Below are 55,592 nucleotides of genomic sequence, written 5' to 3'. Positions count from 1 at the left end.
GGTCGGAGAGGCGAACTCCGCGACGACGACGTAGAGCATACCGGCAACGCCGGCGATCCCTGCCGAAATGACAAAGAAGAACACCTGGTAGAGCGAGACGTCGAAGCCAAGATACCGGGCGCGCACCTGGTCATCGCGGATCGCCTGCAGGATCATGCCCGCTCGGGTTTCCACGATAAGACGCGCACCGATGAGTGTCAGCGACAGGCATACGGCGCACAGATAATAGGTCGCCCGGCTGTAGGGATCGAATTCGACGCCGCCGATCGTCAGCCAGCCGAGATCGGTCAGGCCGTTGAAGCCGTTCGTCACCGGCTGCGCATCGACCATGACGAGGCGGACGAGCAGAACGAGCGCCAGCGTGATGATCGAGACGAAGACGCCGGAAATGCGCTTGCGAAAAACCAGCATGCCGAGTGCGCCAGCAATCACCACCGGAAGCGCGATGCCGAGCACAAGACCTACCGACTGGCTTTGAAAGGGAAGCCAGAGGAAGGAGCCCTTGTTGATGCAGCAAAGCTCCGTCGGGGCGCCGGGCTCGGCATTCCAGAGCATGAAATCCGGGACCGGCTGGTCGGAACCCTGTTGGAGACTGGTCAGGCTCGACAGCTTCAGCGACATGGCCAGCATGTAAGCGCCCAGGCCGAAAAACAGTCCCTGGCCGAGATTGAGAATGCCCGCATATCCCCATGTGAGCGCGATGGCGACGCCCAGCATGCCGTAGACCAGGTATTTCGAAATGCGATTCAGCCAGAATTCGTCGCCGAAAACGGGGGCTGCGAAAATCACTGCGATGAAAAGTACATAAGCCGCGATCTGGAATTTCCGTTCAATGCTCATGTCAGCGTCCCTTGAACGAGAACAGCCCGCTGGGCTTGACGAGGATGACGAAGATGACGACGCCGAACACGACGGCGCGCGCCAGGATGTCGTTCGTGCCGACTGCCACCAAGGCATTGATCTCGCCGAGCAGGCCTGAGGAGAGGATGGTGCCGAAAAGGCTGCCGACCCCGCCGGTCACCACCACCATGAAGCCGTCGACGACCATCGTCGTGCCCATGTCGGGAAAGACGGTCTTGAAGCCGGACATCATCACGCCGGCGACGCCGGCAAGACCCGAACCGAACGCGAAGGTCATGGCGTTGACGCTTTTCACGTCGATGCCGCAGGCGGCGGCCATTTTCGGGTTCCGGATGATGGCGCGGACCTGCATGCCGGCCGCTGTCCGGTAGAGAATGAACCATGTCGCCAGTGTCAGCGCTGCCGTAACGGCGATGATGAAGGTGCGGTAGGCGTTGATGTCAGCGCTGGCGAGCCTGAACGTGCCCTGCAGATAGGACGGCACCGCGACGTTCTGCAGGCCGGCCCCAAGACCTTCGACATGAATGCCGAAAAAGGACAGGCCGAATTCGAGCCGCACGGCCTGCTGCAGGAGGATGGCGATCCCCCAGGTGGCGAGAAGCGTGTCCAGCAGACGGCCATAAAGCCGCCGCACAACCACCCGCTCTATCAGCAGGCCGAGCAGGGCCGTCACGACGAAGGCCAGAGGGATCGCAAGCAGAAGGCTTGCTTTTAGCCAGATGCCGGAGAGGACGGCGACATAGGCGCCGATCATGACCATTTCGCCATGGGCCATGTTGATGACGCCCATGGCGCCGTAGGTGATGGCAAGGCCAAGCGCGACCAAAAGAAGGATCGAGGCGAGACTGAGGCCGATAAAGAGAATGTCGAGCATAAGCGCCACCGTGCGTGAGAAGGGCGGGCCGAACTCTCCTGCGCCTTGCCCATCCTGATGGCAGCTTGCGGAAGAAGAGGGGAGGCCGGCCTTACCGAGAGATGATCCCGCCATCCATGGATGGCGGGACGTCGCGGGGAAGGGGTCAGCCCTTGAGCTTTGCTGCGTCGAGACCGTTGCTGGTGCAGAATAGATTGCTCTCCGTCTCGCCATAGGCCGAATAGGGCAGGGGCTTGATCGGCGCCGGGTAGGCGTTCACCACCTTGCTCTGGCCGTCCGCCTGCCATTGCCCGATGCGCGGCGTCAGCCAGCAATGCAGATTATCGGGATCGGTGGTCACCTTGCCGCCGGGTGCTTCGTAGGTTTGGCCGCGAATGCCGGCCCTGATCGCCTCTGCAGAAAGATCGCCGGACTTTTCGACGGCCTGCTTCCACAGGAAGACCTGGAAATAGGCGGCTTCGAGTGAATGGTAAGTAACGGCTTTTGGATCGTTGACGAACGTCCTGAAGCGGTCGATGAAGCTCTTGTTTGCCGCTGTGTCGATCGACATGAAATAGGGGAAGGAGGTATAGCTTCCTGCCGCATATTCCGCGCCCATCGCCGCGATCTCTATTTCGGAGGTGACCGTCGCGCAGATCGGCAGAACTTCCTGCGAGAGCCCCTGGTTCTTGAACTCGCGATAGAAGGCGATGATGGAGTCGCCGACCACGTTGGACAGGACCACGTCGGCGCCCGATTCCTTGATCTTGCTGACCATGACGGCCCACTCCGAATGGCCAAGCTCCAGATATTCGTCCGCCACCCATTCGGCGCCGGCTGCCTCGATCAGCTTCTTGGAAACCTTGGCCATCTCGCGCGGATAGACATAGTTCGAGCCGACGATGAAGAATTTCTTCTTGCCCAGTTTCTCGACGATCCAGGGGATGTAGTTGGAGAGCTGTTGGTTCGGTACGGCACCGGAATAGACGACGTTGCGCGAGCACTCGAAGCCTTCGTAATGCGTCTGGTAGAACAACATCGCGCCACGTCGCTCGAAGATCGGCAGCACGGCCTTGCGGCTGGCCGAGGTATGGCAGCCGAACACGGTGGAGATCTTGTCCTTGAGGATCAGTTTCGAAGCTTTCTCGCTGAAGGTCTTCGGATCGGATGCCCCGTCTTCGACGACCACCTCGACCGGGCGGCCGAGAACGCCGCCGGCCGCGTTGATTTCGGCCACGGCCATCATGACACCGTTGGCCAGAAGCTTCTCGGCAACGGAAAGCCCACCTGTCTGGGAGTAGAGCGCGCCGACCTTGATGGCATCGGCTGCAAAGACCCGGCTGCCCAGAGCCGGCAGGGCGAGTGCGGCGGAAGCGGTCGCTGCGGTTTTCAGAAATTCACGTCTGTTGAACACCATCTTGGTTCCCCTTTTTTTGATTGGCGCACACGGCGGCACTGCCCGCCAAACGGCGAGGCTGTCATGCCGAAAAATGGATAGAGGACTGACGTCACTGTCAGCGGACAACAAAAAACCCGCGAGGCTTGTCACAGCCTGCGGGCATCCTTGCCATCACCGCATCACGGCTGCGCCGCGTGCAACAGCGACACATGGCTTCGTCAAGCGAAGGGATGTGTCGGAGGTGTTTTGTTCGAAACACGTGAAAAACTAATCATGTTTTTGGGACGGGCGCAAGAGCTGTTCGGCGTTGATAATCGAATTGGCAATTTCATCGATCGGCACGCGCCGAGCCATCGCCTGCTCGCGCATTTCACGATACGCCTCATTCTCGCTGGTGCCGCGATTGGCCATCAGAATGGCTTTGGCCCGGGCAAGTTTCTGGTCTCCCAGTACCTTACGCTTGTATTTGCGCGCCTCCTTGACGAGCTTTTGCCGCTCCACCCAGAGGTTGCGGGCGATGGCGAGATTGGTCAGAAGACCAAAGGGTTTGATCGGTCTCTCGACAATGGCGAGCGCGCCGCTTTCCAGAACGATCTGCAGCGTCGAGGGGTTTTCGTAACCGACGATGGCAAGCATTGTCGGGGCAGGATTGGGGAAAGATTTCAGCAGGCGTTCGATTTCCGGTCGCGCCTCATCTTCCATGGCAAGGAAGACGACATCCGTGCCGTGCGGCAACTCGGCTGGCACCGGCCAGAGGCAACTAACCGTACAACCGATACGGCGCAGGTGATCCACGAGAAACTCACCTTCGGATGTCCAGGGATGGATGACCAGAACCTTAAGATCCCGCAAATCTCTGAGAAGGGCGAAAGACATCGTCGCTCCTCTCAAACCTGAACGCGATGTGGGAAAGTCTGCGTCAAGTCCGGGCGATATTCGCGCATGAACGGGTCTGGCGCCACCCGGAGCGACGGATCGTAGACGATGTCGTAGCTGCCATGTGGGTTCACCCTTGCCACTCTTGGCCACAGATGCGTGTGGTTTGTCAGCCGGTCTATCTTCACCGCACCCTGCGGTGCATCGTACTCGACGTCATAGAGAGCCGGCAGAAGCTGCTCAAGCCCGTCGCCACTGGCGCGCTGCAAAGCCGCCGCATAGAGATAAACCTGGAAATAAGCCGCTTCGGCCGGTGCGGTTGGCAGCATCTGTAGGCCGTATCGCCGTTGGTAAGCCGAAACGAAGGCGCGGGCGCGGGGTGTATCCAGTGAGGCGAAGAAAGGGGCTGCGGTAATGTGCCCCTCGGCCACCTCCGGTCGCATACGGATCACGTCCGCCTCGCTGGTCGATTGGCTTGCGATCGGCATCGTCGCCGCATCGAATCCGGCCTCCTTGAACGCCGTGTAGAAGGGAATGATACCGTCGCCGACAATCGTCGAATAGATGACATCCGGCTTTGCCGCGCTAATATGCCGGATGATCTTGGCAACGTCCTCGGTTTTGAGGTTCAGGGGAACATACATCTCGTCCAGCACCTGTCCGCCCACCTGAAGAAACAGGTCACTGATCGTCCGGTTGGATTCATAAGGATAGACGTAGTTCGATCCCACAAGGAAAACCCGCTTTCCATAATGCTCGGTCAGGAAGTCGACGAGCTGGACGGAGTTCTGGTTGGGGGCTGCACCCGTATAGATGCAGTGACGGGAGTATTCGAACCCCTCATAGAGCGTCGGGTAGAACAGCAGTGCATCACGGGCCTCGATGACGGGCAGAACAGCTTTGCGGGTGCTCGACATATGGCAACCGAAAACGACCCGGACCCGATCTTCGTCGCAAAGCCTGACTGCAAGTTCCTTGTAGAGATTGGGCGTCGATTGCGGATCGTATACGACGGGCTCGATCGTCCTGCCGAGCACACCGCCCGCTGCGTTGATTTCGTCGATCGCCAGCAAGGTGGCGGCCCTCTGGGTTTTTTCCACGGCTCCGGTCACACCCGTTTCGGAGAAAAGCACACCGACTCGCCAGTTTTCTGAATGCATCATCGCCCACCAAAAAATAAAAAAGCTCCCGCCCGTTTCCGGTCGAGAGCTACCCTGCTCATGGAATATCAGCAGCCCATTGGAGCTTGCCCATCCATGATGTCAGTTTCCGTGCCCAGTGACAATAGGCGAGCGAAGCGCCCTGCATGGCTATCGGCGTGCATCCTCAAGCAGCATTCCAGCACCTATCAGCGCGATGATCGCCGTCGGCGTATTGGTGTTGCGGGATCCATGCTCGATCGCTGGTGCATCGAAGCTGCGGGTGGAATTCTTGTCATAGGGCCAGCGCTCGCTGAAGTTCGTTGTGCTCAAGGGCCGGGGGCCGCGAGCCGCTTCGCCATCGTTGTGGTCATGGGCATGTTGATCGGCACGATGTTCACGCTGTTCGTGCTGCCAACCTTCTACAAGCTGATCGCTCAGGATCATCGTCACAAGGGCGCTGACCACGAGCTTACATCGACTGAAGCTGCAGGATCACTGCCTGTAGTGAAGTCGCAAGGATGCAACCTCCTGCCACCGGCATTCCCACGCCGAATCCCGTCCGCACCCTCCTGCGCGGGACAGCCAATCCTGCTCGCTTTGGACGGGCAACAAACGTCGCAGATCTGGTGCGCGACCTGCCGGAGGCCAGGGCAAAGGCCCTTCGGACGTTAAAGCTGGTCGGGCTGGACGAGGGCGCCTATGACCGCTTTCCGCATGAGTTCTCCGGCGGCCAGCGCCAGCGGATCGGCATCGCCAGAACGCTGATGTTCGACCCGGTTCTGCTGGTGGCGGACGAAGCCGTGTCTGCGCTCGATGTGTCGATCCAGGCGCAGATTCTGGAGCTGCTGACGAATATCCAGATGGAGACCAAGGTGGCGATGATCTTCATCACTCACGATCTGGCGCGTCGCAAGCCAGATCTGCGATGAGGTCGCCGTCATGTACAAAGGCGAGATCGTTGAATACGGCCCGCCCTCACGGATCTTTCGCGCGCCCGGCCATGATTATACACGCAAGCTCGTGTCGGCGATCCCCGGCAGCGAGTGGGAACCGGCTGCCTGAAATCCCGCAAAGTTCGACGCTCTACGCAACCGGGTAGCCTTCAACATCGAGGGGCGGTCGTCATTTGGTCTCTCTCCAAGAGCCATCGCCTATGCAAGTTCACGTGCTATAAGGTTGCATTGTCAGCGAAAAAGAAAAGAACTCGCTGGCGTCAGCGCTCGCCTTGAATTTTTACATGGAGATTGCATGCTCTCGCAGCCGCAGCCTTTATACGAACAAATCAAACTCCATGTGCTAGAAAGAATCGCGGATGGCACATTCCGCCCCGGCGCGAAAATACCAAGCGAAAACCAGCTTGCCGCCGAGTTGGGATCATCTCGATTGACCGCCAATCGCGCTCTGCGTGAGCTGACCGCCAGCGGTGTGCTGCAGCGGATTGCCGGCGTTGGAACGTTTGTCGCTCCGCCCAGGGCGTCGTCCACTTTCGTGCTATTGCACAACATTGCGGACGACATACGAAACCGCGGGGAAGTTCTATCGATTCGCGTGCACGCCGTCGAGCAGACAAGTGTCCCGCCCGACATTGCGCAGCGAATGGGAACTAGAGCTCGCGTTCCCGTCTTCCACTCGCTTATCGTCTACTGTGCGAACGGCAGCCCGGTGCAACTAGAAGACCGATTTGTATCTCCTGACTTCGCTCCCGGCTATCTCAACCAGAACTTCACCAGTTACTCCACGACAGATTATCTCCAGTCGATCGCGCTTCCAACGCGCACGGAGAACGAAATTCAGGCCGTCCTTCCAACTGCCAGAGAAGCCCAGCTTCTCGAACTCAACGAGAGTGATCCTTGCCTTGTTGTCACGAGAAAGACTTGGGTCGGTGATGATGTCACAACATTCACACGTTTCATCCATCCGGGGACCCGCCATACTTTCATCACTCAAGATAGCCGCTGATGACCGGCGCGAAGGCGACAGCTTTGATCTTGGAACGAGCGCTGTTGGCCATCCAAATCCAAGCATTGGCGCATCGACCGGGAGAGACCTGTCGTTCGTAGTGGCGCATTTGATGCAGCGTCTGGCGCGACTTTAAACGGCCCTCCTCCAATCGCACATTTTATGTGCAATACGGCATAAAGGCTAAAAACTGGTCTTGCCCGGTTGCGCGCCCCTCGCTTTTATGTAACCTATATATACAGGTACATATAGGTATGGTGAGCCAGGTTGATCACTTTCGAAAATGTGACGAAGCGCTATCACGGCGATGTTGTGGCGGTGAACGAACTGTCGTTCACGGCGCCGACCGGTAAATTGACGGTGCTTGTCGGGCCGTCCGGATGTGGCAAGACAACATCGCTGCGCATGATCAATCGTCTCGTGGCCCCGAGCTCCGGCACGATCCGGCTGGGCGACGAGCCGACATCGCGGATGGACGAAGCGGTGCTTCGGCGTCGGATCGGCTATGTCATTCAGCATGCCGGCCTCTTCCCGCACCGGACGATCATCGACAATGTCGCGACGACCGCCCGTCTGAACGGCACGCCGAAAAAGCAGGCCCGCGCGATTGCGCTGGAACTGCTCGAGCGTGTCGGTCTCTCGCAGGGCTTTGCGGATCGCTATCCCTGGCAGCTTTCGGGAGGACAGCAGCAGCGCGTCGGCGTGGCGCGCGCCTTGGCGTCCAATCCCAAGTTCATGCTGATGGACGAGCCCTTCAGCGCGGTTGATCCGATCGTCCGCACGCAGCTTCAGGACGAGTTCCTGCGTCTTCAGCGAGAGATGGGCAAGACCATCATCATGGTTACCCATGATATCGACGAGGCTCTGAAGCTCGGCGACCAGGTCGCCGTCCTGCGCGTCGGTGGCGAGCTCGCGCAGATCGCGACGCCACAGGAGCTGCTGACGAAACCGGCCGATGCTTTCGTCGCCAATTTCGTCGGTCGCGACCGTGGCTATCGTTTCCTCGGTTTCGTCGGCGCCAATGGACGGCTGGCTGTCAAGACCGAGCCGACCGTGCGCCTCGGCGATACGCCGGAAGCAGCGCGAGGTGCTGCCAAGGATCGTTGGCTGCTGGTCACCAACGAGCGCGGCGAACCTCTAGGCTGGACGGAACCGGCAAGCCTGGAGGGGCCAATCCGGATGGGCGACCTCAATCTCAGCGGCACGCTCGCCTCGGCTGACGGTTCCTTGCGACAGATTCTCGACGCGGCTTTGAGCTCGCCCAGTCGGCGCGGTGTCGTCGTCGACGACAAGGGCCAGCTTATGGGCTCCATCGGGGTCGCGGATCTGGTTGCGTTGCTCGACGGATCGCAAGATCCGGCGGCTCCGGCGAAGGGAGCGGACCATGCGGTTTGACTGGCTGCTGCGTGAGTCCGGGAACATTGCCAACCTGTTCTGGTGGCATGTCGGTCTTTCCGTCATTCCCGTCATCGCCGCCCTCATTGTTTCGCTGCCGCTCGGATGGCTGGCGCATAAGAGCGGGCTGTTCAAGTCGGCGATCCTCGGGGTTGCCGGCCTGCTCTACACCATCCCGTCGCTCGCGCTCTTCGTTCTTCTGCCTCTGGTGCTGCACACGAAGATCCTCGATCCGCTCAACGTGGTCGTGGCGCTGACGGTCTACTCCCTTGCCCTGCTTGTCCGCACCGTCAGCGACGGCCTTGGCGCCGTGCCCCCGGATACGCTGCAGGCCGCCACCGCCATGGGATACCGGTCTTTTCAGCGGTTTTTCATGGTCGAGTTGCCGATTGCCGTGCCTGTCATCGCAGCGGGCCTGCGCGTGGCGCTCGTCTCCAATGTCAGCATCGTTTCCGTCGCTGCCTTGATCGGGACGCCGCAGCTCGGGCTGCTGTTCACGCAAGGTCTTCAGCTTCGGTTCGTCACCCCGCTGATCGCCGGCATCGTGCTCTGCCTGTTGCTTGCCGTCGTCCTCGACGGGCTGGTGATCCTGCTCAATCGTTGGCTGACGCCCTGGCGGCCGAGAAAGGTGTGAGCTCGTGATCGAATGGTTCCTCAATCCAGCGCAGTGGCATGGTTCGGAGGGCATCCCGAATCTTTTGATCCAGCACCTGCAATATAGCTTCATCTCGCTTCTGATCGCGGCGCTCATCGGCCTGCCTGCCGGTCTCTATGTCGGGCATACCGGCAAGGGGACATTCCTGATTGCCGGTCTTGCGAACGCCACACGCGCCTTGCCGAGCCTCGGCCTGATCGTGCTGCTCGTCATCCTCGTCGGACCCTATTTCAAAACGGACCTGGCCTATCTGGTACCAAGCATCGCTGTCCTGGTGCTGATTGCGGTGCCGCCGATCATGATGGGCGCCTATTCCGGGATCACCTCGGTGGATCCGGCGGCTGTCGATGCGGCCAGAGGCATGGGATACAGACCACTCGCCTTGCTGCTCACCGTCGAGTTTCCCTGTGCATTGCCGCTGATCTTTTCGGGCTTCCGCAGTGCGGCCTTGCAGGTGATTTCGACAGCGACAATCGCTGCCTACGTCTCGCTTGGTGGCCTCGGCCGGCTCATCATCGATGGCCGCGCCCAAAACGACTACATGCAGATGGCCGCTGGCGCCGTTCTCGTGGGTGTTCTCGCCCTGATCGTCGACCTGTTCTTCGGCCTCGCATCCAGGATCGCAGTCTCGCCCGGCTTGACGCGCCGGACTGTGAAAGGCGTCGCCATCCGACGCCAGCTTGCAAACGAAAAACAACGGAACAGCTAGGAAGAACGATGATGATAAAGCGAAACATGCTTGCTATCGGCGCTATTGCCATTTCTGCCCTTCTCACGGTCACTCCGCTCGCGCGGGCTGAAGACCCCTTGTCCTCGAGCACGCCACGCTCGGATGCCGATACGATCATCGTCGGATCCGCGGACTTCCCGGAAAGCCAGCTTCTTGCCAAGATCTATGCCCTGGCGCTCGCTGCCAAGGGCATGAAGGTGGACACGAAGCTCAATATCGGCAGCCGTGAAGTCTACATGCCGGCGCTGCTCGACGGCTCGATCGATCTTCTTCCCGAATATGCCGGCGCGACGCTGAGCTACCTCGACAAGAGCGCGACCGCGCATGCCCCGAAGGATGTCGTCGAGGCGCTCGGCAAGGTGCTGCCGAAGGGCGTGTCGATGCTGACGGCATCCAATGCCCAGGATTCGGACGTGCTTGCCGTCACCGAAGAAACCGCCAAGAAATACTCCCTGACATCGATCGAGGATCTGAAGCCGGTCGCCGGTGAATTCATCCTCGGCGGTCCGCCGGAATGGAAGACGCGCAAGGAAGGCGTCGTCGGCCTGAAGGACGTCTATGGCCTGGTATTCAAGGATTTCAAAACCCTTGACGTGGCGGGTCCGCTGACCCTTTCGGCTCTGACCAACGGTCAGGTTCAAGCCGCTGATATGACCTCGACCGATCCGGCGATGAAGGCGAGCAAGCTCGTCGCGCTGAAGGATACGAAGAACCTGTTCCCGGCGCAGAACATCCTGCCGATCATCGCAACCAGCAAGGTCAACGACAAGGTCACCGCGACGCTCAACGCCGTCTCCGCCGCGCTGACGACCGAGGACCTGATCGAGATGAACGGCCGCCTCGCCAATCAGGAAAGCTTCGACACCGTTGCCGGCGATTGGCTGGCGAAGAACAAGCTGAACTAATCGATATCACGGCGGCCGAGCCATGTTCGGCCGCCGGACCTGAATAAAGGGAAGTAAAGGGGCCGCTTGTCTCCAGATGGGGAAAGCCGGCGTCCGCCCAAGGAAACCGGAAATGCCGCACAGCAACAAACGTTCACAGAACTCCGCGACCGTTCGGCTCGGCGTGTCGCCGACCACGATCCAGGAAATCGCGGACATCGCCGCCGGAGCAAGAGTGACCCTTTGCCCCGATGCACTAGACGGCATGAGCAAAGTTCAGACACTTCTGCTCCAAGCCATTGAGACAAACAGGCCGATATATGGCCTGACGACGGGGGTCGGTGACCTCTACACCGTGAAGCTTCAGCCCGAGGATATTTCCCGTGCGCAGCTCAATATGCTGCTCAGCCACGCTAGCGGCATGGGTACGCCGCTTGATCCGCCGGCCGTGCGCGCCATCATGGCGACGATGATCAAGGCGCTCTTGCAGGGTTGCAGCGGCGTCAGCGCCGGGCTTATCGAGACCATGAGCGAGATGCTCAACCGCGGCGTCATTCCCTGGTCGCCGGCAAAAGGCTCGGTCGGCTACCTGGTCGCCACCTCGCATATCGGTCTTGTTATTTTCGGCGAGGGGCGCGCCTGGTACGAAGGCGAGCTGCTTTCGGGACGCGAGGCGATGACCCGCGCCGGCGTTGCCATCAAGGCGCCCGGTCCCCGCGAAGGGCATGCGCTGATCAGCGGCACCTATGAAATTACCGGCATCGGCGCACTCGCCGTCCATCAGGCTGAGCAGTTGGTGGCGATTGCCGATGTCGCCGGCGCCATGAGCCTGGAAGCGCTGAAAGGCAACAGCCGGGGCTATGACGAGCGCCTTCAGCGGATGCGGCCACATCCTGGACAGGTCGAGACGGCGAGCCGGCTGCGAAGCCTGTTATCGGATAGCGAGGTACTGGCGAAGCACCGCGATCATCGCCTTCAGGATGCGCTCAGCCTGCGCTGCATTCCGCAGGTCCATGGCGGCGTGCGCGATGCGCTCGCCTATTGCCGCGATGTCCTGACCATCGAGATCAATTCGGTGACTGACAACCCCGTTTTCGTCATCGAAGACGAGGAGCTCGTGCCTTTGCCCGGCGGCAACGGCCATGGTGCGCCGACGGCGCTCGCGCTGGATGTGCTGGCGATCGCAATCGCCCATGTGAGCACCATGTCGCAGGCAAGGTCTGACCGCCTGACCAATGGCCATATCAGCGAGCTGCCGCCTTTCCTCATGGGCGCGAGCGGCGCCAATTCCGGGTTCATGATCCCGCCTTATGCGGCCGCTGCCATTGCCGGCGACAATCGCAGCCTTGCGGCGCCGGCTTCGGTCCATACGGTGAGCACCTGCGCCAGCCAGGAGGACCATGTGAGCATGGGCGTCTCCGCCGCAATGCAGGCGCGCACAGCGGCCGACAATCTCGCCGACATCCTGACGATCGAGCTCATCTGTGCCGCCCAGGGGCTGGAATTTCACCGGCCTTTGCGGCCGGGGAGGGGTACGGGTGCGGCCTATGACGCGATCCGGCAGGCTGTTCCGCCGCGCGACAGCGACCGCGCCATGTATCCGGAATTGCAGGCCGTCCGCGGCCTTATCGACAACGGCACCATCGCGAGGGCCGTCGACCGTGCCCTCGCCGTCAACGTTTAAGAGCTTGGAGACTTCCGTGACCGAAGCAACGCAGGCCGTACGGCCGCTCGATGGAATAAAGGTGCTGGATCTGGCGCGCGTGCTTGCGGGGCCTCTGTGCTCGGCCATGCTCGGCGATCTCGGCGCGACGGTGACTAAGATCGAAATCCCCGATCATGGCGACGATTCCCGCGCCTTCTCCCCGCATGTTGGCGGCGAGAGCAGCTATTTCATGCTGGTCAATCGCGGCAAGAAGAGCGTCACGCTCGATCTGAAATCGGACGAGGGCCGCGAACTGCTGCTCGGATTGATCAAGCAGGCCGATATTCTCGTCGAAAATTTCCGGCCGGGCGTCACAGCGCGTTTGGGCATCGACTACGAGGCCGTAAAAGCACTCAATCCGCGCCTGATCTATGTCAGTATTTCCGGCTTCGGCCAGGACGGGCCACTTGCCCACCGTGCCGCCTACGATCATGTCGTCCAGGCAATGGGCGGCATCATGACCGTCACCGGCTGGCCGGATGGGCCGCCGACCCGCGTGGGCGATGCGATCGGCGATGTTGTCGCCGGCATCTACGGCTCCTGGGGCGCGCTTGCGGCGCTGTTTCAGCGCGATCGGACCGGCAAGGGTCAGCATGTCGATGTCGCCATGCTCGATTCTATCATGTCCCTGCAAATGGTCTCGCTGTCGCAGATCACAGGCGGCAAGGGCGCTCCCGGCCGCGTCGGCAACGCACATCCGATCAGTGCGCCGATGGATTCCTATCAGGCGACCGATGGCTATGTTGTCATCGCCGTTGCCAACGATGCGCTCTTTGCCCGACTGGCGCGCGCGCTCGGCAATCCGAGCCTGACCGAGGATCCCCGCTTCAAGACGGATCCGGCTCGGCAGGGCCATCAGGAGGAGCTGCGAGCCCTCATCGAGGCTTGGACGCGTACCCGCTCGACGGAGGAGGTGACGCAGCTCCTCGATGAGGCGGGTGTCCCGGCCGCGCCGATCTATAATCTCGCCCAGGCGCTCGCTACGCCGCATGCGCAGCACCGCCAGCTATTGCATACCGTGGAGCATCGCAATGCCGGTGAATTCCAGGTAATGCCGCAGCCGGTTCGCTTCAGCGGCATTACCTCGGGCGGGGATTATGCCGCGCCGACCTTGGGTCAACATACTGATGCAGTCTTGAGCGATGAGTTGGGGCTGGCCGGCCCCGATATCGAAAATCTCCGGTTGCGGGGAGTCATCTGACCATGGCGCAGGACATCAACGACAAGACCTGCATTCGACCGAAGGTCGCCGTCCTCGGTGCGGGCACGATGGGTGCCGGCATCGCCGGCGTGTTTGCAGCACAAGGCTATCCCGTCGCCGTCTATTCCCGCAGCGCGGAGACACTCGACAAGGCGCGGAGCCGGATCGTCGCTGGCGAAGCGGCCGTCACGTACACGACCTCAATGGAGGATTGCGTTGCCGGCGCCGGCATCGTCAGTGAGAATCTCGCGGAAGACGTTACGCTGAAGCAGCGCGTCTTCGGCGAGATCGAAGCCATGGCGCCGGTCGATTGCCTTTTGACGACGAATACCTCCAGCGTTCCGATCACCCAGATCGCGGCGGGGCTTGCCCGGCCTGAACGGGTCGTCGGCATTCACTGGTTCAATCCGCCGGCTGTCATGCCGCTTGTTGAGATCGTGCGCGGCGAGAAAACCTCGGATGAGGTGGTCCAACGCGCCCGCGCGCTCTGCGCCGATATCGGTAAGGAAGTGATCGAGGTGAAGACCGACATAGCGGGATTCGTCGTCAACCGGCTACAATATGCGATCCTACGAGAAGCGCTCCATCTCGTCGAAGTGGGCGCCGCCTCCATCGAGGATGTCGACCGGGCAGTCGAAACGACGCTTGCGCCGCGCTGGTCTGCGGCAGGACCGCTGCGGCTGATGGATCTGGCCGGTCTCGACACCGTCGAGAAAGTGTCGCGCATATTGATGCCGGCCCTCGATCGCAGCGAAGGCATCCCCTCCCTGGTTCGCCGGCTGTGTGAGGAGGGTGCTTTCGGAACGAAGAGCGGTCGCGGCTTTTACGACTGGACGGCTGAAGGGATCGCGGCCGCGATCGCGCGCCGCGACGGTACCGTCCTCCTGCTGACGGAAAGGCGCAAGCCATGACATCCTCGCTCGTCATAACCGAGAAGCAAAGCGGCTTCGCGCGCGTCATCCTCGACCGCCCGGCCAAGCGAAACGCGCTCAACATCGAAATGCTGACCGGGCTTGTCGATGCGCTGCGCGACTGCCAGGCGGATCCAGCCGTGCGGGCGATCATCATCAGCGGCAGCGAGCGCGGCTTTGCCGCCGGCGCCGATATCGGGTCGCTTGCCGCCGCAAGTCCCATCGAGCTTTATACCAGCGGCTTCAGCGAGAAATGGGACGAGGTGGCGGCCATCACCAAGCCGCTCATCGCTGCGATCTCGAGCTATGCCCTTGGCGGCGGTCTTGAGCTGGCGCTGATCTGCGACATCGTCGTCGCCGATCGCACGGCGGTGCTCGGCCTTCCGGAAACCGCGATCGGCACCATACCCGGCGCCGGCGGAACCCAGCGCCTCGTGCGCGCCGTCGGCAAGTCCATGGCGATGGAGATGGTCCTGGCGGGGCGAAAGCTCGACGCGGAAGAGGCAAGGGCCTGCGGCCTGATCAGCAGCATCGCCGTCGATGGCGAGACGGTCGACAATCTAGCCTGCGCGATCGCCGAGCGTATCGCTCAAGCTGCCCCCATCGCAGTCACCATGGCCAAGGCCGCTGTTCTCGAAAGTTTCGAGACTCCGCTCTCCGCTGGCATTCGTTACGAGCGTTCGCTGTCCGCATTGATTGCGGCAAGCGACGACCGGGCGGAGGGGATGCGTGCCTTTGCCGCAAAGGAACGGCCGCAGTTCAAGGGACGGTAAGCCGTGGAGACGCCGCGCGGGCAGGATAACCACATAAGCGGTCCAATTCCGGCAGGAAGGTTACGAACCTACAAGGACGTTAAACAATTTATTCTTGCCTGCATCCGTACCGGAAAATGGCCGCCACACCACCGTGTGCCGTCCGAAAATCAACTCGTGGTATCGTATGGAGTCAGCAAGACAACCGCTGAGCGCGCGTTGTACGAACTTGCCAGCGAAGGCGTACTGCGGCGGATACCCGGAATCGGTTCGTTCGTAGCCAAACCAAAATGCTTCCCGGCGTTCCTCGATATGCTCGATATTGCTGAAGATATTCGCCAGAGTGGAGAAATTCATACGGCCAATGTTATCACATTGGCTGAAAATCCAGCCAGTTTCGAGATCGGCAATGAACTCGGGATTGAGGTCGGCTCCACAGTTTTTCATTCCGTGATCCTGCATCACAAAGACAATGTTCCGGTGCAGTTGGAAGATCGCTTCGTACTTCCAAGCGCCGTTCCTGCCTACCTCGCGCAGGATTTCACCGAGCGCACGCCTACTTCTTATCTCCTAGAGGCCGCGCAGGGTGCCAGAAACGAATATTCCATAAAAGCGGTTTCGCCAGAGGGATGGGAACAGACGCTCCTTGCGATCCTTCCGACCAAGCCGTGTTTGTCCATCCACGTGCGCCTCACTTCAAACCGGAATGTAATCTCGGTTGCTCGCTTGGTTTCTCCGGCTGGTCGGTATCGACTTGAAGCGATCCGTTGACATGCCGCGCAAGCCACCAAAGTCCATAATAGAGCGTTACGATCGGGGCGGCCGAGGCGCCTGTATTGTCGCCGCTTTGTGCCTGGAAAGGGTGCTTAGACTAGTCAGCGCGGGCGGTGCCTATAACATCCAGGACATCGCCGGCGCGGCTGATCCGGGTTCGCCGGAGAAGAGGTGCGCGACTGGTACGAAGTCTGCCTCGCCGCGCGGCGGCATCGGCAGCCTGCTGCTTGCGGCTCGTCGCGGCCAGGTCTTCGCCCAGCCTACGCTGATTGCCGAGATCGAATTCCGGGGGTGGACCAACGACGGCAATCTGCGTCACGCACCCTACAAAGGCTTGCCCGAAGTTCAGGATAATGCGGCCGTTGATGAGCGGGATTGAGCTGGTGGCAGGAGCCGAAAACGAGCAAATTTTTTTCTGCCGCTACTTTTGAATCCGAAATTCTCAAAAACCAAATCGATTGCCGCCAGCCGCTGATAAAGGGCTGGCCTTGCTGGAGGCGCCGTCTTTCGGCGCTTCCGTATCCATGTTGCTTCAAGGAGGATATGGCTATGGCAACATCTTACGACTATGCACCGCTGTTCCGTTCCAGCGTCGGCTTCGACCGGGTTTTCAATCTTCTCGAAAACGCTCAGCGCGCCCGCTCGATCAGCGACTGGCCGCCCTATGACATTGTCAAGACCGGTGACGACACCTACCGGATTTCGATCGCGGTCGCGGGCTTCACCCACGACGAACTCGACATCACCTTATGATCTTCACGGTCACAGTCTTGCCGCTGATGCCCTGTGCCTCGCAATAGCTCCAGACCTTCTCGGCCAGTTTCTCACTTCAAACGAAGCGACCTCAAGTTTGTCGAAGGATGCCGGCCTCCTTCGCCGCAGCCTCAAACGCAGATCGAGCTTCCGCATCGGGAACAACACCACTCGCCGCGTCCAGGCATACCTTCCACGCTGTCGCGTAGCTCGCACTTCTGCTGTCGGGCCAGTATTTCTTCAAGACTGCGACCGCCTCTCTAGCGTTCCTGATGACGTGAACACGATCATCTATCTTCAATTCAACGTTCGCGTCCCAGATGCTGATCATGGCGTCCTCCGTGGGGCAGGCTTCCCACAAACGTATATTAGGAAGTTCTGTTCCAAGCGGACGATACTGCTGAAATTTTGCAGGGCGGCATGCCGGCTTTTGCCCTAAGGTTATCAATCGCGTTGATCGCAGCGAGAACCAGGTTCGCCAACAATAGCAAGCTGGGGCTGGGCGATCCTGTGCTGCACCGCGGTGCTGGCGGAGGCCGGTGCTGCCGTCCTCACCGTCTGGTCGAAGCTCTTCGAGCGGCGCCGGCGCGTTGTGCTCGGGTCGAGCATGATGGCAATCAATGGCCGCATCCAGCGGGACGGGGAGGTCGTGCATCTCATCGCCCAACAGCTCTTTGATCTCTCAGGCGACCTGTCCGCCTTGGCGGATCGTGATGGGGAGTTCAAACTGCCGACGGGTCGCGGTGATGAGTTCGCCCATGGCTCGCCAGGAAGTCCGGATTCGCGAGATCGAGCGCCGGCGGTCAAGCCGAGGGATACCGGGCATCAATATCAAGCCAAAATAATGCTTTTTGGGAAGCGTTTAAGGATGTCAGGTAAACGGTCGTTTTCCTTACATGCGTTGGTCGCATTGGATGGTCATGTTTTCAACGGTCTTGATAGAAACGCGAAATGCCCTCCACCGGAGGCAAAATCGGCGGTCTCATTTGGGAATTGTGATGTTACGCGCAGCAGCAGGCTCAAGGCTGCGTGAGCCGTCCGGCCGCGTAGTCGCGCGCAAGCGCAATAAAGGCTTGGAAGGCGGCGGAGGAATTGCGCCGATTGGAATAATAGAGGCACAGCGGCACCAGCGGCGGCGTCCAGTCTTCGAGAATGCGCACGAGCCTTCCCGCTGCGAAGTCTTCGCGGACATCGGTTTCCATGAAATAACCGATCCCCACGTCGTTCGTGACCGCGATCCGGGTCAGGGAGGCTTCGTCGAGAGTGATCGGGCCCTCGACGTCGAGCTGCAGTTCTTCACCGCCCTTCTCGAACCGCCATCGGAGCAATGCGCCGTTGGGAAGCCGAACGCGAACGCAGGGGTAAGAAAGCAAATCCTGCGGTACCTGGGGGATAGCTCTGCTTTGGAAAAAAGCTGGCGATGCGGCAACCGCCATTCGTCGCATCTGGCCTAGCGGTATGGCGATCGCGTCGCTTGGCACCAAATCCGCACTGCGCACTCCCAGATCGAAGCCCGCCGCCACGACGTCAACAAGTCGGCCCTCGGTGACCAGGTCGATATGAACCTGAGGATAGCGTTGCAAATAGCTCAGGACCAGTGGCGCCATGATCTCGCGCGCTGCCGTCGCGAAGGCATTGATGCGCAAGGTACCGGACGGCGTCTCCTGCTGGGAGCGCGCCGTGTTCATCGCTTTCTGAATATCATCGAGCGCTGATTTGATCTGCGCGACGAAAATCCGCCCTGCGTAAGTGAGCGAGACGCTACGTGTGGTGCGATTGAACAATCGCACGTCAAGCTGACGCTCCAGCTTTCCCACCGCGTTGCTGATGGCTGTCGTCGAAATACCGAGATCGAGCGCCGCCGCTCGGAACGAGCCGCACCGGACGATAGCGAGAACTGCCTCAAGTTCGATCAGAGAGTGGCGAGCCATTGTTGCGCTTTTCGCAATACCCCATGGCGGTTTGTCTCGCTTATCGGGCGAAAAGTCCAGCGCTAAACTGGCCTCATCAATACGAAGGAGATGAAAATGACACTGAATCTACCAAGGCCAATCGCCGATTACATCGAAGCAAATGCCTGTCTCGATATCGACGGCATGATGAAGCCCTTCCTGCGCGACGCCGTCTTTATCGACAACGGCAAGCGCTACGAGGGCCTGGCTGAGATCCGAAAACTGCTCAAGGATGAAGCGATCGCGGTCAAGGCGATCTTCGAGCCCGACACTGTTCGGGAAGAAGACGGCATCGTCGTGCTCGAAGGCCCCGCTCATGGAGAGTTCCCGGGTAGCCCCCTCCGTTTCACCTATCGCTTCACGCTGGCGAATGACGCCATCAAGACCCTGGAGACCACGGTATGAGTATCAAGGCAGATCCCACTGAGTTCGCCGGCAAGCGCGTACTCATTAGCGGTGGCACCAAGGGTCTGGGCCGCGCCACGGTCGAGCGCTTCCTCGCCGGCGGCGCCCGTGTCGTCACGGCCGCCCGCACGATCAAGGACCCCATCGAGGGCGTCGAATATGTTCAGGCAGACCTGACCACGGCAGAAGGTGGTGAAGCGTTCGCCAAGGCGGCGCTCGAGCGGCTCGGCGGCATCGACATCCTTGCCCATGTCATCGGAGGCTCGGCTTCGCCGGCGGGTGGATTCGCCGCGCTGACGGACGACCACTGGCTCGCCGAACTGAACCTTAACCTGCTGGCGACCGTCCGGCTCGATCGCTTGTTGATCCCGCAGATGCTTGAGCGGGGCAAGGGCACTGTGGTGCACATCACCTCAATTCAGTCCGTCCTGCCGCTGCCCGAGTCCACGACAGGCTACGCCGCCGCGAAGGCCGCGCTGAGGACCTACAGCAAGTCGATCTCGAAAGAGCTCGGTCCCAAGGGAGTGCGGGTCAATTCCGTCTCGCCCGGCTGGATCATGACCGACGCCACTGGAGACTTTCTCGAAATGCTTCGCGCTGCCAATGGCGGCACAACCGAGGACGCGCGCCGGTCCGTGCTCGATGCACTGGGCGGGATCTCGATCGGGCGCGGAGCCGAGCCTGAGGAGGTGGCCGACCTTATCGCCTACCTTGCCTCCGACCGTGCTGCGGCGATCCACGGGGCCGAGTTTGTCATCGATGGCGGTACGATCAGGACGGTATAAGGGTGGCTTCCCGGCGTTCGCGCTTGCGCGGACGCCGGGACTGAGCCTGCCCTGCCGATGGATAAAGCGGTCGCGGATTGCCGATGCGAACAGTTGGTGACGATTGAGAGAGAAGCCCCTCGCCATGCCTGACACCTCATCCTGCGAGCGCTGCAGTTGGGCCCAAGACGACCCTCTGATGCGGGACTATCATGATGCCGAATGGGGCGTGCCACAGCGAGACCCACGGATGTTGTGGGAAATGCTTATGCTGGAGGGGTTCCAAGCAGGGCTCGCCTGGATCACGATCCTGCGCAAGCGTGAGGCCTTTCGAGCCGCCTTCGCGGATTTCGATCCGGTCAAGGTCGCCGCTTTTGACGAGCGGGATATTGAGCGGTTGATAGCGAACCCTGGCATCGTGCGCGCACGGGCCAAAGTCGAAGCCACGATCAAAGGCGCGCAAATCTACTGCGACATGCAGGATCGCGGCGAGGACTTCTCGGCATTCTGTTGGTCTTTCACGGGAGGCGCGCCTCTCCTTGGTGACGGTGAGAGCTGGGTTGCGAGCACACCACTATCCGAGAAAGTCTCGCAGGAATTGAAGCGGCGCGGCTTCAAGTTTGTCGGGCCGACCATCACCTACGCGTGGATGCAGGCGGTCGGCATCGTCAACGATCATTCTTTTAGGTGCTTTCGGCGCCAGGTAGAGCGGAAATAAGGCGCTAACACGATTCTGGTTCATCAACTGCCATCGTGCGAGCCAGGTTTCGATCGCAGGGGCGCAAGGACAAGACCGGTACGCCCGACGGACTCGTACGTCGCTTCCAGTTCACACTCTCGGGCGACGCGGTCGCGCACCTGACCGTCATACCGGCAAAGCCCGCTTGGCGCCCTCGCGCAGCGCCAAGCTTTCCAATCCTTCCTGAAAGGAACGACTATGTTCGCCGTCTATGCAAAAGAAGCAAATCTCGACGACCCCCTTGCCTCCCTTGTCGTCGGAGAGCGTCCTGACCCGATCGTGAAAGAGGGCTGGGTGCGAGTTAAGGTGACACATGCCAGCCTAAACCGGCACGACATCTTCACCCTTCGCGGGATGACCTCCCAAGAGGAGCCGATCCCGTTCCCGATGATCTTGGGCAATGACGCCGCAGGATTGCTCGAAGATGGCACGTCCGTCGTGCTCTACCCGGTGATGGGGACAGATAGCTGGAAGGGCGACGAGACGATCGACCCTCACTGGCACGTTCTCAGCGAGCTTGTGCCTGGAACTATGGCTGACCATGTCGCAGTGCCGAAGCGCAACGCGGTGCCTATTCCTGAAGGCCTGTCCCCGCTCAATGCATCACTGCTCGGCACTGCCTGGCTCACGGCCTATCGCTCGCTCTTCACCAAATCACGACTGATCCCCGGGCAGACCCTTCTCGTGCAGGGGGCTTCGGGCGGTATGTCGACGGCCCTTATCCAGATGGGTCGGGCTGCTGGCTTCGAAGTGTGGGTCACGACTCGCAATGATGAAGGGGCAGCGATCGCCGTCTGTCCGCGCGGGGGGACAGCTTCGAAACCTGCGCTGAAAGCGATATGATGTTTTCGCGCGAGGCCGCCATCGCCTGTGCTGATCACTATCTTGCTGGACAAGACCCGATGCAGGGATATGCGTCACCGCTTCACATGCAATCGTTAGTCGGATTCCCGCCATTATGGGTGACTGTCTCAGGCAGTGAGGTCCTGCGCGACGATACGGTGGAATTTGCTGCCCGTCTTGCGCGTGAAGGCGGGACGGTTGCGATGTCAGTCCGCCCCGATCAGCCTCACGTATGGCCGGTTGTGCTTCTGGAAGCAGCCGTCACCACTGATACGATAGCCGAAATGGCTGCTTTTTGGGCAAGATTGCGCGATGATTGCGGGGGTTCAGTTCGGAAAAGACACTACCGTAGAGCAGCATCGATTACCGGGACCGAGCACGTGATTGACGGTGGGACCGTTCCGACCGCTTGCTCGCTCAGGCTAGCTCACATTATTGCAGGTCAGGCGGGTGCGTCCCACCCGCCGATCTGGGAGTAGATTGCGTTCCGGAGGTGCCGAACGTCGCGATTCAAGGCAGCGAGTTCCGGTGGTGTCTGCGTCGAGGCTGCCAGCAGGGTATCGCTGAGGCAGCCTGCCTTGTGCTGCAAGGCACGACCGTGGTCTGTCAGCGCCACCAGAACTTGACGCTCGTTGTTAGCGTTGCGCGTCCGACGCACGAGCCCGGCGACTTCCAAACGTTTCAACAGAGGTGTCAGCGTGCTGGATTCAAGAGCAAGCTGGTCGGCGATGGATACCACGGTCTGTTCGTCCTGTGCCCAGAGAACGTTCAGGACGAGATATTGAGGATAGGTCAGTCCAAGCTCGTCAAGCAGGGGCTTGTATGCGCGCTGGATAGCGATGCCGGCGGTGTAAATCGCATAGCACAGCTGGTCGCGCAGGGGTGGGGGATCGTTATGGCGTTTGGTCATTTTGAACTCCTGTAGACATCAATATAACCGAACTTATCACGAAAACCAATATCGCGATAAGAATCATGTTGACGCAGATCTGCGTTCGGTCACGGAGAGCTCCTGTCGAACTTCATATAGCCTATGCAATAACAAAATTAAATATCGCGATAAGAATTATCTTGACGCAAAATCCGAATTCTGACATAGATATCGCGATAATAATTATCGTGATTGAAGGAGAGACAGCCATGACACGCAAGACCACGACGACCGTTGCTGCCATTGCAGCTGCCGTAGCATTGTCTGCCGCAATTCCAGCAAGTGCCGCTGATATCATTCCTCAGAACCCGTCAGTCAGAAACGTCGTACTCGTTCATGGCGCTTTCGCAGACGGCTCAGGCTGGAAGGGTGTCTACGACATCCTCACGAAGCGCGGCTATCGCGTCACCATTGTCCAAAATCCTCTGACTTCTCTTGCCGACGACGTTGCCGCCACCAAACGTGCGCTGGAGCGGCAGGACGGTCCTGCCATTCTGGTCGGGCATTCGTGGGGCGGCACTGTCATCACGGAAGCTGGTGTCGATGCAAAGGTCGCAGGGCTTGTTTATGTCTCCGCTCTCTCCCCCGATGCAGGCGAGACGACGGCTCAGCAATACGAAGGATTTGCTCCCGCATCCGAATTCGTCATCGAGACCACCAAGGATGGTTTTGCTTATGTCAGCCCGGAAAAGTTCAAGGCCGGTTTCGCTCACGATGTCAGTGACGCCGATGTTGCGTTCATGAGGGACGCGCAGGTGCCGATCAACATGTCGGCGTTCGACACGAAACTTGAAAACGCTGCCTGGCGCACCAAGCCGAGCTGGGCAGTCATCGCGACTGAAGACAAGGCATTCGACCAGGCAATGCTGATCCACATGGCAGAGCGCATCAAAGCGAAGGTCACCAAAGTGTCGGCAAGCCACGCCCTGTTCATGACACAGCCAAAAGTCGTCGCAGACACGATCGATGAGGCCGCTAAGGCCGTATCGGCGAAGAAGTAGTGGCACACCCAGCGCGGTCATCGGAACACTCCCAACTGTCCCGATAACACGAAGCGCTCCGTCGATCCTGGTGGAGTAGTACAGAAGCGACCCATAACGGACCGACTGATCGCTGTATCAAACCAGCCGCGCCCCTTCGTTTCAAGACCCTGCGGCACTCCCTTAGTTTTTGTTGAATTCATTCATGGAGGTAATCACTTGACCCCGGATACTCATGACCAATACGCACCAGAAAGCTCACTCAACCCGCGGGGTGAATTTGGTGATGTTTTTGACTTCATCGTCTGCGGTTCTGGCTCCAGCGGCTCCGTTGTTGCTGCGCGACTGGCGGAAGATGGCACTGCAAGCGTTCTCCTGCTTGAGGCCGGGGGCGACGATGCGGCCGTGACCGTTTCAAACCCAGCGCAGTGGCCACTCAATCTTGGCACTAGCCGGGACTGGGGCTTCGTCGGGCAACCGGCGCCTGGCCTGAATGGGCGACGTCTTCCTCTCAGCATGGGCAAGGGGCTTGGCGGTGGTTCGAGCATCAACGTCTTGGTATGGGCCAGAGGACACAAGGGCGATTGGGATCACTTTGCCGCTGAGGCCGGTGACGATGCGTGGGGGTACCAGTCTATTCTCGGCTATTATCGCCGGATCGAAAATTGGCAGGGGGCACCGGACCCAGCCCGCCGAGGAGTGGGAGGGCCGGCCTACGTTGCGCAGCCACGGGCCCCCCAGCCCGTCGCAGAGGCTATGTTGCGTGCGGCATCTACAATCGGCATTCCTGTCTATGATAGCCCGAACGGTGAAATGATGGAGGGTCCGGGCGGCGCCTCGATTGCTGAGCTGCGGATTCGGGACGGAAAGCGGGAATCCGTGTTCGGATCCTACGTCCGTCCGCTCCTGTCGCAGCCAAACCTGACAGTGCTTACAGATGCATTGGTCACACGCCTCGTCTTCAATGGCAAGCGCGCGACGGGGGTCAAGGTCCTTGTCGATGGCCAGATGCGCCAGTTCACGGCGCGTTGCGAAACGGTATTATCGCTTGGCGCAATCAACACACCAAAAGTGTTGATGCAGTCGGGTGTCGGCCCGGAAGATGAGCTGAAAGCTCATGGCATTCCTGTGGTTCAACACCTCCCTGGCGTTGGTCGTAATCATCAGGATCATATCGCCTTCGGCTGCACATGGGCATATCGAAAACCGGAAGCCGTAGGCGGGACCGGCTGCGAAGCGAAACTCTATTGGAAGAGCGACGCACGGCTTTCCCAACCGGATATTCTTCAGTGCCAATTGGAGTTTGCGGTACCTTCGCCCATAGAAACAGGTCTTCAAACGCCTGAGCACGGCTGGACCATGTTCAACGGCCTCGCCCAGCCAAAAAGCCGCGGCCGGTTGCGGCTCTCTGGACCCGACGTAAACGATGCGATGCTGATCGAACCGAATTCTCTCAGTGAGCCGGAAGACGTGGCTGCGGCCTTGGTCGCGGTGGAATTATGTCGCGAGCTCGGAAATAGCGATGCCTTCACCCCCTTGGTAACAGGCGAGACAGCTCCGGGCGCGCGCGATAGGTCAGGCCTGATCGATTTTATCCGGCGGGCTGCGGTCACCTATTGGCATCAGACGAGCACGGCGAAGATGGGACGCGACAGCGTGTCGGTGGTCGACAATGAACTCAAGGTCTACGGCATAGACGGCCTTCGCGTCGCTGACGCATCGATCATGCCGCGGATCACCACCGGCAATACGATGGCGCCTTGCGTCGTCATCGGGGAGCGGGCGGCTGATCTGATCCGGGCGGCTCATGGCCTTATGGTCTGAGCGGACGCTTTTATCGATCCGTCTAAGAGGAGCTTTTAAAAAGTACGGCGGTACCTGCACAGGTGCCTCCGTACTTTAGCGGCGAGCGTGCCATAGGATGCCCAATCCTATGTGAATGACAAAGGACATCATCATGAATACTCAACGCGCTGAGCTATCGGGAATTTGCAGGTTACGGGTTCGTACCCGTTCAAACCGTCATCATTGGTTTTGGGTTAGAGCGAAAGGCTGGGGGTGCCCGACCAATCCAAGCAAGGTTTGCCCCTAGAAACGCCCACGGTTTAACTTTGATTGAGCATATCAATCGGGAGCTGGTTGCACTTTCGAACACAAGGCCAAAAAGATCGGGGTGCCGATAACGGCGCCCCAACTCTAACTCACATGGAAACTGATCCGATTAGCTATGCCGCTCTTTCTTCTGCGGCGTTCGGTCTCCACTTGATCAGCCGGCCTTCCAGTACATCCAGAATTCGGTCGATGATGAGCACGAACACGGCCAGGATGATGATGCCAGCAAACACTCCAACCGCGTCGAAGTTGCCTTCGGCCTGCGCGATCAGATAACCGAGCCCTGCAGAAGAGCCGAGATATTCACCAATGATGGCGCCGACCACCGCGAAGCCGACAGACGTACGAAGGGAGGACAAAATCCAGCTGGCCGCAGCCGGGAAATAGACATGCCGTAACAGCTCGGAACGCTTGGCCCCGAGGATTTTCGCGTTTGCGAGGACCACCGGATTAACCTCGCGCACACCCTGCATCGCGTTGAAGAAGGTGATGAAAAAAACAAGAGTTACCGCAAGCGCCACCTTGGACCAAAGACCGAGTCCAAGCCAAAGAACGAAGATCGGCGCGAGAACGACGCGGGGAATGGCGTTGAGCCCCTTGATGAACGGATCGAGGATCCGGGCGGCGCTACGGCTGAGACCGAGCCAGACACCGGCGGCGACACCAAGACCCGTGCCGATGATGTAACCGAGCACTGTTTCCGTCAGGGTTATAGAAACATGTTTGTAAAAGCCTGGGTCAACGATCCAGCGGACGATCTGGTTGAAGATATCGAGGGGGGCCGGAAAAAAGAAGACATCGATGAAACCGGCGGTCACGCCGAGCTGCCAGCCGCCGAGGATAAAAACCAGCATCCCGAGCTGGATAATGCGTTCAGTCACGACGTTCATAGCTTTTCTCCACTTCGCCGCGCAGGGAAGCCCAGATATTGCGATAGAGATCCATAAAGCGTGGATCGAGTTTGATCTCTGCCACATCTCGTGGCCGCTCGAGATCGACCGGGAAACTTTCGATGACCCGCGAACGAGGGCCGGCGGCCAGAATGGCGACGCGGTCTCCAAGCGCGATGGCCTCTTCGAGGTCGTGCGTGATCATGACCACAGCGCGACGTTCTTCCTGCCAAAGGCGCAGCAATTCATTCTGCATGAGATGCCGCGTGTGGATGTCGAGCGCCGAGAAGGGCTCGTCCATCAGGATGACCTTCGGACCGGCAATGAGGGCCTGCGCCATCTGGACACGTTTACGCTGGCCGCCGGAGAGTTGGTGCGGATAGCGGTGTTCGAAGCCCTTCAGCCCGACCTTGACAAGCCAGCTCATCGAACGCTCGCGGCGCTCGGCGGCGGCAACTCCCCTGAACATCAGGCCGAGTTCGACATTCTCGATGGATGTCTTCCACGGGAGCAGCGCGTCCTGCTGGAAGAGATAGCCGATGTCGTTCTGGACGCCCTTCACCGGCGTGCCGTCGATCGTCACCGTTCCGCTCGCGGGTTTCAGAAGACCTGCGATCGCGTTCAAAATGGTGCTCTTGCCGCAACCGGTCGGGCCGACGATGGCGAGAAACTCGCCATCGTCAACCGTCAGATTGACGTCCTGCACCGCGACATAGGAACCAAACGACATTGTCACGGCGTCGATCGATACCATCGACTTTGCGTATTGCTGTCCCGTCGGGATAGGCATGGGGTTTACGACAGCCAAAGACATGGCCTCCTCCTAGGATCAGTTGGTGGTCTTATCCGTTACCTTGTCCACGAAAGCGTTCGTGTAGGTTTTGGAAAGATCGATTGTTGCGGCAGCAACCTTTTCGTTGAAGCTCTTGAGAACGGCCAACGGTGTCTGTGTGTCGGTCTCGCTGAATTTGCCGTCCACCGAGAAAATCGGTTTGGCATTCTGGACGGCCTTCATATAGGTCTCCCGGTCGCCGGAGATGAATTCTTTCGGCAGTCTTTCGACGATCTCTTCAGCGCTATGTGTGTTCATCCATGCCAGCGCCTTGACGGTCGCGTTCGTGACCTTCTGGATGGTTTCCGGGTTCTCATCGATATAGGCCTGGGTCGCATAAAGGACGGAGGTCGGATAAATTCCGCCATAGATCTCCTTGGCACCCTCGTCGCTGCGGGCGTCGATCAAAATCTTGCCGACACCCTTGGCCTCGATAAAGGTCGCCGCGGGATCGTAGTTCACCAGAAGATCGACTTTCCCTTGCTCGAGCGCCGCAACTGCGGCCGCGCCGGAACCGACGCCGATCAGCGAGATATCGTCGGCCGAAATATTGTTGCGCTGGAGGTAGTAGCGCACGAAGAAGTCGGAAGATGATCCCGGTGCGGTGATGCCGATCTTCGCGCCTTTGATCGTTTCCGGTTTGGTCGGATCAAAGGTTGCGTTTTTCCCGCCGGCTAGAACCAGACCAGAATTGCGCGCAAGCTGGACAAAGCCGACGACCGCCTTGTTCTGCGACTGCATCTGGATCGTATGATCGTAAAAGCCGACAGCGATATCCGTGGAGCCGGCAACAAGCGCCTGCAGCGTTTTGGAGCCGCCAGATGCGAAGTTTTCGACGGTCACCTCGAGACCTTCCTTCTCGTAGAGACCTAGGCCAGCTGCGACCGGGAAGGGCAGGTTGTTGAGGTTGTAGGACCCGACGCTGATGCGGACGGGTTCCGCAAAAGCCGAACCGGCGAAAGCGACCGTTGCCGCAAGGGCAAGTATGAGTTTACGCATGTGTATTCCTCCCTGATGCGTGGCGCCCTCCCGGCAACCACTTTCGATTATGCCGCGCAAACCATTTGCACGATAGGTTTTGCAAAAACCCGGCCCTCGAAGAGGCGTCGGGCCGTCCGCAGGATTCCGGCAACTGTCTTGCCATCGCGGGTATCCAGTTTTACTTCCAAACGACCGCTTGGATGTTCCAGAACGAGGACGACCGGCGGCTTGCGGTCGCCGATCAGCCGCGAGGCGACGGTTCCGTCGCTAATGCAGGCCGTGGCAATGCCGACCGCACCGGTCGTTGCGAGAGAAGGGTGGCACTGGTGCGGCATGAAATAGCGCACCTGGAGATCGCCGTTGTTGGGCCTGGAGATCAGCACCGGCTTTGGCGTCACCTGATTGCCGACATCGCCCATGCCCATACGCCGACCTGCCTCGAGCCGCAAGGTTTCGAGCCGCTGCAGCATTGCCCCGTTGGCATTGAGCTCGGCAGCCGATTCATTGCCCGTCACACCGAGGGCGGCGGCCTCGAGCAGCATCATCGGCATCGCGCAATCGATGCAGGTCACATCGATGCCATCGATCCTGTCGCACGGGTTACCGGTGGGAAACAGCTTGCCCGTACGTGCCCCGGCCGCGTCCATGAAGGTCAGCCCGATCGGTGCCGCATTGCCGGGCACGCCGTCGATCGAGGCATCTCCCATATAGGCGACGCGGCCATCTGGGGTCGGAACCTCGGCTTCGATGAGTTTGCCGGTATTGACGTTGTGAATGCGCACGCGGGTTGCGCCCGTCGCCGCCTTGACCAGGCCGGCCTCGATCGCGAACGGCCCGACGGCCGCCAGCATATTTCCACAATTGGGTGAGGTATCCACGAATTGCTGATCGATGCGGACCTGGGCGAACAGATAATCCACATCGGCATCGGACACGGTTGCCGGGCCGACGATCGCTACCTTGCTGGTGACGGGGTTGCCGCCGCCAATACCGTCAATCTGCAGAGGATGACCAGACCCCATGACCGAAAGCAGGATTTGATCGCGTTGACGCGAATCCGATGGAAGATCGGATGCGAGAAAGAACGGCCCTTTGGAGGTGCCGCCTCGCATCAGAACACAGGGAATGGAAATCAGGTCGTTCATGGTTGTGTCCGCTTACTGATGTGATTTAAATATCAATCAGCTTCTTTGTTGCACTAAGCGGCAAAACGATTGATATGTGAAATGCGAATATCAGAGGGAAAGATGCGTTATGAGCATTAATTGTGAGATATTGGATCTGCGCGCGTTTCTATCGGTCGTCGAACTGGAAAACTTCCACCGCTCTGCGGAAGCGCTCAATCTGTCCCAGCCGGCACTCAGCCGTCGAATTCAGAAGCTGGAGCTAGCAATCGGGGCGCCCTTGCTCGAGCGCACCACGCGTCATGTCTCGACAACCGCGCTTGGCGCGGAGCTGATCCCCTTGGTACGGCGCATGCTCGAGGAGTTCGACACGTCGCTGTTTGCGGTACGCGATGTCGGGTCTCAGCGCAGCGGCCTTGTGACGATCGCATGTCTGCCAACGGCCGCTTTCTACTTTTTGCCGACCGTCATCAAGCAGTTCAGCGCCGAGTATCCGAATATTCGTTTTCGCATTCTCGATTTGCCGGCCACCGACGGTCTGCAGGCAGTCGCCCGCGGGGAAGTCGAGTTCGGCATCAATATCATGGGCTTTTCAGATCCTGACCTCATCTTCGAGAGGCTCATCGAAGATCCATTCGTTTTGGCGGCACGCAAGGATCATCCGCTGGCAGCCAGGAGCGAACTCGAATGGGACGATCTGGCGCCCTATCATTTGATCACAGTTCACCGGTCCAGCGGCAATCGCACGCTTCTTGACGCCGCGTTGGCGAAATCGAATCTGAAGCTCCGCTGGTCCTACGAAGTTACGCATCTCTCGACGTCGCTTGGTTTGGTGGAAGCGGGGCTTGGAATTTCGGTTCTGCCGAAACTCGCCACACCACAGGAAGAGCACCCGTTCCTCGTCACGAGACCTATTCGCAATCCCGAAATCTCGCGAACGATCGGCATTGTACGCCGTCGCGGCGGGACGCTTTCGCCCGCGGCCGAGCGCTTCATGACAATGTTGATTGGGACGTGGGCCGAAAGAAGCTGAGCAACCAAAGAGTAAAACGGAGAATAGCTGCAACAAGGACCTGCGGCTGTTCAAAGGGTCCAAGCAATCGCGGTTTGACTTCCGCGATATTGGCTTGTTCAGGCAGGCATATCAGTCTGTGTCCTCCGAAGAATTCAAGCGACGCTCGTTTGGCGTGAATCCAAAGTAGCTCTTTGTAACGAGCAGAGAAATGAGATTGGCTGGAAAAGCCACAGATGTAGGCTATTTCGGAAATAGGAAGGGGCAAGGAGTTCTCCCCATTCGGTGCTCTCAACAGGCGATTTTGCTTCGCGGAGTCGAAGTCCCATGAGTTCGCGGCCGAAAGTCGTGCCATGCAGTTGATACACTTTGTGAACGTACCGCAGTGAAACCCACAAAGAAGTAGCGGCGTGCTCAGGCGCCAGGCCGGGGTCTCAGAAATGGTGTGAGAGGAAAGACGAAAGCCGTTGAAAGGCTATATCCGATAGAGCGACAGTAGTGCTTTCGGGAACATCGTTAACGTTGCGTGTTTCGAGCATGATGCACATCAAGTCGAGGATATTGCCTTCGGTCCGTTTGAGAACCTGTGCGTTGACAAGTGGCACCATATTAAAAGTTTGGAGCGCTAACTGCGCCACGATCGGGACCATGCCGGCATTCGCGATGTCTCGACGGCCATAGGTTCTGTCGAGAAGCGGAAACCGCTCTCGTACACAATTCGCCGACACCTTAATCGTTACATTCTGCGTTTTGTTGGCGATCTGGGTCCAATAGGGCTCGGACGAGTTCAAGACATATATTTCACCTGGGCCTCCCTCGTCCTCTATTCGGAGATGGCCAAAATGTTCGCGCTCCCTTGTTGGGAATATAAATACCACGTCCTCGGTACCCGAAAGCTGTTGCCTGCGCACTGTGCGCAACGCACCGGCCCTAAATTTCGATATTCCTAGATTGGAAAGTTGTAAGGCCGTAGGACTGCCTTCAAACCAGCGTGGATCTAAAGGGGTGCAGTCAAGCGGGTAGTAAACCTCCCCCATATGATGTACCAGCATATCATCAAATCCTTCCGCAGATTTTCCAAGGCCTCTTATATTGAAAAAAGTGCAACGCAGCTTTGCCGTCGAGTACAAAACCGGCAGGCGAAAACTCGATACCAGGTCAAACTCGATCTGGGGCAACGTGGATCTAAAGTCCGCCGCTCGAGACCTGGAGGAAGAGGTAATGACGTCTCTGTCGGGCAGCTCTCAGAATGGCAAATCCGACAATGAAATGTCTTTACCAAAAGTAGATCAGCCCGAGTCGTTGTTGACACCGCCTCCCAGGCCGTCGACAACTGCATCAGATACACAGGAGATAAGCATGGCCGACGAGACTTATACGGCAATGAGTGCCGCTGTTCCGACCGTTGTCGAAACGCCCATTGCGCCGAAAAAACAGCGCAAACCGCGCGCCAAGAAAGCGGCGGCACTCGAGACCGCGTCAGCTGACGCTTCGGCAGAGCCAACCGCTGCTCTGACCGGCGCCGGTGGTGGGAAGAGGAGAGGGCGCAAGGCAAAGGTGATCGAAGCTGCGTCCAGTGCCAAACGTGCACGTGTGAGCCGTGCTCCAAAGGCCGAACAGACAGCCTCGGCCGCGCCGATGACGGTGATCGATGAGATGGCAGACCTTTTGCAGTTAGAAGAGGAAAATCAGCGGCTGCGCAAGCTCTTGGCTGAAAAACTTCGCGCTGAAAATGCCGATTTGCGCAAACGGCTCAAACTCGATTGATATAAGCAGCCGGTCAACCGCCGGCCGCATTTCCATGCGTATTGAGATAAACAATTTGGCAACGGTGAATGCTGTTGCCGGAACTAAAACTCACTGCCTGCTTGCGGGATAAAACGCGAGGTCGGATAGATGGCGTCTCCCTGGAAATTTCTTGCCCGACTGATCTCCCCGGGACGCGAACACAAGAGAGAAAACGGCTCGACCGAGAAGGTTACGCCGGACGCGTTGGCTATTTCGGGTCCGACTGAAACGCTTGCCGAGGAGAGTCTGATTAGCGCTGCTCGACCGGCAAGTGAGGAGCTACCTCGTCACGATCATGCCGCTGCAATCTCCGCAGTGCCAGTGCATTCCGAAGAAGCCGAAAACAATGTCCGCGACAAGGTCCACGGCGATGTCGCCAAAATGGTGGAGGTCGCTAATCCGGCTATATCCGGTGGTACTGGTATCGACGTCACCGCTGCACATGATACCCCTAGGATCAAGCGAACTGTCGAGGTCGCACCGCGCAAGCAAAGGAGGCGCGGCAAGGAAGCGGTGGCGATAGCGAACGATCGTCAGGTTATCCACACTGCAAACGAGATGAGCCTCGATGATGAGATCAAGGTGCTGAGGGATCAGTTGGCCAGAAAGCTAACGCTGCAAAACGCGCAGTTGAGAAAAATGCTAGACCGGTTTGAACGGTGAGTGTGGCGCGCTGGGTCGCTTGCAAGCCTGTTGCAGGCGAACGAATCTCAGATTTGAATAGGGTCTCGCCGGTTCGAGCCCTTTCAAGGCGTGGGATTTGAACCGACGACCTTGCTGTTACAAGACCTATCTGTTTCAAATGCTTTAGTAATCAGACATGGCTGGTTGCGTTCGCTTACTTCACAATGCGATAGGCGATATGCCGAGCGAGCGGCGTGTCGAGCATGCTGGTAGGCTCAAGCGTGATCTGATTGGGCATCGTGTCGAACAGCCGAGTCCCAGCACCAAAGAGCACCGGCACGATATGCAACTCGATTTCGTCGACAAGCCCGCCGGCCAGTGCTTGGCGAAAGACGTCGGCTCCACCCATGAGGCTTACATCCTTGCCTCCGGCCGCCGACTTCGCCTGCTTCACCGCGTCGGGAATTGAACCAGCCGCGTGATAGATTCCAGTGCTGTGCGAGGCGAGTAAAGGCCGGTGGGTGACGACGAAAAGCGGCAGCTTTAACGGCCCCGTCGGCCCGTTCTCGTCCCAGTATGGGATCGAGTCGTCATAGCATTTGCGCCCGCAGATCACGGCGCCAACATTGCTGGTGAGGCGCTGCACATATGCATCGCCCTCTGCACCGCCGTTGAAGAACCATCCGTGAAGAAATTCGCCGTTCTTGCCGAGCGGTTCCTCCCTGGTCTGGTTTCCTGCGGTAATGAAGCCGTCGAGCGACATGCTGATATTGAAAGCGACCTTGGTCATTTGCGTTCTCCGCGACCGGTTGAGGTTACGCCTTCAAGACGTATGAGTGTCGGTCAAATCTACATCTGGAGCAACGAATAACTCGTCGCGGCCTTTTGATGTGTCCGAACTCCTCGGCCATATCGGGCTTACGGCGTTGATCAGGATGCTGCGGGTCGAGGCTAAGAGCGGCGGAGCGGACGAGGCCATCGACTTCGCCGTTTGCGACCGGGAAGCAGGGTCGGATCGTCGAGGAGGTAATCCGACATAGGGCGCACCTTCGTCCGAGATCAGCGGACGGTCCTGCGAGGTGATGCGAACGGTTAAAAGAACCGCAGCGGTGTCCCCCCACGCCTTTGGCCCATCGCAAGTACCGGCTGTAGAGCGTCTTCTTCGGTCCATAATCGGCCGGCGCGTCGATTAGCCAGCGATATGCGTCGGCGTCGTACCCATGAAACCTTCAAAACTGCAGGTGGTCCGGTTCCTATCTCATCAACTGCATGACTGTGGAATGGCTGATCCGCGCGATGACACTGAGACGACGGTAGCCGCTTAGCTCGGCTTTAGTGCGCGAGGTCGCCCCAGATCTACCCATTAAATTATTCGCCGAAGAGGATTGCGCCATAGTCCGTGGCGCCGCGCAGGATATGGATGATGATCACCTTCGCGTTCTCGACGCGTAGAAGATCAGATCGTTGCCATGAACGCGTCGGCGGTACCATGGTGCTCGTAGCTTGGAACGAGGGCGAAACCGTTGGGGCGGTCGACGAGGTCTTCGAACTTGCTGCGGAGCTCCCGGACGAATGAAAGGGCGCGGCGTGGATTGTCCCATGCGATGTAATCGGCGATCTGCTCAAGATCGTTCTCCGCCTCGTCGGAAAATTCAAGGGTCATGCCGATTTTTCGGCCTGATCAGCCATCACACTGTACTTTGCCTCGAGCCGGTCGAAGACATCGCTCGCTGGCTTAGTCCGGCCCGCCTCGGCATCGGCAATGCCGCGCATGATGGAAGCATCCAGTGCGGCAAGCCGGGTCTCCCGGTCCTGAACCAGTCGAACACCTTCGGCTCTCTCTCTCTCTCTCTCTCTCTCTCTCTCTCTCTTTGCTGTCCGCGCCGGCCATTGCTACCTTAGCAATCTGGCTGAAGCACCTTGACCGCAGGACCATCGCTCCATCGGCAAAAACAACGCAGGCGTCGTCATCGGTCCGGTTTGGGCGGCATCAAATTGCCGAACTCCATCGGAAAAGGAAATATGATCGTCGAGGTCTTTTCGCCGGCGATGACGTTCAATGTACTCAAATAACGAAGTTGCATGGCCTCGGGTTGCCTGGCGAGGATTTCGGCTGCTTCAAGCAGTTTGGCTGCAGCCTGCTGTTCGCCTTCGGCATTGATGATCTTGGCGCGCCGCTCGCGCTCGGCTTCCGCCTGACCGGCAATTGCGCGGATCATCGATTCGTTGATGTCGACATGTTTGATCTCCACATTGGCGACCTTGATTCCCCAGGCATCGGTCTGGGCGTCGAGGATTTCCTGAATGTCGATGTTGAGCTTGTCGCGTTCCGCCAGCATCTCGTCGAGGTCATGTTTGCCGAGCACCGAACGCAGTGTGGTCTGGGCGAGCTGGCTCGTCGCCATCATGAAGTCTTCGACCTGGATCGTCGACCTCTCGGGATCGACGACCCTGAAATAGATCACCGCGCTGACGCGGACCGAAACATTGTCATGCGAAATGACATCCTGGCCGGGCACGTCGAGCACCCGCGTGCGCAGGTCGACCCGCATCATCTGCTGGACATAGGGGATGAGCAGGATCAAGCCAGGCCCCTTGACACCGGTGAAACGGCCAAGTGTGAAAACCACGCCGCGTTCGTATTCGCGCAGGATCTTGATCGCAGATGCGACGACGACGAGCAGAATAAAGATGATCACAAGATAGAAGGCGAGATCTGCAAACATGCCCATGACTTTTCCTCCTGCATTCTGAAGGCCGTTAGGCCTCCTGCGAACTGCGGACCACTTCGAGCGTCAACCCATCCCGGCCGGTCACTTTCACACGGTCGCCGGCGGCAAGCGGCTCAGTTGAAATGGCCTTCCAGCGTTCGCCATGAGCGATGACGAAGCCCGAGATGCCCGTCCAGCTGTCGACCTTGCCTGAAATTCCGATCATCTGTTCGCCGCCGGTGACGACATCGTGCCAGCGCGAGATGAAGGCGAGACGGGCAATGACAAGGCTAAGAGCGAGGCAGGCGACGGCGATTGCGCCAAGCACCGACCAGGAAACCTTAAGCCCGGGTATGTCCGTCTCAAACAAGATGGTTGCGCCGAGCACCAGTGCGATGCCGCCGCCGACGCCGAGTGCGCCGAAGGACGGCGAATGCGCCTCGGCCACCGTCAGGCCCACGCCGAGAATAATCAGCCCGAGGCCCGCAAAACTCACCGGCAGCAAGGCCAAAGCATAGAGACCAAGCAGCAGGCAGATGCCGCCGATCGTTCCCGGCACCAGCGTCCCGGGCGTCAGAAACTCAAAGATCAGGCCGTAGATACCGACCATCATCAAGATCAGCGCGATGTTCGGATCGGTGATCACCGAAAGCAGTCGGGTTCGCCAGTCCGGTTCAAGTTCCCGGACGATGAGACCCGATGTTTCGAGCCGGACATCCGTTTGACCGACCCGCACGACCCGGCCCTGCGCCTGTGCCAGGAGATCGTTTATATCGGCCGCCACGAAATCTATGACCTTCTCACGCAGAGCTGCGGCGGAGGAAAGGCTCGCGGCCTCGCGCACGGCGCGCTCCGCCCAGTCGGCGTTTCGATTGCGCAGTTCCGCAAGCCCACGGATATAGGCCACCGCATCGTTGATCGCCTTCGCCTCGCCGGCATCGCGCGGCACTTGCCGCTGCTTGCCGGTCGTACCAGGACTGTCGTTCCGCTCATCATCGGATGGTCGGCCGCCAAGTGCGATCGGCGTCGCCGCACCCAGATTGGTGCCCGGTGCCATTGCCGCGATATGGCTTGCGCAAAGAATATAGGTGCCGGCGCTGGCGGCTCGTGCTCCGCTGGGTGCAACGAAACTCGCGACCGGTATCGAGGAGGCAAGGATCGCACGAATGATGTCGCGCATCGACGTGTCGAGACCGCCGGGCGTGTCGATCTGTAGGACAACCAGGCTGGCGCTACGTTCACTGGCCCGTTGAAGGCCGCGTCTTACATAGTCGGCCGTCGCCGGGCCAATCGCCCCGTTCATCTTCAGGACTATAGCGACACGCTCAGCTTCAGATGCGGGCGTCGCCAGGCCCAAAGCCGAGAACAACGTCAGCAGCAAAGCAAGGATTGACGGCATCCACCGCCAAAGCTCCAAACGCCACACAGTCGTCCGCCGGACTCTCATATTTTGAAATATATGGCAGAACTGCGAAACGGTAAGAGACAAGTCTTTTCTCTGCGCCGCGTCGAGCGCGGTTGGAAACATTGCAAGCGTCCCCGCCGGAAGAGGCTTGATTAGCGACTTCGCGGAGACGGATGGCCCCGAGCGAAAGGGCGCCGCGCAGCTCGCGCCAGCTTAGAAACTCCACCGCGCTTTGGCATAGGAGCGGCGGGTATTCGCACTGCGGTCTGCGTAGACGTCGACATCCCATATTCGTCAGTGCGTTCTCAGCCACTCAATGGATCAGCCTCAAATGCAAGTCCAGGTCAAAGCGTTGTGAAACTGAACACCTCTGGCGCCTTGCAGCGGTTCAGGGCATCCTATGCTGGCTGAAAATTGTGTTTATGGCAGTTGGAGGAAGACCGATGCGCTGCTTTACCGTGCTTGGACCCTCGCAGACCGGAAAATCGACAGTCGTGGAAAAGCTCGGCTCCTTGGAGGGGGCGCCGAAAAAATCCAGCTCCCCCTATGGATTGAACCTCACGGAATTCACCTTCGGAAACGAGGTGTGGTGTGCGCTGGATGCGCCAGGACCCAACGAAGCGTTGGCGCATGCGCAGCACGCGCTTCTTGCCAGCGACGCCTGCATCCTGTGCGTTTCATCGGCACCCGAGGAGGCTGTGCTCGCCGCGCCCTATCTGCGGATAGTCGAAGCCTCGGAGACGCCGTGCATCCTCTTCGTCAACCGGATGGACGAACCTAGAGGGCGGCTGAGGGACGTGATCGCCGCGCTTCAAGACTACGCCAACCACACGCTTTTGCTTCGCCAGATCCCGATCCGCGAGGGAGACAGGATCATAGGCAGTTGCGATCTGATTTCGGAACGGGCGTGGCGCTACCGGGAAGGCCAGACTTCGGCGCTGATCGCAATCCCCGAAAGCGCCGCCGAGCGCGAGCACGAAGCGCGCAGCGAGCTCCTGGAACACCTGTCCGAATTCGATGACTGGCTTCTCGAGGAACTGATCGAGGATCGCGAGCCGCCCAGCGACGCGCTCTATGCCATTTCATCACGGGTTCTCAGGGAAAACAGAATTATCCCGGTCCTGATCGGTGCTGCAAGTCACGGCAACGGCATGACGAGGCTGATGAAGGCGCTGCGCCATGAGGCGCCGCCGGTAGGGGTTCTTCGGCAGCGTCTCGCTCATACGGGAACTGTCGATGAAGGCAAGCTGGTGGCCGTGAGCTTCCATGCCTATCATCGCCAGAATGTCGGCAAGACGGTGCTCGTGCGCGCACTTGGCGAGGGACTGCGGCAAGGCGCATCACTGGGCGGCTCCAACCTCGGCGCCGTACAAAATCTCGCAAACGGGCGGTCCAATTCGGCGGTTCTGCCTGCGCCGGGGGATATCTTCGCGACGGTCAAGTCCGACCACCTGCCCGTCCCTTCGCTATTGACCTCCGGCGCGGTGGTCGCCCCGCCTGAGTGGACGGAACCTCCCACGCCGATGCTTGAAAGGATCCTAATTCCGGGCAGCGAGCGCGATGAAAACAAACTTTCCGAAACGCTGGCGAAGCTTTCCCAGACGGATCGCGGTCTGAAAGTCTTGCAGGAGGAAGGCACGGGCGCTCAACTCGTCCGCGCCCAGGGGCCGGTGCATCTGCGTGATCTCTGCCGAACGCTGTCCGATGTCTTTCATATCTCCGTGACCGACCGAACGCCCAGCCCAGTCTACCGCGAGACGATCACGAAACCGTCCGAGGTTCATTACCGCCATCGCAAACAGACCGGCGGTGCCGGGCAATTCGCGGATGTGAAGTTGAGCATTTACCCCAACGAGCGCGGCCAGGGCTTCACCTTTGGCGAAACCATTAAGGGCGGCGCCGTTCCGCGCAATTACATCCCCGCCGTCGAAGCGGGCGCGCGCGAAGCGATGGAGAAAGGACCGTTAGGCTTCGAAGTCATCGATGTCGGCGTAACGCTGTTAGATGGTCAGCACCATACCGTCGACAGTTCGGAACACGCCTTCCGGACTGCGTCGAAAATGGGGGTGCGACAGGCGCTTTCCGAAGGATCGACCGTCTTGATGCAGCCGGTCTTCCGCAGCGAGTTCCATATCCCGTCGGTCTATTCAGGCAGCCTTGTCCAGATCGTAGCCGCTCTCAACGGTCAGGTTCTCGGCTTCGACCGTGATGAAACCGCCAAGGGATGGGACATCTTCCGGGCGCTCGTTCCGGGCGGCGCGCTTAACGATCTGGCGCGGGCGCTGCGCTCGGCGACGCAGGGCATTGGCTATTTTTCCAAGACCTTCGATCACTTCGAGGAACTATACGGCAAGGAAGCGGACGCCATTGTGAGGGCAAACGAGAAACCAGGCACCGCACACTGAAAGGTTCGCGCCACTTCATGCTCGTTCACAGAGCCGGGCTCACGTCCGCCCTTACGTGCCTGAAACGATTGCAGTTGTAGTAGCACAGGCCCGCGGTTGGGGCTTGCTTGTCGGGGAGGGTGTGCTGGGTACTTGATCAGTTCGCCGATGGCGATCATGTGCAATTCGACCATTAGTATGCGGGCTCAAGTCGTTTGGCAAATCACCCGCGTTGCCGATTGCCAACATGTGAAGTCCGCCGTCGGATGGTCCGTTTCTCTCGATGAGTTCGCTTGATCCCATTGCTGCGTGAATTCGATTTCAAATCAGGTATTTGCTCACCTGGTAATGCGTGCCAAAGGTTCGATTCCTTCCAAGGCGAAGGAAAATATAGCTACATTATTTGGCGCTGAACACGCCGCACCTATATGGCTGATAATCGTTGTTCTGTCGTTACGCCACGACGCCAGGCTTCGCCGCGGGGTGTGTCGAGCCATCTTTTAGCATTGGGCGTCTACGTCTGTGTGCCGGCCTGTCGGTGTGATTCAAGAAGGCCGTCAAGACCTGTCGGGGCCTCTTGCTTTTTTTGCGAGCCCCACTTTCTCAAATGAGCGGTGAGAAAGGTCCCACACAGTTGTGAGGGACTTTCTGGTGTCTAGATCTAGCGTTTGCGAACTACACTTCCAATGTCTCGATCGACAGATGCGGGTCAAGCGCACGCAGCAAGCTGCTGGCGTTGAAAATCGCGGCCGGCGGCTTTGCGCCGGTATCGCGGATGTCGCCCGAGAGGATGCGCTGGACCGCTTCACAGATAATCGGTGCCGTGACGGCGTAGATGTCCTGGCCCTGCGCGATGATCCGGCGACGCAGGTCTCCTTGCATGACGATCACTTCCACGGCGAAGCGCTGCGCCGAACGTCCGGTTTCGTCGACAGGCTGCGGCGCAGGCGTGGACGGATCGCGCACATCCCGTAGGGCTGTCGTGCTGAGAAAGGCGTGCAACTCCTTCGTCCGAACGTGACGAGCGATCAGTGGCACTTCCGAGAAGGGAAGCTCGATGAAGGTCTGCCGACCGAACGGGGCAGGTAAGACGGATACCTTTTCGACGGGAGGCTGACGCACTGGTTCTATCTTCCCGCCGCTGACGGAAAGGCGCTTCGCAGTATTCTTTTCTCCGGTGATGCGCGTGCCTTTGGTTGGAAGCCAGCTGTCGAGCGCGACGTGGATTTCGATGGCGTCGGCGTGATCCCACTCACCCATGACGGTTGCGACGAGCAAATCGGCCAGGCCGCCGTAAAAGCCCATGGCGGGGATGACGACGACGCCTGCGTCGCGGGCCGCAATCTCGTGGCGCTCGAACGTGGCCTGCACGCTCGGCTGCTCGGCCGTCACGTCTAGATAGTGGATGCCCGCCCGCAAGGCGGCGCGTACCACAGCGTCGGCCGTATCCATGAACGGCCCGGCGCAGTTGATGACCGCCGCCGCGCCGGCGAGGGCCCGGTCCAGCGCCGCGTCGTCTTCCACCGTAGCTTCACGGCATTCGATACCGCGCTCGGAAAAACCCGCCTCCGCAAGCCGCGCAGCACTCCGTCCGATGGCGATGGGCGTCAGCCCGCGCCGCAAGAGTTCGTCAACGACAAAGCGGCCGGTGTGGCCGTTCGCGCCTATGACCGCCACGGGCTGTAGTGTCCTGGTGGTATCGACTTGAGTAAGGGTCATCGCTCTCTCCTTCGCTACAGACCTGTCTGTATTCAATGAAACATACAGGTCTGTAGCGTGTCAATCGACTTTCTGCTATAAAGGGAGATATTGGAGGTCAGACATGGCAAAGAACACAGCGAACTCTCCCGCGTCCGGTACCAACGTGCGGGACAGAATTCTAGCGACAGCATCGGAGCTCTTTTACCGCCGTGGCGTGCGCGCTGTCGGCGTCGATCTGGTGGTGGAAAAATCCGGTGTCGCCAAAACCAGCCTCTACCGCCATTTCGGCACGAAGGACGACTTGATCGCCGCCTTTCTCAAGCGCGAGGACCTGGATTTCTGGAACACCTGGGACCGGGTGAGGGAACAGCATCCGGAGGATGCTCCGGCGGAGCTCGACGCGCATTTCGAGTGGATCGGCGAGAGGGTCGGACGGGACAACTACAGGGGTTGCCCGCAGATCAATACGGCCGCCGAGTTTCCAGAAGCGGATCATCCTGCCCGCAAGGTCGCCGAGGCCCACATGCGTGAGCTGAGGCGGCGCCTGAAGACCATAGCCGAGGGTCTGGCGGTTGCCGCACCCGACCGGCTTGCCGGTCAGCTTACAGTCCTGATCAACGGCGCCTTCGTCAGCATGCAGGTCTTTGAACGCGGCGAGGCTACCAGCTTGCTCCGCGATGCCGCCCATGCGCTGATTGCCGCAAGCCGCAGCTGATTGGAATGACCGGTCGTCAAATATGGAGAACAGTGACAGCGCGGGGCGACGTCTCGGGCCGCGGCTCCCGCGGTCCAGGATTCTACTCGATGTACGCGCTCGAATCCCTCCGCAGTGACAATGTTCAAAGGCCGCCATTCCGACCAGTCGGTCATCTTAAGCTGCGCCCGCTGGTACTTGGCGTGCGCAACTTCAAAGAAATGTTGTCAGATCGGGGCAACTGGGTAGTTCATTCGACGATCCATCGCTGGGTTGTGAACTTCTAATTCTGGACCGCTTCAATAGCAGGAAGCCGGCCGTGACCGATAAATGGCATGCGGACGAAGCTTACATTAAGGTTCGCGTCAATAGCGGCGGCAATATCGTTGGCGATTGGCTTTTCGATCAGCACCGGCACTCTGGCGGCAACGGCTTCGAGACCGTTGGCGACATGGACCTGGTTCGGCGTCGCGATGATGACGCCCTCGGGGCGATCCGTCTCGATCATTGCCGCAAAGCTCGGAAACCATTTGGCACCGTATTCCTGCGCGATCTGCTGCCCGAGCAGCATTGGATCAACGACGGCCAAAAGTTCAGCCCGCGCTCGGCAAGCACGTGCTGGATATGTCGCTTGCCGATCAGGCCGGCGCCAAGCACCCCGAGCTTTACTTTCCGGTCCATGTCGAAAACCCTCGCCGTCACTTCTTCCCGGCAGACGTGATCAGGCTTGCCACCCGGCGGATTGCAAGCTGATAGCCTTCAGTTCCAAGCCCAGCGATCACGCCATCGGCGCGGTGCGAGACGAAGGAGTGATGGCGGAAGGCTTCGCGCTTGTGGACGTTGGAAATATGCACCTCAATGACCGGCTGCTCGAAGGTATTGAGCGCATCGAGAATGGCGACCGAGGTGTGTGTGAAGGCGGCTGGATTGATGACGATGGCGGCCGCGTCCTCGCGCGCTTCGTGGATCCAGTCGATGATTTCGTATTCACGATTGCTCTGATGAAAGCGGATGTCGTGACCGAGTTCAGAGGCGAGCCGGCGGCAATCGGCTTCGACATCGGCGAGCGTGTCGTGACCGTAGATATGCGGCTGGCGCTTGCCGAGCAGATTGAGGTTCGGGCCGTTGAGAACGTAGATCAGGCTCATTCTTCTTCCTTTCGATTTCCCGGAATGGTCACGGCAGTGTGGTCTCGTGGATCGCAAAATCGGGATCCGATTGGATGAGATCGGCTCGCAGGGCGCAGCGTCCTTCGTCCAGGGCCGGACGCGCGATGTTGGCGGCGGCGTCATAAACCCTTTGCAAGATTTGTCGCTTCTCGTCGGCCGGGCGGCCGGGGGCGATGCGCAGGATGATCTGCACGAACTGATTAGCTGGGTCCTCATCGGCGACAAGCGAATACGTCGCCTCGCGGGCAAAGGTGCGCACGGCATTCGGCCTGACCGCGCCGCTGTCACGCACGCTGCGATGAACGGCCTTCACCAGCGCTGGCATGTCGATGCGGCTTCCGGCTCCCTCGCTGTATTCGATGACGATGTGCGGCATCCTGTCCCTCCTTCGCCAGCCCGGATCAGGAGGCGGCTTTGCACAGTTCGGTAAAGTGAGCGCTCATGCGTTCGGCGTCGGGCTCGATACCGCTGAAGAGCTTGAAGGCGGCAGCCGCCTGAAACACCATCATTCCGCCACCGGGCAACGTGCGGCAGCCAAGACGGGTGGCAAGCCCCAGAAGCTCGGTTACCAGCGGCATGTAGACGATGTCGGCGACCCAATGGCGGGGTTCCAGCCAGCTCTCTTCGATCGGCAGACCCGGATGGCTTTTCATGCCCGTCGGCGTCGCATGGATGAGGCCGTCTGCGCTCCACATCGCTTCGCCGACGTCGGTGATCGCGAAGGCCCGTTCAGCGGAAAAGCGGCTGTTCAGATCGTCCGCCAGCTTGCTGGCGCGTGCATTATCCTGATCGAAAATAGCGAGATGCTCGATATCAAGTTTCATCGCGGCATGAGCAACGGCCACGCCGGCACCGCCGGCACCTAAAAGGACAGCCCGATGTCGCGGGACGTCAGGAAGGCCGCGCCGGAAATTTTCAAAGAAACCGTACCAGTCCGTGTTGTGGCCGGTGCGTTTTCCATTCTCGAACACGACAGTGTTGACCGCGCCGAGCATGCGGGCGTCGTCGGAAAGATCCGTGAGGTACTCAATAACCGTCTGCTTGCAGGGGTGGGTGATGTTGCTGCCGGCAAAGCCACGCGCTTCCTCTTCCGCGAGGAGATCAGGCAGGGCGGTGGCGGGAAGGCCGCGCGCGGCAAGGTCGAGGAGTTCATAGCGATAGTCGAGCCGCTGGAGCGCGCCTTCGCGCTCGTGCAGGGCAGGGGATTTCGACATCTGGATATCCGCGCCGATCAGTCCCACCAACACAGCGCGTGTCGTCGTTTCGTTTGAAACCGTCATGTGCGGATCGCCTCAGTGATGGGCCAGGATTTCGCCGAGAAAGGCCTGAGTGCGCGGATGCGACGGATTGCGGAAGAATGTTTCCGGCGGCGCTTCCTCGACGATCTCGCCGGAGGCCATGAAGATCACCCGGTCGGCCACCTGTCGGGCAAAGCCCATTTCGTGGGTAACGCAGATCATCGTCATGCCGTCTCTGGCCAGACCGATCATCGTGTCGAGGACTTCCTTGACCATCTCAGGGTCAAGCGCGCTGGTCGGCTCGTCGAAGAGCATGGCTTTTGGTTCCATGCACAGCGCACGCGCAATGGCAACGCGTTGCTGCTGTCCGCCGGACAGCTGCGCCGGGTATTTGTCGGCTTGGTCGAGAATGCGGACGCGCTCGAGATATCTGCGGGCGATTTTCACGGCATCAGCTCTATTTGTACCGCGCACCCGCATGGGGGCGAGTGTACAGTTTTCCAGAATGGTCATGTGTGGAAACAGGTTGAAGCTCTGGAACACCATGCCGACTTCGCGCCGGACGGCGTCGATCGACTTGCCGCTGTCATCCAGCATTGTGTCCTCGACCATGATCGTGCCTTTCTCGATCTTCTCGAGCGCATTGACGCAACGGATCAGCGTGGACTTGCCGGAGCCGGAAGGTCCGCAGAGTACGATCTTCTCGCCCTTGCGAACCGTAAGGTTGATGTTCTTCAACGCATGGAATGCGCCGTACCATTTATCCACGGCTGCCATGGAAAGAAGCGGGCTTCGAGTGTCAGCGGCGTGCGGCACGGTGATCTCCTGCGTAGAACGTGTATCAGTTGATGGTGAAGGGGATGTTCGGAATGGATTCCGGGAACTTCGGAACGTCCACCTTCATCCACTTCGCGTAGACCTTGGCGTGCTCGCCATTCGCCATGATCTTGTCGAGGAAGGCGTTGACGGTTTCATTCCAGTCCTTCTCGCCAAGTCGTGTTCCGACGCCATTGAATGTGGTGAGGAAATCGATCTTTCGTTCATATGTGCCGGCACTGGCCGCTTCCAGACGGTCGAGGTAGAACTGGTTGCCGCCGACCGCCTGCACCTGGCCGGAAAGCAACGCCTGGATGGAGGCGGCATCATCGTCGAAACGCCGGACGGTCGCCGTATCGCCGACAGCGGTGGTCACCGCCTTATCCTGCGAGCTTGACTTTGGAACGCCGATCTCCAGGCCTGCGAGATCGCCGATTTCGGCCATCTTCTTGTCCTTCGGTCCATAAAGTGAAATTGTATTTCCCGCATACGGCTTGCTGTACTGGATCGACTTGGCCCGTTCCTCCGTCATTGCCATGGTGGCAAACAGGATATCGACCTTGCCAGTGACAAGCGCCGGGATGCGGTTGGCGACCGCGAGCGGTGCGAATTCGACTTCGACGCCCAGTTCCTTGGCGAAAAGCTTGGCGATGTCGGCATCGAAGCCGTCCTGAACGCCGCTCGAATTGACGAAGCCCCAGGGTGCGTTGTCGCCCTGAATGCCGACGACGATCTTACCCTTGGCCTTGACCTCCTCGACCGTTGCGGCTTGGGCAGACACCGGCGACAGCCATGGGGCCATCATCAGGGCTGCGGCTGCGAACAGAATTCCACGGCGCTGCAGGCCGGTCTTGAAGCTGCTGATCATTACCTTCTCCTCCTTGGTTGATAGAGCTTGTGCGTTCGTTGGATTGCCAACTTATCGAGCGGCCTTGGCCATTCGATTTTCGAGCCGGGCCCCATAGAGAGAAAGGGGCCAGCAAATGATGAAGTAGATCGCGCCGACGATGCCGAAGACCAGCAGCGGCCTATAGGTCTGGTTCGAGACGATCTGTCCGGCGCGGGCGAGCTCGATGAAGCCGACGATGGCGGCAAGCGACGTGCCCTTGATGAGCTGGACGAGGAAACCGACGGTTGCCGGCAGCGAGACTTTGAGCGCCTGGGGAAGGACCACGTCCTTTATCCGCGAAACATAATGAAGGCCCAGCGCATTGGCGGCCTCCGTCTGGCCTTTCGGGATTGCCTGGATGCCGCCGCGCCAGATTTCGCCCAGAAACGCGCTGGCATGCAACGTGAAGGCGATGGCGACGGCCGCCCAGGCCTCGATGCTGAAGCCGAGGAGGGCGATGCCGTAATAGACGACAAACAGCTGCATCAGCAGGGGCGTGCCCTGGAAGACGGAGATATAGCCAGCCGCCGTTTTCCGCAGCGCCGAACGATCAGATGTCCTGGCAAGCGCGATGATGAGCCCGAATATTCCACCGCCGATGAACCCGATCGCGGATAGAAGCAATGTCCACTTCAGGCCGTGCAGCAGGAAAAGCATTTCGTTTTGGCCGATAACACCCATTGTCCTGCTCCTCACCGCACCGGATAGCTGAAGAAACGCCGCGAGATCAGCGCAAACAGCCCCATCATCATCCAGGAGATAACGAGGTACATGAGCGTGATCGTGAAATAGACCTCGAAGCTGCGGAACGTATCGGACTCGATGATCTGTGCGACGGAAGTCAGTTCATAGGCTGCGATCGACGTGCAGACCGATGTCGTCAGCGTCAGCATGATGAATTGGCTGGTCAACGAGGGGTAAATTGCTCGAAGCGCCGGTTTCAAAACGATCAGGCGAAACACCTGCGCCTTGTGCAGGCCGAGTGCGAGGCCGGCTTCGACCTGACCCTTGTGAATGCTGTCGACACCGCCACGAATGATTTCGATCGCATAGGCACCGCCATTGATGGCCAGCGCGATGATCGCCGTGACCGTAGGGTTGAGGCGAATGCCCATCATCGGTAGGGCGAAGAAGATGAAGAAGATCTGCACCAGGAACGGGGTATTGCGGACCACTTCGACGAAGGCGATGACGGCCGAGCGCAAGGGACGGATATTCGATGTTCGGGCCGCGACCCCGATGACGCCGATCACCAGCGCCAGCGACATGCCGGCCAGTGCCAAGCCGATCGTTGCCAGAGCCGCCATCAGCAGGTCGGGTATCTTTTCGAAGACAACGCTGAAATCCAGCACGTAATTCATGACAATATCTCTCTCCCGCCGACGGGCTCCTCTGCCTGTCTTCGTGTGTGGTATCCGTTTTGCGCTGTGCTTCTGGTTAGCCGGTCAACGCTCGGGCGGCATCATGAAGGTGACGCAAATGCCTCTCCGGCGCCTGGCTGGAATGGATGGGCACCTCCACCGAGACCGCAGCGCCTGTGGGCAGCACTCTCATCAGGCTCGCGACGGGAAGCTCACCTAGCCCCGGTGCGAAGCGTCCGGTTCGAGCCTCGCTGACTTTTTGATCCGCCGTTATCGGTGCGGGTCCGCGGGCGTCGCAGAGCTGAATACTCCTGATCATGCCTTGGGGGGCGGCAGAGACATCGTTGGCTTGGCCGCCATTGCGGAAGAAATGCAGAGCATCTACTAGCGCACCGGCATTGCCCCGTTCAGAATCCTGCACGATCGACAGGCTGTCATCAAAGCTGGCGACGGTGCGCCAGCCCATGTTCTCAAGATCGACCCCCATGCCGAAGGAGGCCGCGAGGTCGCAAAGTGCCCCGAAATTGGCGACAAGGCGCTCCCGATCCGGGTCGTCGCCGCAAACACTGAGACGTCGCGCACCAAGCGCGCTTGCGGCCTCCAGCACGGACGTCAGAGCAGCGGCATCGAAGTCTGGTCCGATGACAACGAATTCGATGTCGTAGAGCGAGATCCCTTCACTATCCAGACGGGCTTTGACGTCACGCGCCGCGTTGCTTCCGGTCGGCAGCTCATAATAGGGAGCGCCGGGAAATGCCGGATGAAGGCGCAGGCCAACCGACGAAAAGCCGGCTGCTGCGGCAAGCGACACAAATTTCGCCGGCTCGACGTCAATCGCTGAAAAATGCGCGACCCCCAGCGACAACGCAGAAGTGTTGGCTGACATGAATTCCTCCCGGGTCTCCATTCAGGCGATCCCCTTTTCAGCGAGATGCTTTCGAAGATTTGTGCCGGTGCGATGAATGTGTTCGCGCAGCCTGTCGCAGGCATAGTCCATGTCCCGTGCCACGGTCCCTTGCGCGATTTCGCTATGTTCAACGCTGACATTGCGGTCGCCGGATGTGCGGGTCAGAAAAGTGCGCCGATAGCGGTCGTTCAGGTTGAGCATGGTTTTGCAGAAACTGAGAAGCAGCGGTTTGCGGCAGCCCGAAATCAATGTGAGATGGAACTCCCGGTGGACGGCTTCCCATTGCTCAAGCGTTTCGGGTTTGGAGGCATCCCGTTCCGTGCGGTTCAGGCGGTGCAGCGCGCGCATGACATTGCCCTCCCAATCGACATCGCCGACGCGCATGGATTCCCGCAACGCATAGGTTTCGAATTCCTCGCGCAAACTGGTAATCTCTTCGAGGTTCGATAGCGATACGGGCGAGACGCGGTAGCCGCGATTGTCTTCGAACTCGACCAATCCGTCCGATATCAGACGTGCCAACGCCTCGCGCAAAGGGCTGAGGCTGACGTTGAAGCTCTGTTTTGCCCGCTCGAGATTGATCTTGCTGCCTGCTTCGAGCTGGCCGGAAATGATCGCTTCGCGCAGCTGCGAAACAAGTTGGCTGGCGATCGTGTTCTTGCCGTCATCCAAAAACGAGGGGGGCGTTACCGCCTCCGCGCCGCTTTCCATATTCAGGCTTCCAGGCCCTGATCGCAATTGACACCTCCCAGATGGCTCCGCCACGGCTTCAGATGGTGGACTTCATTATCGACGATCGATATAATAAACGATTATTTGTGTCAAACGATTTGAGGGAAAACTCTTTCATTTCTCTCACGGGAAATCCAAGCGTCCAATTTATTTAACAAAAGCAATCAGCTAATAGCCAATCTGGCGCCGCCCTGGTGGTTTTTGGAAAAATTGCTGACGGCGCAGCCAACTGTCCGCTTGACAAATAATCGATTATTCAAGAAAACGTCTCAGCCGCAGGGAGGTGCGAAATGGTGATACGGACCCAACAGGATGTGACGGCCGCGGTTTTGAAGGTCATGGAGCAGACCAGCGACGATCGTCTTCGGGAGATACTGACGGCGCTTGTGAAGCATCTGCATGCCTTCGTCCGGGAGGTCCGCCTGACGGAGCCGGAATTTCGCGAGGCAACAGCCGTCCTCAACGAAATCGGCCAATTGCAGACGGACAGCCATAACGAGTTCGTCCTGATGTCGGGGTCTCTGGGTGTTTCAACACTCGTTTGCCTGCTCAACAATGGCGATCAGGGTCAGACAGAAACGTCCCAGTCGTTGCTTGGCCCCTTCTGGCGCCTCAACTCGCCGCGCGTTGAAAACGGCGGCACCATCATCCGGTCGGATACGCCGGGTTCGCCGCTGTTCGTTCACGCGCAGGTAGTGTTGCCGGCGCCGAAGTGGATGTCTGGCACGCGTCGCCCATCGGTCTCTATGAGAATCAGGATCCTGATCAGGCCGAGATGAATCTGCGGGGCAAATTCACGACGGATGCGGAGGGCCGCTTCTGGTTCAGCACGGTGAAGATGGTGGGCTATCCGATCCCGGTGGACGGTGTCGTCGGCCGCCTTTTGAAGGCGCAGGGACGCCACCCCTATCGCCCGGCGCACCTGCACGCGCTGATCTTCAAGCAAGGTTACAAGACGCTTATTTCGCAGGTTTTCGACCCGAGCGATCCGAATATCGATTCCGACGTGCAGTTCGGGGTGACGTCCGCGCTGACGGGCAATTTTGTGCAGCATGACGAACCGCATCCGGACGATCTGAGCGTCGATATTCCCTGGTTTTCCCTGGAATACACATACGTGATGGAGCCCGGCGAGGCGGTCCTGCCGCGCGCGCCAATCAAATAAATAAACGGGAGAACCACATCCATGTTGACCGATGAAGAACGCCGCGCTGCGGCACAGTCATTGTTGACCGCCGAGGAAAGCCGGGTGCCGATCCCGCAGCTCAGCAAGACCTATCCACACATCGAAATCGAGGACGCCTATCGCATCCAGGATCTTTGGGCGGAAGGCAGGGTTGCCAAGGGCGCGCGCGTCGCGGGCCACAAGATCGGTCTGACGTCGCGCGCCATGCAGATGGCATCGAAGATGACCGAGCCGGATTATGGGCGCATCCTGGATGATGCTCTGTTCAATGATGGTGCCCAGATCAGGGCCGACCTTTTCATCAAGCCGCGGCTCGAGGTCGAGTTGGCTTTCATCATGGGCGAAGATCTTCAAGGCCCAAATGCGCGCATCTATGACGTCATGCGCGCCACTGAATTCATCGTTCCGGCACTCGAAATCATCGATTACAGAACAGAGGTCCCCCGCGCCATCACCGATACGATCGCCGACAATGCCGCCTTCGGCGCCATCGTCGTCGGCGGTCGCGTGATACGTCCGATGGACGTCGACATCCGGTGGATCGGGGCAACGCTCTCCAAGAATGGGATCATTGAGGAGTCCGGCGTTTCGGCGGCCGTCATGGGACATCCCGCGGCAGGGATCGCGTGGCTCGTCAACAAGCTCCATGCGGTTGGCGGCAAGCTGGAGAAGGGGCAGATCGTGCTGGCGGGTTCTTTCACGCGGCCTGTCGATATCACGGCGGGAGACGTCATCCACGCGGACTATGGCCCGGTCGGCGCGATCGGCGTCGCTTTTGGATAGGTAAAAACATGAATCTTCCGGAAAATCGCTTTAAGCGGGCGCTGCGCGCAAATAGGCAGCAGATCGGTCTCTGGTGCAGCCTGCCGGGCAGCTATGCCGCAGAGATCGTGGCGCCTTCGGGCTTCGACTGGCTGCTGTTCGACACCGAACACTCGCCGGGCGATGTGCTGACCGTCTTGCCGCAATTGCAGGCGGTCGCGGCCTACGACGTCTCGGCGATCGTGCGACCTGCCAGCAATGACGCGGTGCTGATCAAGCGGTACCTCGATGTCGGCGCGCAGACGCTGCTCATTCCCTACGTGCAGAACCGGGAGGAAGCGGAAGACGCGGTTTCCGCGATGCGCTATCCTCCGGCCGGCATTCGCGGGGTTTCCGGGCTGACGCGGGCGACGCGTTTTGGGCGTGTCGCGGGCTATGCCAGGCGGGCAGAAGAAGAACTTTGTCTTCTGGTGCAGCTGGAAACTCAAGCGGCGCTGGGTGAACTCGAGGCTATTGCCGCCGTTGATGGCGTCGATGGTGTTTTCATCGGCCCGGCGGATCTCGCCGCCAGCCTCGGTCACCCTGGAGAGCCGGGTCATCCCGAAGTCGTTGCCGCCGTCGAGGATGCGATCAGACGTCTTTCGGCGCTCGGCAAGCCGGCTGGCATCCTGACGCCGGACACCGCCTTTGCTGCCCACTGCATTGAACTCGGAACGACTTTTACCGCGGTCGGTATCGACGCCGGCCTTCTCGCACGCGGAACCGAGGCTCTGGCAGCCAAGTTCAAGACACGCTGACCAGCGGGATCGCGTTCTATTCGGCAGAGGATCGAAAACATGACCGACGAAATTGCACGTTCGCGCGCCGAACTGATACCGAAGGGCTACCTGCGTGCGGCGGTCAACCTTGCGAACATTGCCTTGGTGGGAGGCGATCCGGCGACTGGCAAATTTGAAGGCGTCAGCGTTGAACTGGCCCGGGATCTTTCCATGCGTCTCGGTTGTCGTGTCGAATTTATTGCGTATCCTTCGGCCGCCAAAATCCTGGAGAAGGTCGATCAGGACGAGTGGGACATCGCCTTCCTGGCCGCCGATCCGGCGCGCGAAGACAGGCTACTATTTTCGCCTGCCTATGCGTTGATCGAGGGCACGCTTGTGGTTCGTGAGGCAGCACCGTATCGCACCTTTCAAGACGTCGACGCGGAGGGGGTGGAAATTTGCGTCACCCGTAACGCTGCCTATGATCTCTATTTGGCCAGACGTCTCGCTCACGCCAAAATTATTCACTCCTCTACGCCGGGGGAAGGCCTTGAGCTGCTTGCCGAAGGCAAACACCACGCAGCGGCGGGCGTGCGGCAAGCGCTTGAGCGCTTCGCGGCGGAGCGAAACGGTTTCCGTATCTTGGCGGAGCCGTTCCTGATTATCAGGCAAACGATCGCTGTGAGCTGTTCGCGCCATGTAGCAGGTCGCTTGGTGCGAGAATTTGTCGAGGAGGCTCGTCAACAAGGCTTTTCGGAAAATGTCGTTCGCCATGCACAAAGCATTGGCGTTGCTTTGGCAAAGCAGTAGCGTTCATAAATGGGCGTTAGACGCCGAAGTGCGTTCTATCAAGCACTTAAACCATGTGGGTAAGGCATCGCCGGGTTCAGATCCCTTCGAGGCGGGCGACTCTAATCGTCAGGGATCGATGCGAGCCTCGTGTCGAGGAGTAATCCGTTTCCAGCGTGACACGCCTCTGAAGCGCCCGGCGCGTCACTGGCCGGGCGCTTCCTGCTAGGTATTGGCCTTCATAGCCTCCACCAGTTCGTCGTAAACGCGGATGCCTCTGTTAAAATTGCGGGCGGCTGCCGTCATGAGTTCCGCGACCGCCGCCGGATCCTTCGCTATACCGCGTTGGCGCGCGATCGTCTTGACAACATCGACGCATATGCGGAGGTCTTCCTTCGAAAGATGGCTCGTCAACTGTCGCTCCAAGGAGGTGTCCGCCCCATTCGTGGCGGGCACGCTTCTTAGTAGTCCATGCCGGCGCCAGCGGGCAGGGCAGGGCCAGCTTCCTTTTTGGGCTTCTCAGCGATCATGGCCTCGGTCGTCACCAGCAGACCGGCAACGGATGCAGCATCCTGAAGCGCCGTGCGCACCACCTTGGCAGGGTCAATGACCCCCTGCTCATAAAGGTCGCCGTACTCGCCGGTCTGAGCGTTCCAGCCAAAGGACAGCTCGCTTTTCTCGCGCAGCTTGCCGACAATGACCGAGCCTTCCGCGCCGGCGTTTTCGGCGATCTGGCGGACCGGCGCCTCGACCGCGCGGCGAACGATGTCGATCCCGACACGCTGGTCGTCGTTGGCCGTGGGAATGCCATCGAGCGCCTTGACGGCGCGCAGCAGCGCTACGCCGCCGCCCGGCAGAATGCCTTCCTCAACCGCCGCGCGGGTTGCATGAAGCGCGTCGTCGACGCGGTCCTTCTTCTCCTTCACCTCGACCTCCGTCGAGCCGCCGACGCGGATGACCGCAACACCGCCAGCGAGCTTGGCAAGGCGCTCCTGCAGTTTCTCGCGGTCGTAGTCGGAGGTGGTTTCTTCGATCTGCGCGCGGATCTGGGCAACGCGGCCGTCAATCTCGGCCTTGGAGCCGACACCATCGATGACAGTGGTATTCTCCTTCTCGATCGCCACCTTCTTGGCCCGACCCAGCATGTTCAACGTGACATTTTCCAGCTTGATGCCGAGGTCTTCGGAGATAACCGTGCCGCCCGTCAGGATGGCGATGTCTTCGAGCATGGCCTTGCGGCGATCGCCGAAGCCCGGAGCCTTGACGGCGGCGATCTTCAGGCCGCCGCGCAGCTTGTTGACAACGAGCGTTGCCAGGGCCTCGCCCTCGACGTCTTCGGCGATGATGAGCAGCGGCTTGCCGGACTGGACGACGGCTTCGAGCACCGGCAGCATCGATTGCAGGTTCGAGAGCTTCTTCTCGTGGATGAGGATATAGGGGTCTTCGAACTCGACCCGCATCCTGTCCTGGTTGGTGACGAAGTAGGGGGAGAGATAGCCGCGATCGAACTGCATGCCTTCGACGACTTCGAGTTCGGTTTCGGCGGTCTTGGCTTCCTCGACGGTGATGACGCCCTCGTTACCGACCTTCTCCATCGCTTCCGCCAAAAAACGGCCGATTTCCTCGTCGCCATTGGCGGAGATCGTGCCGACCTGGGCGATTTCGGAATTGTTGGAAATCTTGCGCGCGTTGGTCTTCAGCTCCTTGACGACCGCGTCGACGGCGATGTCGATGCCGCGTTTCAGGTCCATCGGGTTCATCCCCGAGGCCACAGCCTTGGCGCCCTCCTTGACGATCGCCTGGGCCAGCACCGTTGCGGTGGTGGTGCCGTCGCCGGCAAGGTCGTTGGTCTTCGACGCCACTTCGCGCAGCATCTGGGCGCCCATGTTCTCGAACTTGTCTTCCAGCTCGATTTCCTTGGCGACCGAGACTCCATCTTTGGTGATGCGCGGCGCACCGAAAGACTTGTCGATCACGACGTTCCGGCCCTTCGGACCGAGCGTCACTCTCACCGCATTGGCAAGGACATCGACCCCACGCAGCATGCGTTCGCGGGCATCGGTGTTGAATTTGACTTCTTTCGCAGCCATTTTTTCACTCCTTCTTTAGGCAGCTTGGTTTGACTGATGGAAAGGCGCCTCAGGCGGCCTTCTTCTGCTCTGCCTGGGCTTCGATGATGCCCATGACGTCGCTTTCCTTCATGATCAGCAGGTCCTCGCCGTTGATCTTGATCTCGGTGCCGGACCATTTGCCGAACAGGATGCGGTTACCAGCCTTGACGTCGAGCGCCAGGATTTGGCCCGCGTCGTTGCGCGCGCCGGGACCAACGGCGATGACCTCGCCTTCCTGTGGCTTTTCCCTGGCGGTATCGGGAATGATAATTCCGCCTTTGGTCTTTTCTTCGGATTCGACCCGGCGGACGAGAATGCGATCATGAAGCGGTCGGAACGACATGTTTTCCTCCATTGGACAAAAAAGATGACGCAGAATCCCCGCCCGGACCGGATGACCGGTCCGGGCGGGTGCGAACCTCGAACGAGCATTCGCGGGCAAAATTTATTTTCGAGTTTTTTTGATTTCAAGGGGGAGGACAGAAAAATTAGCAATCGCTGTCGATGGCTGCTAAGATGCTGTAAAGGAACGGTAAACTGTGTTCATGCGTTCCGAAATTCATTGATGTCCGTAAGATTTCGCGCAATGGTCATAGTGTCATGAAACGGAGATGAAACATGCAATTTTCGTCGGATCTGGAACGCCAGCTCAACGGTTATGGTCTTACCACCGCGCACATCCTCTACCGCATTCCCAATTTCGAATCTGTTCTCCAGACCTATATCTGGCAGGACTACGATCTCGCGCCGGATTTTCCCGAGATGCACAAGTTTCTGGACTTCTGGCAAACCAGCCTCGACGGACCACTCCATTCCGTCCGCTATTCCCACCAGCGCCTGATCGGTCCGAACGAATGGCGGCGTGTTAAAGGAGAATTCAAGCTGCACTGAGACTTGAATTCGATTTTTTCACTTCCTAGCTCATCAGCCGGCCGAGGCTTGATGAGCCCGGTCGCTTCGCACGTCTGGAGGAGACCGCATGGAAGACAACATCAATCTCATCAAGAACGTCAGCGTCCCTGAAAGGGAGGAGATCATAATTGATTTCGCCCGCAGGCTTGAGACGGCGTCGCGGGAGGCGTTGGTCTACGGCGAGGGACGCTTTGCAGTGCTGTCTGCGAATATGGCAGAAGCGATCCGCGTCAATGCCGA

Annotated in this window: 56 protein-coding genes and 10 pseudogenes (2 of these 66 running past the window's edge); 33 read left to right on the top strand and 33 right to left on the bottom strand. The window is 59.4% G+C overall.

The window, feature by feature from the left end; all coding sequences use genetic code 11:
- From urtC to U5G49_RS31415, 6 genes are all read right to left on the bottom strand, one after another.
- Positions 1–840 carry the 5' portion of an urea ABC transporter permease subunit UrtC gene (gene urtC, locus U5G49_RS31440; RefSeq protein ID WP_193445404.1) on the bottom strand. The gene continues 300 nt to the left of window position 1, outside the view, so 840 of the gene's 1,140 nt are visible here — the first part of the coding sequence; the start codon lies at positions 838–840; its stop codon lies beyond the left edge, outside the window.
- A gap of 1 nt (position 841) precedes the next feature.
- The gene (gene urtB, locus U5G49_RS31435) at positions 842–1,735 is read right to left on the bottom strand and encodes an urea ABC transporter permease subunit UrtB (RefSeq protein WP_193445403.1); all 894 of its coding nucleotides are present in this window, start codon (positions 1,733–1,735) and stop codon (positions 842–844) included.
- 145 nt (positions 1,736–1,880) lie between these two features.
- On the bottom strand, positions 1,881–3,131 hold the full coding sequence (locus tag U5G49_RS31430) for a transporter substrate-binding domain-containing protein (RefSeq protein ID WP_193445402.1): 1,251 nt from the start codon (positions 3,129–3,131) through the stop codon (positions 1,881–1,883).
- A gap of 249 nt (positions 3,132–3,380) precedes the next feature.
- Positions 3,381–3,989 carry an ANTAR domain-containing response regulator gene (locus tag U5G49_RS31425; protein WP_027686854.1) on the bottom strand — a complete coding sequence of 203 codons (609 nt, stop codon included), beginning with the start codon at positions 3,987–3,989 and terminating at the stop codon, positions 3,381–3,383.
- Between the two features lie 11 nt (positions 3,990–4,000).
- Complete coding sequence (locus U5G49_RS31420) at positions 4,001–5,152, bottom strand: transporter substrate-binding domain-containing protein (RefSeq protein WP_193445401.1); 1,152 nt, start codon at positions 5,150–5,152, stop codon at positions 4,001–4,003.
- 147 nt (positions 5,153–5,299) lie between these two features.
- Positions 5,300–5,581 carry a hypothetical protein gene (locus U5G49_RS31415; RefSeq protein ID WP_193445400.1) on the bottom strand — a complete coding sequence of 94 codons (282 nt, stop codon included), beginning with the start codon at positions 5,579–5,581 and terminating at the stop codon, positions 5,300–5,302.
- Between the two features lie 188 nt (positions 5,582–5,769).
- Here U5G49_RS31415 and U5G49_RS31410 point away from each other — a divergent pair.
- The 13 genes and pseudogenes from U5G49_RS31410 to U5G49_RS31350 all read left to right on the top strand — a co-directional run.
- Positions 5,770–6,193 (top strand): annotated as a pseudogene (locus U5G49_RS31410) (ATP-binding cassette domain-containing protein); the annotation flags it as partial.
- Positions 6,194–6,379: 186 nt separating this feature from the next.
- Positions 6,380–7,090, top strand: coding sequence for a UTRA domain-containing protein (locus U5G49_RS31405; RefSeq protein ID WP_193445399.1), 711 nt, complete (start codon positions 6,380–6,382; stop codon positions 7,088–7,090).
- A 267-nt stretch (positions 7,091–7,357) separates the two neighbouring features.
- Positions 7,358–8,485 (top strand): ABC transporter ATP-binding protein, encoded by a 1,128-nt coding sequence (locus tag U5G49_RS31400; RefSeq protein WP_193445398.1) that lies wholly within the window; start codon positions 7,358–7,360, stop codon positions 8,483–8,485.
- Positions 8,475–9,119, top strand: coding sequence for an ABC transporter permease (locus tag U5G49_RS31395; RefSeq protein WP_193445397.1), 645 nt, complete (start codon positions 8,475–8,477; stop codon positions 9,117–9,119). Before U5G49_RS31400 ends, U5G49_RS31395 begins: the two co-directional genes overlap by 11 nt.
- 4 nt (positions 9,120–9,123) lie before the next feature.
- The gene (locus U5G49_RS31390) at positions 9,124–9,849 is read left to right on the top strand and encodes an ABC transporter permease (protein ID WP_193445396.1); all 726 of its coding nucleotides are present in this window, start codon (positions 9,124–9,126) and stop codon (positions 9,847–9,849) included.
- An 11-nt stretch (positions 9,850–9,860) separates the two neighbouring features.
- The gene (locus U5G49_RS31385; RefSeq protein WP_193445425.1) at positions 9,861–10,775 is read left to right on the top strand and encodes an ABC transporter substrate-binding protein; all 915 of its coding nucleotides are present in this window, start codon (positions 9,861–9,863) and stop codon (positions 10,773–10,775) included.
- 112 nt (positions 10,776–10,887) lie between these two features.
- Positions 10,888–12,438: an HAL/PAL/TAL family ammonia-lyase gene (locus U5G49_RS31380; protein WP_193445395.1), complete on the top strand. Its 1,551-nt coding sequence runs from the start codon at positions 10,888–10,890 to the stop codon at positions 12,436–12,438.
- Positions 12,416–13,660 (top strand): CaiB/BaiF CoA transferase family protein, encoded by a 1,245-nt coding sequence (locus U5G49_RS31375; RefSeq protein ID WP_322790946.1) that lies wholly within the window; start codon positions 12,416–12,418, stop codon positions 13,658–13,660. The genes U5G49_RS31380 and U5G49_RS31375 overlap by 23 nt, the downstream gene beginning before the upstream one ends.
- A 2-nt stretch (positions 13,661–13,662) precedes the next feature.
- Positions 13,663–14,571, top strand: coding sequence for a 3-hydroxyacyl-CoA dehydrogenase family protein (locus U5G49_RS31370; protein WP_193445393.1), 909 nt, complete (start codon positions 13,663–13,665; stop codon positions 14,569–14,571).
- Positions 14,568–15,344 carry an enoyl-CoA hydratase-related protein gene (locus U5G49_RS31365; protein WP_193445392.1) on the top strand — a complete coding sequence of 259 codons (777 nt, stop codon included), beginning with the start codon at positions 14,568–14,570 and terminating at the stop codon, positions 15,342–15,344. Before U5G49_RS31370 ends, U5G49_RS31365 begins: the two co-directional genes overlap by 4 nt.
- Before the next feature lie 33 nt (positions 15,345–15,377).
- On the top strand, positions 15,378–16,094 hold the full coding sequence (locus U5G49_RS31360; protein WP_193445424.1) for a UTRA domain-containing protein: 717 nt from the start codon (positions 15,378–15,380) through the stop codon (positions 16,092–16,094).
- 190 nt (positions 16,095–16,284) lie between these two features.
- A pseudogene (locus tag U5G49_RS31355) lies at positions 16,285–16,476 on the top strand (ATP dependent DNA ligase); the annotation flags it as partial.
- A gap of 170 nt (positions 16,477–16,646) precedes the next feature.
- A pseudogene (locus U5G49_RS31350) lies at positions 16,647–16,844 on the top strand (Hsp20 family protein); the annotation flags it as partial.
- 97 nt (positions 16,845–16,941) lie between these two features.
- Here the strand turns inward: U5G49_RS31350 and U5G49_RS31345 are convergent.
- Complete coding sequence (locus U5G49_RS31345; RefSeq protein WP_193445391.1) at positions 16,942–17,181, bottom strand: DUF982 domain-containing protein; 240 nt, start codon at positions 17,179–17,181, stop codon at positions 16,942–16,944.
- 213 nt (positions 17,182–17,394) lie between these two features.
- Here U5G49_RS31345 and U5G49_RS37205 point away from each other — a divergent pair.
- Positions 17,395–17,667: pseudogene (locus U5G49_RS37205) on the top strand (hypothetical protein); the annotation flags it as partial.
- 202 nt (positions 17,668–17,869) lie between these two features.
- Here U5G49_RS37205 and U5G49_RS31335 read toward each other — a convergent pair.
- Entirely contained in the window at positions 17,870–18,781 is a 912-nt protein-coding gene (locus U5G49_RS31335) for a LysR family transcriptional regulator (RefSeq protein ID WP_193445390.1), read from the bottom strand.
- 96 nt (positions 18,782–18,877) lie between these two features.
- Between U5G49_RS31335 and U5G49_RS31330 the strand changes: the two genes are divergently transcribed.
- The 5 genes and pseudogenes from U5G49_RS31330 (at position 18,878) to U5G49_RS37200 (ending at position 22,032) form a co-directional block, all read left to right on the top strand.
- Positions 18,878–19,207, top strand: coding sequence for a nuclear transport factor 2 family protein (locus U5G49_RS31330; RefSeq protein WP_193445389.1), 330 nt, complete (start codon positions 18,878–18,880; stop codon positions 19,205–19,207).
- Positions 19,204–19,992 carry an SDR family oxidoreductase gene (locus tag U5G49_RS31325; protein WP_193445388.1) on the top strand — a complete coding sequence of 263 codons (789 nt, stop codon included), beginning with the start codon at positions 19,204–19,206 and terminating at the stop codon, positions 19,990–19,992. The genes U5G49_RS31330 and U5G49_RS31325 overlap by 4 nt, the downstream gene beginning before the upstream one ends.
- 124 nt (positions 19,993–20,116) lie before the next feature.
- Positions 20,117–20,689 carry a DNA-3-methyladenine glycosylase I gene (locus U5G49_RS31320; protein WP_193445387.1) on the top strand — a complete coding sequence of 191 codons (573 nt, stop codon included), beginning with the start codon at positions 20,117–20,119 and terminating at the stop codon, positions 20,687–20,689.
- A gap of 219 nt (positions 20,690–20,908) precedes the next feature.
- Positions 20,909–21,502, top strand: a pseudogene (locus U5G49_RS31315) (quinone oxidoreductase family protein); the annotation flags it as partial.
- A 47-nt stretch (positions 21,503–21,549) separates the two neighbouring features.
- Positions 21,550–22,032, top strand: coding sequence for an alpha/beta hydrolase fold domain-containing protein (locus U5G49_RS37200; RefSeq protein ID WP_193445386.1), 483 nt, complete (start codon positions 21,550–21,552; stop codon positions 22,030–22,032).
- Here U5G49_RS37200 and U5G49_RS31310 read toward each other — a convergent pair.
- The gene (locus U5G49_RS31310; protein ID WP_193445385.1) at positions 21,996–22,463 is read right to left on the bottom strand and encodes a MarR family winged helix-turn-helix transcriptional regulator; all 468 of its coding nucleotides are present in this window, start codon (positions 22,461–22,463) and stop codon (positions 21,996–21,998) included. The genes U5G49_RS37200 and U5G49_RS31310 overlap by 37 nt on opposite strands.
- 230 nt (positions 22,464–22,693) lie before the next feature.
- On the opposite strand from U5G49_RS31310, the gene U5G49_RS31305 reads away from it, so the two are divergent.
- A complete protein-coding gene (locus U5G49_RS31305) occupies positions 22,694–23,485 on the top strand; it encodes an alpha/beta fold hydrolase (RefSeq protein ID WP_193445423.1) in 792 nt (263 codons plus the stop codon).
- A gap of 198 nt (positions 23,486–23,683) precedes the next feature.
- Positions 23,684–25,288, top strand: a complete 1,605-nt coding sequence (locus U5G49_RS31300; RefSeq protein ID WP_193445384.1) for a GMC family oxidoreductase — start codon at positions 23,684–23,686, stop codon at positions 25,286–25,288.
- 401 nt (positions 25,289–25,689) lie between these two features.
- Here U5G49_RS31300 and U5G49_RS31295 read toward each other — a convergent pair whose 3' ends face one another.
- The 4 genes from U5G49_RS31295 to U5G49_RS31280 are packed head-to-tail and all read right to left on the bottom strand — an operon-like array spanning position 25,690 to position 29,424.
- Positions 25,690–26,466 carry an ABC transporter permease gene (locus tag U5G49_RS31295; protein ID WP_193445383.1) on the bottom strand — a complete coding sequence of 259 codons (777 nt, stop codon included), beginning with the start codon at positions 26,464–26,466 and terminating at the stop codon, positions 25,690–25,692.
- Positions 26,450–27,280: an ABC transporter ATP-binding protein gene (locus U5G49_RS31290; RefSeq protein ID WP_376770330.1), complete on the bottom strand. Its 831-nt coding sequence runs from the start codon at positions 27,278–27,280 to the stop codon at positions 26,450–26,452. Before U5G49_RS31290 ends, U5G49_RS31295 begins: the two co-directional genes overlap by 17 nt.
- A gap of 15 nt (positions 27,281–27,295) precedes the next feature.
- Entirely contained in the window at positions 27,296–28,297 is a 1,002-nt protein-coding gene (locus U5G49_RS31285; protein ID WP_193445382.1) for an ABC transporter substrate-binding protein, read from the bottom strand.
- A gap of 47 nt (positions 28,298–28,344) precedes the next feature.
- Positions 28,345–29,424, bottom strand: a complete 1,080-nt coding sequence (locus U5G49_RS31280; protein WP_193445381.1) for a 4-oxalomesaconate tautomerase — start codon at positions 29,422–29,424, stop codon at positions 28,345–28,347.
- A gap of 109 nt (positions 29,425–29,533) precedes the next feature.
- Here U5G49_RS31280 and U5G49_RS31275 point away from each other — a divergent pair, with 109 nt between their 5' ends.
- Positions 29,534–30,436 carry a LysR family transcriptional regulator gene (locus U5G49_RS31275; RefSeq protein WP_193445380.1) on the top strand — a complete coding sequence of 301 codons (903 nt, stop codon included), beginning with the start codon at positions 29,534–29,536 and terminating at the stop codon, positions 30,434–30,436.
- A gap of 413 nt (positions 30,437–30,849) precedes the next feature.
- Here U5G49_RS31275 and U5G49_RS31270 read toward each other — a convergent pair whose 3' ends face one another.
- The gene (locus U5G49_RS31270) at positions 30,850–31,593 is read right to left on the bottom strand and encodes an AraC-like ligand-binding domain-containing protein (RefSeq protein ID WP_246289215.1); all 744 of its coding nucleotides are present in this window, start codon (positions 31,591–31,593) and stop codon (positions 30,850–30,852) included.
- Here U5G49_RS31270 and U5G49_RS31265 point away from each other — a divergent pair.
- Both U5G49_RS31265 and U5G49_RS31260 read left to right on the top strand, forming a co-directional pair.
- A complete protein-coding gene (locus U5G49_RS31265; RefSeq protein ID WP_193445378.1) occupies positions 31,508–32,182 on the top strand; it encodes a transcriptional regulator in 675 nt (224 codons plus the stop codon). The genes U5G49_RS31270 and U5G49_RS31265 overlap by 86 nt on opposite strands.
- A gap of 129 nt (positions 32,183–32,311) precedes the next feature.
- Positions 32,312–32,866, top strand: coding sequence for a hypothetical protein (locus U5G49_RS31260; protein WP_193445377.1), 555 nt, complete (start codon positions 32,312–32,314; stop codon positions 32,864–32,866).
- A gap of 175 nt (positions 32,867–33,041) precedes the next feature.
- Here the strand turns inward: U5G49_RS31260 and U5G49_RS31255 are convergent, their stop codons facing one another.
- The 5 genes and pseudogenes from U5G49_RS31255 to U5G49_RS31230 form a co-directional block, all read right to left on the bottom strand.
- Positions 33,042–33,617, bottom strand: a complete 576-nt coding sequence (locus U5G49_RS31255; RefSeq protein WP_168320207.1) for a dihydrofolate reductase family protein — start codon at positions 33,615–33,617, stop codon at positions 33,042–33,044.
- A gap of 578 nt (positions 33,618–34,195) precedes the next feature.
- Positions 34,196–34,490, bottom strand: a pseudogene (locus tag U5G49_RS31245) (type II toxin-antitoxin system RelE/ParE family toxin).
- Positions 34,487–34,660 (bottom strand): annotated as a pseudogene (locus U5G49_RS31240) (type II toxin-antitoxin system ParD family antitoxin); the annotation flags it as partial. The pseudogenes U5G49_RS31245 and U5G49_RS31240, both read right to left, overlap by 4 nt.
- A gap of 134 nt (positions 34,661–34,794) precedes the next feature.
- Entirely contained in the window at positions 34,795–35,559 is a 765-nt protein-coding gene (locus U5G49_RS31235; protein ID WP_193445376.1) for a slipin family protein, read from the bottom strand.
- 28 nt (positions 35,560–35,587) lie between these two features.
- Entirely contained in the window at positions 35,588–36,937 is a 1,350-nt protein-coding gene (locus tag U5G49_RS31230) for an NfeD family protein (RefSeq protein WP_193445375.1), read from the bottom strand.
- Positions 36,938–37,386: 449 nt separating this feature from the next.
- On the opposite strand from U5G49_RS31230, the gene U5G49_RS31225 reads away from it, so the two are divergent.
- On the top strand, positions 37,387–39,348 hold the full coding sequence (locus U5G49_RS31225) for an elongation factor G (protein ID WP_193445374.1): 1,962 nt from the start codon (positions 37,387–37,389) through the stop codon (positions 39,346–39,348).
- Positions 39,349–40,002: 654 nt separating this feature from the next.
- Here the strand turns inward: U5G49_RS31225 and U5G49_RS31220 are convergent.
- The gene (locus U5G49_RS31220; RefSeq protein ID WP_193445373.1) at positions 40,003–41,046 is read right to left on the bottom strand and encodes a saccharopine dehydrogenase family protein; all 1,044 of its coding nucleotides are present in this window, start codon (positions 41,044–41,046) and stop codon (positions 40,003–40,005) included.
- A 103-nt stretch (positions 41,047–41,149) separates the two neighbouring features.
- Here U5G49_RS31220 and U5G49_RS31215 point away from each other — a divergent pair, with 103 nt between their 5' ends.
- Both U5G49_RS31215 and U5G49_RS31210 read left to right on the top strand, forming a co-directional pair.
- The gene (locus U5G49_RS31215) at positions 41,150–41,743 is read left to right on the top strand and encodes a TetR/AcrR family transcriptional regulator (protein WP_193445372.1); all 594 of its coding nucleotides are present in this window, start codon (positions 41,150–41,152) and stop codon (positions 41,741–41,743) included.
- A 120-nt stretch (positions 41,744–41,863) separates the two neighbouring features.
- Positions 41,864–42,137, top strand: a pseudogene (locus U5G49_RS31210) (IS6 family transposase); the annotation flags it as partial.
- Here U5G49_RS31210 and U5G49_RS31205 read toward each other — a convergent pair.
- From U5G49_RS31205 to U5G49_RS31160, 10 genes and pseudogenes are all read right to left on the bottom strand, one after another.
- Positions 42,099–42,403: pseudogene (locus U5G49_RS31205) on the bottom strand (Gfo/Idh/MocA family protein); the annotation flags it as partial. The pseudogenes U5G49_RS31210 and U5G49_RS31205 overlap by 39 nt on opposite strands.
- Positions 42,404–42,420: 17 nt before the next feature.
- Positions 42,421–42,870 (bottom strand): type II 3-dehydroquinate dehydratase, encoded by a 450-nt coding sequence (gene aroQ, locus U5G49_RS31200; protein ID WP_193445371.1) that lies wholly within the window; start codon positions 42,868–42,870, stop codon positions 42,421–42,423.
- A gap of 28 nt (positions 42,871–42,898) precedes the next feature.
- Positions 42,899–43,267, bottom strand: a complete 369-nt coding sequence (locus tag U5G49_RS31195; protein ID WP_193445370.1) for a 5-carboxymethyl-2-hydroxymuconate Delta-isomerase — start codon at positions 43,265–43,267, stop codon at positions 42,899–42,901.
- Positions 43,268–43,292: 25 nt separating this feature from the next.
- Positions 43,293–44,171, bottom strand: a complete 879-nt coding sequence (locus U5G49_RS31190) for a shikimate dehydrogenase (RefSeq protein ID WP_193445369.1) — start codon at positions 44,169–44,171, stop codon at positions 43,293–43,295.
- A gap of 12 nt (positions 44,172–44,183) precedes the next feature.
- Complete coding sequence (locus tag U5G49_RS31185; protein WP_193445421.1) at positions 44,184–44,906, bottom strand: amino acid ABC transporter ATP-binding protein; 723 nt, start codon at positions 44,904–44,906, stop codon at positions 44,184–44,186.
- 64 nt (positions 44,907–44,970) lie between these two features.
- The gene (locus U5G49_RS31180) at positions 44,971–45,813 is read right to left on the bottom strand and encodes a transporter substrate-binding domain-containing protein (protein WP_193445368.1); all 843 of its coding nucleotides are present in this window, start codon (positions 45,811–45,813) and stop codon (positions 44,971–44,973) included.
- 51 nt (positions 45,814–45,864) lie between these two features.
- Positions 45,865–46,515 carry an amino acid ABC transporter permease gene (locus tag U5G49_RS31175; RefSeq protein WP_113544038.1) on the bottom strand — a complete coding sequence of 217 codons (651 nt, stop codon included), beginning with the start codon at positions 46,513–46,515 and terminating at the stop codon, positions 45,865–45,867.
- Positions 46,516–46,526: 11 nt separating this feature from the next.
- The gene (locus tag U5G49_RS31170; RefSeq protein WP_193445367.1) at positions 46,527–47,195 is read right to left on the bottom strand and encodes an amino acid ABC transporter permease; all 669 of its coding nucleotides are present in this window, start codon (positions 47,193–47,195) and stop codon (positions 46,527–46,529) included.
- Positions 47,196–47,271: 76 nt separating this feature from the next.
- Positions 47,272–48,102, bottom strand: coding sequence for a sugar phosphate isomerase/epimerase family protein (locus U5G49_RS31165; RefSeq protein WP_193445366.1), 831 nt, complete (start codon positions 48,100–48,102; stop codon positions 47,272–47,274).
- Positions 48,103–48,813, bottom strand: a complete 711-nt coding sequence (locus U5G49_RS31160) for a GntR family transcriptional regulator (RefSeq protein ID WP_193445365.1) — start codon at positions 48,811–48,813, stop codon at positions 48,103–48,105. It lies immediately after the preceding gene.
- Between the two features lie 311 nt (positions 48,814–49,124).
- On the opposite strand from U5G49_RS31160, the pseudogene U5G49_RS31155 reads away from it, so the two are divergent.
- The 4 genes and pseudogenes from U5G49_RS31155 to U5G49_RS31140 all read left to right on the top strand — a co-directional run bounded on the left by U5G49_RS31155 (position 49,125) and on the right by U5G49_RS31140 (position 52,350).
- Positions 49,125–49,999 (top strand): annotated as a pseudogene (locus U5G49_RS31155) (dioxygenase family protein).
- Positions 50,000–50,020: 21 nt separating this feature from the next.
- A complete protein-coding gene (gene hpaH / locus U5G49_RS31150; RefSeq protein WP_193445364.1) occupies positions 50,021–50,803 on the top strand; it encodes a 2-oxo-hept-4-ene-1,7-dioate hydratase in 783 nt (260 codons plus the stop codon).
- Between the two features lie 8 nt (positions 50,804–50,811).
- Entirely contained in the window at positions 50,812–51,579 is a 768-nt protein-coding gene (gene hpaI / locus U5G49_RS31145; protein WP_193445363.1) for a 4-hydroxy-2-oxoheptanedioate aldolase, read from the top strand.
- A gap of 39 nt (positions 51,580–51,618) precedes the next feature.
- Positions 51,619–52,350, top strand: coding sequence for a transporter substrate-binding domain-containing protein (locus U5G49_RS31140; RefSeq protein WP_193445362.1), 732 nt, complete (start codon positions 51,619–51,621; stop codon positions 52,348–52,350).
- A gap of 204 nt (positions 52,351–52,554) precedes the next feature.
- Here U5G49_RS31140 and U5G49_RS31135 read toward each other — a convergent pair whose 3' ends face one another.
- From U5G49_RS31135 to U5G49_RS31125, 3 genes are read right to left on the bottom strand one after another with little or no spacing between them, the layout of a single operon-like run.
- Positions 52,555–52,743: a hypothetical protein gene (locus tag U5G49_RS31135; protein WP_193445361.1), complete on the bottom strand. Its 189-nt coding sequence runs from the start codon at positions 52,741–52,743 to the stop codon at positions 52,555–52,557.
- Between the two features lie 47 nt (positions 52,744–52,790).
- Positions 52,791–54,419, bottom strand: a complete 1,629-nt coding sequence (gene groL, locus U5G49_RS31130) for a chaperonin GroEL (protein ID WP_193445360.1) — start codon at positions 54,417–54,419, stop codon at positions 52,791–52,793.
- Positions 54,420–54,468: 49 nt separating this feature from the next.
- Positions 54,469–54,783, bottom strand: coding sequence for a co-chaperone GroES (locus tag U5G49_RS31125; RefSeq protein ID WP_193445359.1), 315 nt, complete (start codon positions 54,781–54,783; stop codon positions 54,469–54,471).
- Between the two features lie 275 nt (positions 54,784–55,058).
- Between U5G49_RS31125 and U5G49_RS31120 the strand changes: the two genes are divergently transcribed.
- Positions 55,059–55,331: an usg protein gene (locus U5G49_RS31120; RefSeq protein WP_193445358.1), complete on the top strand. Its 273-nt coding sequence runs from the start codon at positions 55,059–55,061 to the stop codon at positions 55,329–55,331.
- A gap of 88 nt (positions 55,332–55,419) precedes the next feature.
- A protein-coding gene (locus U5G49_RS31115; protein ID WP_193445357.1) for a hypothetical protein crosses the window boundary here: on the top strand, positions 55,420–55,592 show its 5' portion. Its footprint extends 118 nt past the window's final position; 173 of the gene's 291 nt are visible here — the first part of the coding sequence; it begins with the start codon at positions 55,420–55,422; the stop codon falls past the right edge of the window.

Source organism: Rhizobium indigoferae, from assembly GCF_034554815.1.
In the GTDB taxonomy this organism is placed as follows: Bacteria; Pseudomonadota; Alphaproteobacteria; order Rhizobiales; family Rhizobiaceae; genus Rhizobium; species Rhizobium leguminosarum.
The sequence above is the reverse complement of the archived record's forward strand: the minus strand, read 5'-3'. Positions and strand labels throughout refer to the sequence as shown.

Bases quoted from the DNA above. Each gene is read 5' to 3' on its own strand.
- U5G49_RS31120 (WP_193445358.1), top strand. From the start codon at position 55,059: ATGCAATTTTCGTCGGATCTGGAACGCCAGCTCAACGGTTATGGTCTT.
- U5G49_RS31220 (WP_193445373.1), bottom strand. From the start codon at position 41,046: ATGACCCTTACTCAAGTCGATACCACCAGGACACTACAGCCCGTGGCG.
- U5G49_RS31420 (WP_193445401.1), bottom strand. From the start codon at position 5,152: ATGATGCATTCAGAAAACTGGCGAGTCGGTGTGCTTTTCTCCGAAACG.
- U5G49_RS31230 (WP_193445375.1), bottom strand. From the start codon at position 36,937: ATGCCGTCAATCCTTGCTTTGCTGCTGACGTTGTTCTCGGCTTTGGGC.
- U5G49_RS31125 (WP_193445359.1), bottom strand. From the start codon at position 54,783: ATGTCGTTCCGACCGCTTCATGATCGCATTCTCGTCCGCCGGGTCGAA.
- U5G49_RS31430 (WP_193445402.1), bottom strand. From the start codon at position 3,131: ATGGTGTTCAACAGACGTGAATTTCTGAAAACCGCAGCGACCGCTTCC.
- U5G49_RS31310 (WP_193445385.1), bottom strand. From the start codon at position 22,463: ATGACCAAACGCCATAACGATCCCCCACCCCTGCGCGACCAGCTGTGC.
- U5G49_RS31370 (WP_193445393.1), top strand. From the start codon at position 13,663: ATGGCGCAGGACATCAACGACAAGACCTGCATTCGACCGAAGGTCGCC.
- aroQ (WP_193445371.1), bottom strand. From the start codon at position 42,870: ATGAGCCTGATCTACGTTCTCAACGGCCCGAACCTCAATCTGCTCGGC.
- U5G49_RS31305 (WP_193445423.1), top strand. From the start codon at position 22,694: ATGACACGCAAGACCACGACGACCGTTGCTGCCATTGCAGCTGCCGTA.
- U5G49_RS31235 (WP_193445376.1), bottom strand. From the start codon at position 35,559: ATGGGCATGTTTGCAGATCTCGCCTTCTATCTTGTGATCATCTTTATT.
- U5G49_RS31385 (WP_193445425.1), top strand. From the start codon at position 9,861: ATGATAAAGCGAAACATGCTTGCTATCGGCGCTATTGCCATTTCTGCC.
- U5G49_RS31260 (WP_193445377.1), top strand. From the start codon at position 32,312: ATGGCGTCTCCCTGGAAATTTCTTGCCCGACTGATCTCCCCGGGACGC.
- U5G49_RS31380 (WP_193445395.1), top strand. From the start codon at position 10,888: ATGCCGCACAGCAACAAACGTTCACAGAACTCCGCGACCGTTCGGCTC.
- U5G49_RS31320 (WP_193445387.1), top strand. From the start codon at position 20,117: ATGCCTGACACCTCATCCTGCGAGCGCTGCAGTTGGGCCCAAGACGAC.
- U5G49_RS31140 (WP_193445362.1), top strand. From the start codon at position 51,619: ATGACCGACGAAATTGCACGTTCGCGCGCCGAACTGATACCGAAGGGC.
- U5G49_RS31345 (WP_193445391.1), bottom strand. From the start codon at position 17,181: ATGATCAGCATCTGGGACGCGAACGTTGAATTGAAGATAGATGATCGT.
- U5G49_RS31330 (WP_193445389.1), top strand. From the start codon at position 18,878: ATGACACTGAATCTACCAAGGCCAATCGCCGATTACATCGAAGCAAAT.
- U5G49_RS31325 (WP_193445388.1), top strand. From the start codon at position 19,204: ATGAGTATCAAGGCAGATCCCACTGAGTTCGCCGGCAAGCGCGTACTC.
- U5G49_RS31215 (WP_193445372.1), top strand. From the start codon at position 41,150: ATGGCAAAGAACACAGCGAACTCTCCCGCGTCCGGTACCAACGTGCGG.
- U5G49_RS31225 (WP_193445374.1), top strand. From the start codon at position 37,387: ATGCGCTGCTTTACCGTGCTTGGACCCTCGCAGACCGGAAAATCGACA.
- U5G49_RS31275 (WP_193445380.1), top strand. From the start codon at position 29,534: ATGAGCATTAATTGTGAGATATTGGATCTGCGCGCGTTTCTATCGGTC.
- U5G49_RS31290 (WP_376770330.1), bottom strand. From the start codon at position 27,280: ATGTCTTTGGCTGTCGTAAACCCCATGCCTATCCCGACGGGACAGCAA.
- hpaI (WP_193445363.1), top strand. From the start codon at position 50,812: ATGAATCTTCCGGAAAATCGCTTTAAGCGGGCGCTGCGCGCAAATAGG.
- U5G49_RS31365 (WP_193445392.1), top strand. From the start codon at position 14,568: ATGACATCCTCGCTCGTCATAACCGAGAAGCAAAGCGGCTTCGCGCGC.
- U5G49_RS31190 (WP_193445369.1), bottom strand. From the start codon at position 44,171: ATGACGGTTTCAAACGAAACGACGACACGCGCTGTGTTGGTGGGACTG.
- U5G49_RS31180 (WP_193445368.1), bottom strand. From the start codon at position 45,813: ATGATCAGCAGCTTCAAGACCGGCCTGCAGCGCCGTGGAATTCTGTTC.
- U5G49_RS31165 (WP_193445366.1), bottom strand. From the start codon at position 48,102: ATGGAGACCCGGGAGGAATTCATGTCAGCCAACACTTCTGCGTTGTCG.
- urtB (WP_193445403.1), bottom strand. From the start codon at position 1,735: ATGCTCGACATTCTCTTTATCGGCCTCAGTCTCGCCTCGATCCTTCTT.
- U5G49_RS31170 (WP_193445367.1), bottom strand. From the start codon at position 47,195: ATGAATTACGTGCTGGATTTCAGCGTTGTCTTCGAAAAGATACCCGAC.
- U5G49_RS31335 (WP_193445390.1), bottom strand. From the start codon at position 18,781: ATGGCTCGCCACTCTCTGATCGAACTTGAGGCAGTTCTCGCTATCGTC.
- hpaH (WP_193445364.1), top strand. From the start codon at position 50,021: ATGTTGACCGATGAAGAACGCCGCGCTGCGGCACAGTCATTGTTGACC.
- U5G49_RS31195 (WP_193445370.1), bottom strand. From the start codon at position 43,267: ATGCCGCACATCGTCATCGAATACAGCGAGGGAGCCGGAAGCCGCATC.
- U5G49_RS31295 (WP_193445383.1), bottom strand. From the start codon at position 26,466: ATGAACGTCGTGACTGAACGCATTATCCAGCTCGGGATGCTGGTTTTT.
- U5G49_RS31160 (WP_193445365.1), bottom strand. From the start codon at position 48,813: ATGGAAAGCGGCGCGGAGGCGGTAACGCCCCCCTCGTTTTTGGATGAC.
- U5G49_RS31285 (WP_193445382.1), bottom strand. From the start codon at position 28,297: ATGCGTAAACTCATACTTGCCCTTGCGGCAACGGTCGCTTTCGCCGGT.
- U5G49_RS31185 (WP_193445421.1), bottom strand. From the start codon at position 44,906: ATGGCAGCCGTGGATAAATGGTACGGCGCATTCCATGCGTTGAAGAAC.
- U5G49_RS31425 (WP_027686854.1), bottom strand. From the start codon at position 3,989: ATGTCTTTCGCCCTTCTCAGAGATTTGCGGGATCTTAAGGTTCTGGTC.
- U5G49_RS31405 (WP_193445399.1), top strand. From the start codon at position 6,380: ATGCTCTCGCAGCCGCAGCCTTTATACGAACAAATCAAACTCCATGTG.
- U5G49_RS37200 (WP_193445386.1), top strand. From the start codon at position 21,550: ATGATGTTTTCGCGCGAGGCCGCCATCGCCTGTGCTGATCACTATCTT.
- U5G49_RS31175 (WP_113544038.1), bottom strand. From the start codon at position 46,515: ATGGGTGTTATCGGCCAAAACGAAATGCTTTTCCTGCTGCACGGCCTG.
- U5G49_RS31280 (WP_193445381.1), bottom strand. From the start codon at position 29,424: ATGAACGACCTGATTTCCATTCCCTGTGTTCTGATGCGAGGCGGCACC.
- groL (WP_193445360.1), bottom strand. From the start codon at position 54,419: ATGGCTGCGAAAGAAGTCAAATTCAACACCGATGCCCGCGAACGCATG.
- U5G49_RS31255 (WP_168320207.1), bottom strand. From the start codon at position 33,617: ATGACCAAGGTCGCTTTCAATATCAGCATGTCGCTCGACGGCTTCATT.
- U5G49_RS31395 (WP_193445397.1), top strand. From the start codon at position 8,475: ATGCGGTTTGACTGGCTGCTGCGTGAGTCCGGGAACATTGCCAACCTG.